The sequence below is a fragment of the Shewanella sp. genome, assembly GCF_047975355.1.
Classification (GTDB): domain Bacteria; phylum Pseudomonadota; class Gammaproteobacteria; order Enterobacterales; family Shewanellaceae; genus Shewanella.
The window spans coordinates 1-43866 of the sequence record NZ_JBKEDJ010000023.1 but is presented as its reverse complement, the minus strand read 5'-3'; the positions used below and the strand labels follow the sequence as shown (position 1 = coordinate 43866).

The following is a 43866-nucleotide window of genomic DNA, read 5'->3' as shown; positions in this document are numbered from 1 at the left end:
CCAGAATGGAAAATATCCCTGCTTATTACGCCGCAGCGCGCAGCAATATTCAGCAGCCAACCTTAGAACACACTGAATTGGCGGTGATGCAAAACCAAGGCGCATTTTCAGTGTTCTCCGATGATTTATTAAAGCAAGTGGCGGATTCTGGTCTGTCTGATGCGGAAAAATCGCTGTTTAAGTCACGTTTTGATACTGCAACGAAAGCCATTAATGAACATATCACTTGGTTAAATACGCAGGTCAGCCAGCTTAAAAAAGACGGCGCTCGCAGCTTTAGAATTGGTGAAGAATTATACGAGCAAAAGTTTGCCTTTGATATCCAAGCGGGCATGACAGCAAAACAGCTTTATCAAAAAGCCGTGGCGGATAAAGAAAGAGTGCAAGGTGAAATGGCGAAGATCACCGACAAGCTGTGGCCAAAATATTTCACTACGCCAAAACCTGCCGACAATAAAATCGCGATTCGCCAATTGATTGATAAATTATCGACAGAGCACGTTAAGCGTGATGACTTTGTGAGCGAAGTACGTAAACAAATTCCTGAGTTGATTGAATTTGTAAATCAAAAAGACTTAGTGACCTTAGATCCTAAAAAACCATTAGTTGTGCGTGAAACTCCGGAGTATATGCGTGGTTATGCGGGAGCGTCGATTAGTGCCCCTGGCCCCTATGATAAATTAGGCAATACCTATTATAACGTCACACCACTCGATGGTATGAGTGATGAATCCGCAGAAAGCTATTTACGCGAATATAACCACTGGATATTACAGATTTTAAATATCCATGAGGCGATTCCTGGACATTACACCCAATTAGTTTATTCCAATGAGTCACCAAGCTTAGTGAAAAGCTTATTTGGTAATGGCGCTATGGTCGAAGGTTGGGCTGTTTATACCGAACGCATGATGCTTGAAGAAGGTTATGGTAATTTCGAGCCTGAAATGTGGTTGATGTATTACAAGTGGAATTTACGTGTTATCTGTAACACCATCTTAGACTACAGCATTCATGTTAAAGGCATGACTGAAGAGCAAGCCATTAGTCTGATGATGGATGAAGCGTTCCAGCAACGTGCTGAGGCGGAAGGTAAATGGCGCCGTGCCACCCTAAGCCAAGTGCAGTTGACCAGTTACTACTCGGGTTACCGCGAAATTTACGATTTCCGCGAAGAATATAAGCAGCTCAAAGGCAAGGATTTTGACCTAAAAGCATTCCATGAGAAGTTTTTAAGCTATGGTAGTGCGCCGGTGAAATATATTCGCCAATTAATGTTAGAACAGTAATCCATCATCCAAATATAAGGCGCTAACTAAGCGCCTTATATCTATGCGTTAAACGCCATTCGCTTAAAATCGATTCATTGGTCATGAATGATTTTTAATGACGTCCTTAAGACCGCCAAAATCACTCAAGCAACAATCCTGAGATGCTGTATTGAACCGAGACATTAGCGGAAAGGGTAAGATGCGCGATTTTCGAAGAGGGTTATTTCTTAGTGCTAGTCTCTGCCATGATGGCTAAAACTTCTTCGTAGGAAAGGTTTAATTCGCGAGAGAGGTTGATGATTTTGGTTTTATAGGTTTGAATATTTTCTTGTTGTGCGAGCTGATGTTTCTTTTCTTCTACTAATTCGTTAACAGTTTCTTGCAATATCAATAATCGACGTAAACTGTAGTCTAGGGATTTGATATATTTCCCCATTTGTTGTTTATTACGGGCTTGCTCAAGATCCGTTGAGGCTTTTTTCTCATATCCATATTCATCGAGCGCGGCAATAGCGCTTTGCAAATCAAGATCTGTTGTCATTTGGCGTTCACTTTATTACAAGAAGTTGAGAAGCGAAATAATGAATTAACGTACCCAAGCGGGTGTCATAGGAGGTTAACTATCGCAGATTATCATGTTTATGCCAATGTTCGTAAACTATTTAACGTGTAAAAGTAGTTAAAAAGTCGAGTTTCGAATTGGGCTTGTAGGGGTCTACAATAATGGTTAGTCTAAACTTTTCACTTCGCGGAGATCCAAATGTTTGATCTATTGCCTGATTTGTTCGATCACTACCCTACAAAACTGTCGCTGTTACCGCTCGATTTTCGCAGTTTTGGTGGTAAGCGTTTGTTTTGGGGTGAAGTTGTAACGGTCAAATGTTTTGAAGATAACTCCAAAGTGAAAGAAGTGCTGGCCCAGCCCGGTCATGGAAAAGTATTGGTCGTCGATGGTGGCGGTTCACCCCGGCGGGCATTACTTGGGGATTTGATTGCCCAAAGTGCCCTCGATAACGGTTGGCAAGGTGTGGTGATTAATGGCTATGTCCGTGATGTGGCTAGGCTTTCTACTTTTAATCTCGGTGTCTATGCCTTAGGGGCTATGCCGATCAAGACCGAAAAATTAAACCAAGGTCAAATCGATGTGCCAATTGAGTTTGGCGCCGTGACAGTAAAACCCGGCATGATGCTTTATGCCGATGAGAATGGCGTTGCCGTGAGCGAGGCGTCATTAAACTTTGCCTTTCTAAGTTAAGTGTTATCAAAAATTCAAGATGTTATTGATAAGGATGTTTCTATGAAATTCATTAAGTGGCTTTTAGCTCTTCTGGTGACCTTAGTGGTTGCAGTCACCTTATATCTCACCGTATTTTTCGACCCTAATGATTTTAAACCAGAAATAGTCAACGCCGTTAAAAAGCAGACTGGACGTGAGCTTGTCATCGGTGATGATTTGTCGTGGACATTTTTTCCGACGGTTGGGATTAATCTAGGGGGGATTTCACTCTCTAATCCCGAGGGATTTACACCCAAAGCTATGCTTGAAGTGAATAAAGCTGTGGCAGAAGTCGAGCTTATGCCACTCTTTAGCAAGCAAATTGAAATCGCGCAGCTAAGCCTTGATGGTGCAAAAATCAATCTGGTCACCCGTAAAAATGGCAGTTCGAGCCTCGATGGCTTAACGGGTAAGGGTGCTGAAAAACCAGCAACGCCTGCCGAGCCAAGCGCCAAAGCACAATTAACGAGCATTGATGTGGGCGGCGTTTCGATTACCAATACCGAAATCAATTTGATTGATGAAGCTAAGGGACAAACCCAAACCTTAACCTTGAAGCAATTTACGCTGGGGGCATTTTCACTCGATAAATTCGCGCCTATGGCCTACGAATTTGCCGCGATCCTGCCGGATATGACAGTGAGCAGCAAAGGCGAAGGACAAATCAAGTTAAGCCATGATTTTAATCAGCTGGTGATTGAGAAGCTGGATATTGAGACTCAAGTTGAAGGCGAGGGGATCCCCAATAAAAAATTGACTGCTGAGGTTAGCCTAAACAGCCAAATCGCATTAGATAAAAAGCAGTTGTCGGCGGACATCAGTAAATTAATGGCGATGGATATTAATGCAGCGGGTAAGTTGGCGGTGAATTACGGCAGTAAAGTGCCGCAAATTAACGCGGATTTTCAACTGGGTGACATTGACCTCGATGCCTTGCTGCCAAAATCGGATACGGCGGAAAAACAAGCCGCTGCCACGCCTTCACAGACTCAGGCGGTTGAGCCAGATCTTACCGCGCTCAACGGCATAGATGCCAAACTGACATTGGCGGTCAAATCCATCAAGGTGGCGAACCTGTCAACGCAAAACTGGTTGATGGATTTAGGCATTAAGAATGGTGTGGTTGACCTTAAGCAACTGACGGCGGATCTTTATCAAGGTAAGTTGATGCTCAATGCGCAGGTTGATGCCCGTTCAAAAGTTGCCAGTTACCAATTTGATAAGCAAATCTCGGGTGTGCAAATTCGTCCATTACTCAAGGATGCCGCTGAGCTGGAAATCCTAGCGGGTACGGCTAATTTCAACGTCAAGGGTAAAGGTAAGAGTTTAATTCCAGAGCAGTTGAAGAAAAACCTACTTGCTAATGGCCGTTTTGATATTACCGACGGTGCCCTTTACGGGGTGAATATTCCACAAATGATCCGTAGCGCTCAGGCCAAGTTAAAAGGTGACATGTCTGCCGACACCAAAGAAGAGCGTAAAACCGACTTCTCGAGCCTGACGGGTAACTTCAGCCTGGAGAACGGTGTAGCGACAAATCCTGATCTTGCCATGTCATCACCGCTATTACGTGTGGTGGGTAAGGGCAGTGCAAATCTTCTGACTGAAGCGCTGGATTATCGATTGACCACGACCTTAGTTAACTCCCTCAAAGGTCAAGGCGGCAGTGAGAAAGATGCATTGGCTGGAATTGATATTCCGCTTGCGATCACCGGCACCTTCCAAAAGCCTGAATACGCCTTAGATACCCAAGCACTGCTGAACAATCAGTTGAAGGAAGAAACGGATAAAGCCAAGGATAAATTAAAGGACTCCCTACTGAAAAAACTCGGTGGTTTTTAGGCATGGGAAAACACACCGCTAAGCAAGTGTCTGGTAGCAAGCTTCAACCTAAGCAGGCATTAGCGCGTATTGCGCGCCCGCTTGGGATGGCATTGGTGGCGGGGCAGCTGTTTGGCTGCTTTGCCCCGCAAGCGCAGACTAATGTGCCAAAAACGGATATTCGTACCGAGGCGGCAAAACAACCAGAAGTGGTACAGACCGCCGATTTAGCAGCGAAACTACAGGGAATTGAAGCAAAATCCAGCTTAAAAGTGGAACAGGTATCGAACAAACCGTCTCAGGCTTTGCTCATGGGTACGCTTTCCCTCGATGCTTTTGTGGATTTTAAACAACCCCTTAAGGCTACATTAACGGTTCGCAATCCCTCGACTCAGGCGGTCGCACTGCGTTATTACTCGGGCATGATTGCCGATTTGCTACTGACCACAGTGCAAGGAAAGCGTCTTTGGGCTTGGTCTGACGATATGATGTTTACTCAGGCCCTGCGCGATACGCAGTTAGCCGCTAGTGAGGAGCTGGTGGTCAGGTTTGCGATCCCGCCAAAAGCCTTGGCAGGGATCCCAAATGAAGGGGCTCATCTTGAGGCGCAATTTGCCGCTAAGCCGATGGAGAGCGAGTTACCAGCAATGACACCTGTCGTGCTGTTACTAACACTCGAATAGTGCTTATTTCAAAATTTGCGTAACTGAGTGTGAAAGAGAACTGAGTTTTACACATAGTTGTGTTTCAAGGATAACACTCTTCGAAAGACAGACAACCAAGCCACCTGCAAATAAAAAAGGCAGTAACCTTAGGGTTACTGCCTTTTGTTTTTGATTGTCTAATTGCACAAAGCTTAAGCTTTTAGGCTTACTGAGCCTTTGCCGATTATTTGGGTTTAACTAAGCATTAGCCAATTAAGCATTTAAATGACTTTCATCTACAACCAGCTTTAACACTTGGCCGGGTTGAATATATTGTGATGACGTTAAGCTGTTCCATTCAAGCAGTTCAGCGACAGTCACTTTAAACTTGCTGGCAATGCGCGCTAATGAATCGCCTGATTTCACCTTGTAGCTGACGGTACGAATTTGTTCCGCTTCCGCTTGGGTTTGCGGTGCAACTATGGTTAGTTTTTGGCCTAACTGCAATTTACTGTCTTTGCTTAAATGGTTCCAAGCGGTAAGTTGCTTAACTGATACCTTATGAGCCTGCGCTATTTGCCACAGGGTATCGCCGGATTTCACTTTATAAGTCAATTTATTGCCAGACCTAGAAGTTGCGGCCTTTTTGGGTAACTTCTGGCTGGTTGACATCGCATATAGCTGTTTATCGTTGGCGGAGACAGGGATAATAAGATGTCTTCCAGCGACGATAGTGTTATTTTTCATACCATTAGCCGCGCGGATCGCATTGACTGTGGTATGGTGCTTTTGTGCGATGGCGCCGATACTGTCACCGGATTTAATGGTGTATCTGAGCCAACTAACACGCGCCTCACTCTCAGTTTCGGCCAGCGCTTTTTTAAACTCTTCTGACTTATCAATCGGCAATACCAAGGTATGGGGGCCCGTCGGTGCGGTAGCCCAGCGGTTGTATCCTGGATTGAGTTTTATTAGCTCATGGGTCGTCATATTGGCGAGCCCAGCGGCCATAGCTAAATCAATTTGGCTATCAATATCAACAACTTCGATAGAAGGACTGTTATCAATCGGTGCCAGTGTGATGCCGTATTCATCGGCGTGTTTAATCACTTCGGCGAGGGCCAATAATTGCGGCACGTAACGCTCTGTCTCTTTAGGGAGATCGAGTGACCAAAAGTCGGTTTTAAGTCCTTTATCCTCATTGCGTTTAATTGCATTGAGCACACGAGACTCGCCAGAGTTATAGGCCGCAATCGCATAGAGCCAATTATTATTGGTTTTGTCGTACAGATATTCGAGCATATCTAAGGCGGCCACGGTGGAGGCGGGCACATCGCGACGGCCGTCGTACCACCAGTTCATCTCCAACCCAAAATGGCTGGCCATTGGAGTGGTAAATTGCCAAAGCCCTGATGCTGCACTGGCCGATGAAGCGCTGGGATCAAAAGCGCTTTCAATAATAGGCAGTAGTGCGATCTCGATCGGCAGATGGCGCTTTTCAAGTTCTTCGACGATCAAATACATGTATGGTGCCGCACGCTCAGAAATCACTTCGAGGTGTTTGGGGTTGTTAATGTACCAATCGCGATAATAGTTAACTAATTTTTTGTCAGGAACGGGGAGTTGCATTCCTTGACGAATTCGCTCCCAGACATCAGTAATTTGCGCCGATTCAGGTTCGGTTGCGAGATAATACTGTGGGACGCTATTTTCGGTTGTGACGGTTTCAGCTTCAGGTTTGGTCACCTGATGGTTGTCTAAGGTCTGACAACCTGTGAGTAGGGCAAATCCCCCTACTACAACATAAAGTGATACTCTCATGGAAAACGATAGTCCTCTGTTAGTGCATTGCCACTGCACACATCGAATAGCATGAACAAGCTAATTGATTGATTATTATGTAAATAGTGGCAACACAGAGCGCAAAGTATTCACGCAAAAACGAGCCATTCTATGGGATCTTTTCGATCTTGTCCTTAAATTATCGTACATCTTGTAGGGTCGCTTTTGATTTACATCATCAAAAGTGGAAAAATCTGTATAAATTTCAGCCATAAATGGATCGTTTTTAACTAGAAAATATCTTTCCACTGCCTGAGTAGGGTAAAGCAGGTCAGTTCATCTGCTTTAGTCAGATCTTGATCACAAAACTTACTTTTTATGCTGTTGACTATGGTGGGCGCCAATGGACGCAGGAAGGGATTAATTGCCCGCTCTAATCCTATTGTAGAGGGGATAGTGGCTTTGTTTTGGGCGCGAAGGTCGTTGGCGCGTTTCACATACGCCTTGAGTGCTTCATTATCGCTATCGACCGCTTGGGCAAATTTCAGATTGGCGAGGGTGTATTCATGGGCGCAGTACACGCAGGTTGCATCGGGCAGCGCCGCGAGCAGACTTAAGGATTGCCACATTTGTGCAGGGGTGCCCTCAAATAATCGGCCGCAGCCTGCACTAAAGAGTGTATCACCACAAAATAGTGCGCCATCAACCAGATAGGCGATATGCCCAGCCGTATGACCAGGCACAGACAAGATACGCACGGGCGCATCAATAAAGGGCAGGGTGAGTGTATCGTTGAGCTTTGGGTCAATTGGCAGATTGATGCCTTGAATATCTTCACTTTGTGGGCCATAAACCGCTAAGGCATGGCTTGTTGTTTGCTCAACATGGGCTGCGAGGGCGGCGATACCACCAGTGTGATCCCTATGGTGATGGGTGATCAAAATACCTGCAAGCGTGAGTTGATGTTTGTGCAAGTAGTCGAGTACGACATTGGCATCGCCCGGGTCAACCACATACACAGTTTGCTGGGAGTCTTGTCGCAACACCCAGATATAATTGTCATTAAAGGCATTAATCGCTGTTATAGTGAGCATAGCACCGCCGATCGCTGTATTTCGATTTGAAGATAGGGTTATTATCCATAAGAGGGATCCATTTGGCGACAGTTGGTATTGCATGAGACAAAAGCCAAGGCTGCTATGGCAAGATAGGGTGATCTCAATTCAGCATTAAGCAAACGGTAACGGGAAGGGAGGAGACTTGTGTCGTATTACAGTACTGTGCGCAAACCCGAGCAATGGGAAGATTTGCCCAATGGTTTTGCACTCCAACAAGCCGTGGCCGATAAGCTTGCCGATTGGTGGCCGAGGGTATTTGGTTACCACCTACTCAAACTGGGTCCATTAAGTGCCGAGCTGTCGAGTATGGCATCCCCCGTTGCTCATCATTTTTCTTTGTGCTCAGAGCCAAATGCCTCGCTCATTGGTGATTTTTGTCATTTGCCCTTACAAAATGGGGTGATTGATGCGGTGTTGATGAGCCTGTTGCTCGAATTTGAAGCCGATCCTTACCGTATCCTGCGGGAAACCGACAGGGTGCTGATCGCCGGCGGCTACTTATTTATCGTGGGCTTTAATCCCCTAAGCCCAGTGTTTCTCGGTAAGTTATGGCCAAAATATCAGGCCAATCTACCCTGGTGCGGGCGTTTTTTTATGCCCTCTCGAGTGCGAGACTGGTTAGGGCTATTAGGCTATCAAGTGGTCAGTGATGAACGTTTAGTCTACCACCCGTTAATTGGTGAGTTTAATGATGGCCGTTTTATGCAGCAAACCTTGGCCTCATGGCTACCCAGTGCGGGCAGCTTATATTTGATTGTGGCACGTAAATTAGAGTCGCCATTAACGCCAATCCGCGACAAACGTAAGGTGTTACAACCTAATTGGTCTACCGCCCCCAGCGCAGGCAGAACCGGGCATTTATCCGAACATACCAAATAATTCCATCCATTAATGAGTCTGTTATGCGTATAACCTTAAGGCAACTTGCGGTATTTGAAGCCGTTGCACGCAGTGGGCAAGTGGCTAAAGCGGCGGAGCAGGTTAATCTCTCTGCGCCAGCGACCTCAATGGCCTTGGCCGAATTAGAAAAGCAACTTAATGCCCGTTTATTTGAGCGGATTGGCAATAGGTTACAACTCAACTCCCAGGGCAATCTCTTGCTACCACTGGCCACGGACTTGTTACATCGGGTCGAGCAAATCGAGCAGGCATTCACTCGCCAAGACGGGGATTTAGTCGGACATTTAAGTGTGAGTGCCAGTTCCACTATCGGTAACTATTTGTTAGCAAAAGCGGCTGTAGCCTTTTGTCAGCAACACACTCAGACCCATGTGGATGTGGCGATTACCAATACCCAAGATGTGATCCAATCGGTCGTGCAATTTCGCGCCGAAATAGGCTTTATCGAGGGACATTGCACCGATAACCGATTGAATATTGAACCCTGGCATAAGGACAGATTATTAGTCTTTTGCCATCCCGCTCATCCTCTCGCTGGGCAAACGGTCAAACCCGCTGTGGTCAAAGGACAATCCTGGGTTCTGCGGGAAGAAGGTTCGGGCACACGGGAATATTTTGTTAATGCCGCCAATGAGTTGGGAATGCAGCCCGAGGCGAAATTTTGCTTTACTACCCCCGACGCTATCAAGCTTGCGGTAAAACAAGGGGCGGGATTGGGCGTTCTCTCAGAATTGGCGCTGGATAAAGACATCAGCCGAAAAGAGTTGGCCCTAGTCACCATTGAAGGATTAGTGCTAGAGCGACAGTTTTACCGCATCACCCATAAGAGCCGCCAAGCAACGTCGCTAGGTTCGGCTTTTGTGCAGTTTTGCAGTAATTTTTTCCATTTATCTCGGGAGCTAACGGCGCAATCGTGAGCGCCAAACTGAGTGTTGGGATTAGGATTCAGCCTGATAGCCTTCATCTATTTGGGTTGGGCTCGCCTCGGCGGCGGCGCGGGCGAGTTGATCGCAGCGTTCATTCTCGGCGTGACCTGCATGGCCTTTTACCCAGCGCCAATCGATGTGATGGAGCTGGGCGGCTTTGTCTAGGCGTTTCCAGAGATCGACATTTTTCACAGGCGTGCGATTGGAGGTCATCCAACCTTTTTTCTTCCAACCGTGGATCCAAGTGGTGATCCCTTGGCGCATATACTGGCTATCGCTGGTTAAAACGACCTTACAGGGCTCTTTTAAGACCTCAAGTGCCACGATTGGGGCTAATAATTCCATGCGATTATTGGTCGTCAGGGCAAAACCATCGGACATCTCCTTTGTATGGCCCTTATAATTCATTACAATGCCATAGCCACCGGGGCCAGGATTGCCTAAGCAAGAGCCATCGGTGAAGATGTGGATTAGTTTTAGTTCAGTCATCAAATGGTTACCAGCAGTGTAAATATCGGCCGAGTATAACCAAAAAATGTCATAAGAAGCGCATAAAAGTATGAATATTATCTCAAACGCGAGCCGTCAGGTTATTTTGGATACTGAAACCACGGGTATGAACCAAGGCAGTGGTGCAGTGTATTTAGGGCACAGAATTATTGAGATAGGCTGTGTTGAGGTGATCAACCGCCGTTTAACGGGACGTTATTACCATCAATATATTAATCCCGGCCAAGCGATTGACCCAGAAGCCATTGCGGTTCACGGGATCACCGATGAGCGCGTAGCCAATGAGCCGCGATTTCATCAGATAGCGCAGGAGTTTATCGATTTTATCAGTGGCGCAGAAATTGTGGCCCATAACGCAAACTTCGACGTGAGCTTTATGGACCATGAGTTTTCACTGCTGCAGCCTTTAGGGCCAAAGACGAGTGAGATTTGTGAGATTTTAGACTCCCTCGACATCGCGAAATTTTTGCATCCTGGACAAAAGAACAACTTAGACGCGCTGTGTAAACGTTATGGCATAGATAACTCTCGCCGTCATTATCACGGGGCTTTACTCGACGCCGAGATCCTTGCCGATGTGTATTTGGCGATGACGGGCGGACAGACTAAGTTTAATCTTTCAAACGAAGAAGTCGGCCAAGAGGCCGGTGGTATTCAACGCTTTGATCCCACATCACTTAATCTTAAAGTGATCCGCGCATCGGCCGATGAACTCGTTATGCATGAAGAGCGTCTTGATTTAGTCGCAAAATCAGGAAAATGCCTCTGGAGAGGATAATTTATAGCCTATGACGATGTCGCTGCGAAAATCCCTACTGAATACCACCTTAGTGCTCAGCAGTCTCTGCTTGAGCGCGCCATCGTTTGCGGCTGATGCTGAGTCTGTAGCGGTAAAACCCACAACGCCAGCCACGAATCTGGCGACTCAGGGCAAAGATGCGCAGCCCAGTGACGCAAAACCCAATACTGTTAAAGTCAATGAGGCTAATGCGAGTGCCGATAAACCCGCTGACGCTAAAGTAAGTGCCCAAAAGCAAGCTGATGCGAAACCGAGCACGGACGTTAAGGCAAAACCGCCCAAGCCTGTGACGACTCAAGTGGTGCCAGTGAGTACCGCCTCTGAACTTAAAAATCGATTTCGGGTTGACCATATGGTCAGCAGTATGACGCTGTTGATCCAACGGGAATACGGTTCGGCGCCAGTGGTTATCGTACTGCCCGATGGTAGTAAGTGGTATGCCAATCGTCATCCAGAAACAGTTAAATGGGTCGATGGCATCACCGGGGACATCATTTATATCGAATCGCCTCAACCGGGCCCTTGGCAATTGGTGGGTAAGGTTGTTCCGGGATCGCAACTAAAACGTGTCTCTAAACTGGAGATCGAAGTTCAACGATTGCCGCAACCCTTATTCCAAGGCGAAGAGGCCAAAGTGGTCGCTCAATTGATGGGGGATGCGGAGCGGGTACGTATGCCAGGGCTAGATTATTTAGTCGAGTGGACCGCGCATTTTGTGAGTAAACATCGTACTGGGGATGAGAACTTTGCCGCAGGTGACATTATCGTTGGTTCCTACAAAGATAATGGCGAAAAGTTTGATGAAAGACCCGACGATGGCATGTTTACCAGCGATATCAATCTAAAGCAGCCTTGGGGTGAGTACGACTTTGTGGTGCAGGCACGTAACAACGTGTTTGAGAGACAGGTTTCATTTCCCTTTACCTTATCCCCACGGCCAGTTAATGCCGAAGTGATCACCCCAGAGGATCCCTTAACGGGGCAATGGAAAATCATGTTGCACGCCGATAGCAGTGTACTGCAGTTGGCCGAAACCCATTTCTCCTTCGAGCTTGTTGGGCCTGCAGGTTTACAGCTTCCTCTTGTGCTTCATGGGCTTAAAGAGAGTGACACTGAACTGCCGATACCGCCTGTGACAGAGTTTGGCAGTTACCGAATTAAAGGCACTGTGGCGACAACTACTGTCACTGGTCGTGAAATTGTGCTCGATTTACCCGAACTCTTCTTTAACTTAGTCCAACCACCAGAGCCTCCACCGAGTGAAGAGGAGTTAGCCGCTGTTGCAGCACAAAAGGCCGCTGAAGAAGAAGCCGTCGCAAAACAGGATGCGCTCTTTTGGATCATTAGCATCAATGCCGTGTTATTAGTGCTCGGAGTCGCGGGGCTGATTGTTTGGCGTAAACGGCAGAGTTTAGCGCAGGCGCTAGCCGCCGCTGAGCAGCGTATGTTAGATGAGGCTGAGCAGAATAAGCCAGAGGCCCCATCACTGGATGAAATTGATTTGACCATGCCGGACGAGTCCGACCCACGCAGATAAACTAACCGCCCATTGCAGGGGGGGGTTAGACATGGTTTTGCGGATATTTTGTCCACTTATCATGGGGTTTTGTTAAGTTTGGCGAAATTTTAACTAAACGATGCAATAGAGTGAAAAAAACGGTTGACGCTAGCAAGGCTCGACCGTATTATTCTCCGCAACTTGAGTGGAGCGGTAGTTCAGTTGGTTAGAATACCGGCCTGTCACGCCGGGGGTCGCGGGTTCGAGTCCCGTCCGCTCCGCCAGTCAAGTTATTGAAAGTTAAAATTATAGTGCTCTAGTAGCGGTATAATAAAAGTTTGGAGCGGTAGTTCAGTTGGTTAGAATACCGGCCTGTCACGCCGGGGGTCGCGGGTTCGAGTCCCGTCCGCTCCGCCAACATTCATGAAGCCCATGCTATTTAATAGCATGGGCTTTTTGATTTTTCGACGTTCACTATCCCATTTCTCTCTTCGTGACCAAAGTGTGACCATTTAATGACCTCTGCTTAATTTTAACCTAGGGTCAATTTAACGTTTTGTCACATAACTGCTGTGTTCAGTCTTTACTTCCTTTACTTTCCTAAATACATCAATTCTTAGTTAGGCTTGTCGTGAGTTCAAGACAATATTTAATCTTTACTCGATTGTTCACCGCTGTGTTTCGAAAACGTTACTGATAAACAATCTTGTATTTGCGCTGACATGCCTCATGCCGAGTGTCGACCCAATAAAACGGTTTAAGATTACGCGCCTAGACGACAAAATTCTTGTCATGATATAAAGTACCCACAAAGTCGATTTAAATTTATATTCTAAATCAAATCGTTAAATTAATGTGCCCCTATTTATATACAGTCAACACGACTTATTGCGAAAGTCGTCAATAGCAAAATCAATGAGTGCTCTTACTTTTTTAGGTACAAGGTTATGCGATAAATAGACAGCGTAAAGGGGAGACGTTTTCATTGCATAATCGCTAAGCAGTGGCGTTAACATTTTTGATTCAATTTCTGCCTGCAAAACAAAACTTGGGCATAAGGCTATGCCTCGTCCATTAAGTGCCCATTCTTTTGCTATTCGTGCGCTGTTTACCAACAAGTTTCTGCTTGGTGCAAATGTGTACTCTTCAGCATCTTTGTAAAAAGACCAACGCCTTGCATCTCGTCTATTCGTGTCGACAATGCAAGTATGCATTTTCAAGTCTGCTGGAGTTTCTGGCGCTTTGTTCTTTGAAAGGTAATCGGCACTAGCAACCAATAAGCTGGTTATTTCTCCAAGTTTACGTGCCTTCAACGTTACTATGTCAGGCTCTCCAACTCTAAATGCTAAATCAAAGCCTTCCTTAGCGAGATCGACATGTTCATCACTCAAACGCAGATCAATTGCAAGCTTAGGATGCAGTGTAGAAAAGCGACTTAAAATATCACTGATAAACAGTTCCCCAAATGTCACAGGTGCAGCGATTCTCAAAACGCCTGTTAAGCCTTGAGAATCATCTGATATAGAGCCAAGAAGCTCATCCAATTCATCGAGTATTGCCGGGGCCTTTGCTAGCAACTCTTGTCCGCTGGGCGTAACCCCTACTTTTCGTGTCGTCCTTTGTAGTAGCAGTACACCTAACTTTTCTTCAAGTTGAGCAACATATTTAGACGTTAACCGATTTGAGATACCTAGCTGTTCGGCAGCGTCTGTAAAAGAGCCTGTTTGTGCCGTTGCCACGAATGCTTTAAGCCCATCAATAAGATCCATAGATATCTCGATTAAGAACATTTTGTTGATATTCAATCTACATAATCAACATTGTGTTGTCAAAGATAGAGGTAGATACTTTTTACATGGCAAATGCCAATTAAATTAATTTTTAAATAGTCGGAGAAAAGTCATGAATATCGCAATTATTGGTTCAGGAAATATTGGTTCTGGTTTAGCAAAAACATTTGGTGCAACTTCACATGGTGTCGTCGTTGCATCACGTGATATCGAAGGTGCACGTGGTCTTGCAGAAACATTAATTAAAGAGGGTATTCGCGTTCAAGCGAGTGATATTGCAACAGCAGTGAAGAATGCCGAGATTGTCATGTTAGCCATTCCATACGCTGCCGTAAACGAGTTGGCTTCAGCAGCTGATTTCGGCGGTAAAGTCGTTATTGACGTTACCAACCCTGTTAAAGCGGATTTTTCTGGGATCACAGTAGGTTTTGATTCTTCAGCCGCAGAAGAAATTCAAAAACTAATGCCAAAAGCAAAGGTAGTGAAGGCGTTTAATACTGTTTTTGCTCAAATTTATGACCAAGGTTTAGATTTCAATGGTCGAGCGGTGCCAGCTTTTGTAGCGGCTGATGATGAAGATGCAAAGGGAATCGTCATGAAAGTAGCAAAAGAAGCAGGCTTTGATGCAGTCGACGCTGGTGGGCTTATCAATGCGCGTTACTTAGAGCCTCTTGCATATTTAAATATTCATTTCGGTTACATGGCTGGACAAGGCACTCAGATTGCACCTGCCTGGTTAGCAAGATAATCATAGCCCTGATGGAGGATATAACCATGATTGAATTAAAGACAGCACCCTATGCAGCATTGTTACTTCGAATCGCCACTGGTGTCCTATTTTTGGCTCATGGCTTAACAAAGGTTTTCGTGTTCACTATACCCGGGACCGTTGCTTACTTTGAAAGTCTTGGCTTTCCGGCAATTTTCGCCTATTTGACGATTTTTGCTGAGTTAGGGGGAGGATTGGCTCTTATTTTAGGTGTTGCAACTAGGGCTGTTTCACTCGTTCTGTTGCCTGTATTGCTGGGCGCTGTGTGGGTACATAGTAGCAACGGTTGGATGTTCACTAATCAAGGTGGGGGATGGGAATACCCGCTATTTTGGGCAACAGCACAAGCATCACTCATACTATTGGGCAGTGGTGCGTATGCTCTAAAGCACCCCATGATAAGCAAATTGCTAGGAAAGTATGCATGACTAGGTAGGTGCTGCGTAAGGTAGCACCTCTTTATATTTGTTTAATCAAAGTAGGTACCTAATGAGCCTTACATCTTCTCTTCAAGCGCTAAAATCTCGCTTTAAATTATCTGAAAGAATGCCTACCTTATTTTTGGGGCATGGTAGTCCAATGAACGCAATTGAGCATAATCAATACAGCCAGAGTTGGAAAGACTTAGGACGTTCGCTACCTAAACCTCAGGCAATATTGGTAATTTCAGCCCACTGGATGACAAATGGGACAACGCTTGTTGATGTGTCCGCTGTGCCTAGGACAATTCATGACTTTTATGGATTTCCAGAACAACTTAATAACAAACAATATCCAGCGAATGGGCATCCTAGCTTAGCAAAAGAAGTTGCAGCAATGTTAGCAACTTTCAATGTTAACACCGATGAGAGTTGGGGCCTTGATCATGGAGCTTGGTCTGTTTTGGATTCACTTTTTCCAGATGCGGACGTGCCCGTTTTTCAGCTATCGATAGATTTAACCAAAGATTTGCAATGGCACTTTGACATCGGCAAAGAGCTATCTCAATTACGTGACAGAGGAGTGCTCATTCTAGGTTCTGGCAATATTGTTCATAACTTACGAGCCTTAAGGTTTGATGGCAAAGCACATGATTGGGCAATTGAGTTTGATGATTTCGTAAAACAAAAACTGGACGTAAGAAACTTTAGTCCACTTATCGATACCTACTCAATGGGTCGGCTCATGAACATATCAAATCCGACACTAGAACATTACATTCCAGCCATCACTATTGCTGGTACATCAAATCATAAAGATGAACTTTTCTATACGACTGAAGGCATAGATCTGGGTTCACTGTCTATGCGCTCATTCATTTTTCACAGCGCATAGAATATATCGGGATTAAAAAATGTGGGAGGGAAATAAACTGAAGGATTGCACACTATTGTTGCAATATCAGATCTCGGCTATCCAGTCTGCAAATGCGCGCACGGCGGGAGAAAGGAATCGTTGATGCGGGTAAAGCAAATTTATAGGTACTGAAGGGGGTTGCCAGTCTTTAAGTACCTCGATTAGCCTTCCTTCCTGCAAGTGCTCTGACACAACCCTTTCAGCAAGTTGACCCAGTCCATAGCCCTCTAAACACATTTTGATATACAGCCCCGTTTCATTCACAGCTACTGCACCGCTGACAGGTACGGTGAGGGGATCTGTGCCTCTGACAAAACGCATTTCGTTCGCATGCCTAGTTTGATTTGAGAAGTAGTGGATTGCCTTATGCTCGGATAGTTCTTCAGGTGATTGCGGAACACCGTTTTGCCTAAGATATTCAGGCGATGCACAGGTTACCCAGCGAAACCTGCCCAATGGTCGGGCAACCAGAGTGGAATTATTAAGTTCTCCCAATCTGATCACGCAATCCACACCCTCTTGAACGAGATCGATCTGCCGATCGCTCACACCTATCATCAGGTAGATATCTGGATATCGCGCATGAAATTCTTTTAATTTTGGCATGACAATGAAATGGGCAATCCCACTGGGCATATCAACCCGCAAACGACCTTGTGGTCGTCTAACTGCATCTGTCAGGCTGGCTTCTGCATGCTCGATTAATGAGAGTATTTCCTGACACTGTGCAAGATACTGTAAACCTTCAGGGGTGAGGCTCACCCGTCGAGTGGTCCGGTTCAGCAGGCGCACCTGTAAGTATTTCTCAAGATTTTTAATGGTGCTGGTGACTGTTGATGAGGGCAGTGAAAGCGTTTGCGCCGCGCGCACGAAACTTTCAGCTTCAGCAACCCGCATAAAGATTTGCATAGCCTGAATACGATCCATTGTCCTTCTACCTAGCCGATAAATCTGCTTAATATCATTATTAGTAGATTATGAATTATGAAAACACTTTAAGCATCTTTTTCGCGTCAATAGCGTGATGTACTGTTTTGCTGACGATTAAGCAATCAACAATGATCCCGTTAGAGGCAGTAAAGTTATGAGTAACATTCTTATTATCAATGGTGCCAAACGTTTTGAATTTGCCAAAGGAGAGTTAAACACGCTCTATGTCAACACAGCACGAGAGGTTTTAACCAAGCTTGGGCATACAGTATCGGTTACAAACGCTGACAGTGATTTTGATCCTAATAGCGAGATAGCAAAAATCCTTAACAGCGATGTATTGATTTATCAGATGCCAGGATGGTGGATGGGTGAACCATGGACAGTAAAAAAATGGATCGATGAGGTGTTCACCGCAGGTCATGGTGCACTGTACGAAAGTGATGGTCGTACACGCGCGGATGCGTCCAAAAAATATGGTTCAGGCGGCCTTCTTCAGGATAAAAAATACATGCTCTCTCTGACATGGAATGCACCCTTAGAAGCATTTAATGATCCGGAACAATTCTTTGAAGGTCAGGGCGTAGACGGAGTATACCTACATTTTCATAAAGCCAATCAGTTTTTGGGGATGGAAGCGCTGACCACCTTTATCACAAATGATGTGGTCAAAGCGCCGGACGTAGAAAATGAAACCAAGCGTTTCAGCGACCATCTTATGACTATCTTTTCTTAAGTCGTACTAGAAGAAAACCATGCTGTCTGCATCCGTATTAAAACGCTATTTATCAAGGTTTCTAGTGCCTTGCAGGGTACCTAGCCAAGGTGTGGCAACAAGTGCGAGCTCATTTCATTATTCGAAAATTATGAATAGTAAAAACACTTTAAGTGTCTTTTTCACATTAATGCAGTGGCGTACCTTTATTGCTATTGATTAAGTACGAGGTGTTGATATGACCGATTACGTAAGAAACATTGTAAAGAATCAGAATGAAAATCTCTCTGCCATCCTAATTCGCGGGGCGACGATACTGAGCATGGATGAGAGCGTAGGTAACATTGAACGCGGAGATATTCTTATCCGTGGGTCAACCATTGCCGCCGTGGGTCAGAACCTGGATGCACCGGGTGCCCATGTGATTGATGCCACCAACATGATTGCCATGCCGGGGATGGTGGATTCTCATCGCCACGCATGGGAAGGGCAACTGCGCCGCATCAACCCCAATGCCACCTGTCTGGACGACTACAGCAACGCCACCCACTTCTCGTTCGCCAAATACTATCGCCCTGCCGATATCTATATCGGCAACCTGCTGACGGCCCTGGGAGCTATGGACGCAGGTATCACCACCGTCATCGACAACTCCCATAACAGCCGCACCGCAGCCCATTCAGATGCTGCCGTCGAGGCGCTGCTGGATGCGGGTATTCGCGCCATTCATGCCTCCGGCGCACCGGTATCCGGGGAATGGGACAAGGCCCACTGGCCGGGTAACTGGCAACGCCTGCAGGAAAAGTATTTCAACAACAACCCTGACAGCCTTGTATCTCTTGCGGTCATGGCCCAGCTGGAACCTGAGCTGTGGGCCGAGGCCCGCAGGTTGGGGCTGCCGATCGTCACCGAATTCTTTGGCTCTCTGATGGCATCTGAACTGGAGTCGCTGCATCGGCAGGGGCTGCTGGGCCCGGACAATATTTTCAATCACTGCACGGCGCTGCCTGATGCAGGATGGAAGATCCTGCGGGAAGCGGGCGTGCGGGTAAACGTCTGCCCGCGCTCCGATGCGCACTACGGCATCGAAGACGGCATGTTTGCCATTCAGGCAGCGCACCGCCATGGCATCAACCCCGGCCTCAGCGTCGACAATGAAACCTCTTACAGCACTGACATGTTTATGGAAATGCGCGTGGCCTTTTACCTTCAGCGGGTGATGGGCATGCACCAGCAGCACAGCTGCGATTGCGCAGATTCCCTGACAACGCTTCCGGCGGCGCAGCTGCTCAAAGCGGCAACCGTCGATGGTGCGGCCTGCGCAGGGTTGCAGGACAAGATTGGCAGCCTGACACCTGGCAAACAGGCCGACCTGATCCTGATAAACGCCGGCGACATCAACCTCTACCCGTCCGGCAATGCCTTTGGCACTGTGGTGCATGCGACAGAGCGCAGCAACATTGATACCGTCATGATTGGCGGGCGCATCGTCAAGCAGGGCGGCAAGGTGCTGGGCGTGGACAGCACGCGTCTTCGCGCCGCCATCGATGAATCGCGAGAGCATCTGTTTGCCGCCGCCGGATATGAGCCTGACATGTTTGCTGACGCCTTCCTGCCGCTGGCACAGGCGCACTCACAGGAATGAAACCCATGAGCACGATATATTACCTGATCGCCTTCGCCGCAGGTCTGGGGATCACGCTGCAGACGACCTTGAATAGCCAGCTGGCACGAGGATTGGGGGGCGACTCAGTCACCGCCGCGCTGTTTTCCTTCGCTGCAGGGGCATTTAGCCTCGGGATATACTCGCTGCTGCGCGGGGGATTATTCACCTCGCTCGCGGCCATTCCATCGCAACCGCTGTGGAGTCTGGCGGGCGGCCTGATCGGGGCCTGTGCGCTGTTTAGCTATGTCGTGCTCGCACCAAAAATCGGTTTTTCAGCCCTGCTCGGACTGGCGATTGTCGGGCAGTTACTACCATCACAAATGATCGACCATTTTGGTCTATTGGGTGCCATCAAGCGGCCAGTATCATGACTGAAGCTGGGTGGAACGTTTGTCATGCTTGCCGGACTCGTCATCATGCTGTTTGGTGAGAAGTTATCTGAGCGCTTTCTGCACTGACAAAGCAGAATTCTGATCCCTTATCTTTACGGACGTCTGCCCCAGGGTGACGTCCTTAAGCATTTCTTAAAAGCGCAACGCGTACTTTCATCCCCCGGAGGATTAAGATGTTTTCAATTGCAGCAGATGTCAGGAATACGCTGGGAGAGTGCCCCTTGTGGTGCGAAGAAACACGCAGGTTGTACTGGACGGACATTGAAGGCAGCGAACTGCTCGCCTTTGAGGAAGACAATGACGTCCTGATGCGCTGGTCTCTGCCTGAACGCCTCGGATCATTCGCACTCACCGAAAAGCCAGGGGGGCTGCTGATGGGGCTGGCATCTCGTCTCGGATTCTATGATCTGGATACTCGCATTTTTACCGAAGTGGCGTCCTCACCAGGGGGCACCGGAACACGAATAGGTGATGGCCGCTGCGACCGATCAGGCAATTTTGTCTTTGGCACTATGGATGACGGCGACTCAGTACAAACCATCGGCCAATTTCACCGTCTTAATGCCGCCTCGTTGGAAGTTGAGACGCTGGCACTGCCCGAAGTGTCTATCCCTAACAGTATCTGTTTCAGCCCAGATGGTGGCACTATGTATTACTGCGATTCGATGCAAGGGCGTATTTGCTGCTGCGATTATCCTTCTTTGGGCAATCAACGCATTTTTGTCGCGCTTGAAGGAGAGGGTGCACCGGATGGATCTTGCATTGATGCCAAGGGCTACTTATGGAATGCTGAATGGGGTGGTAGTCGAATTGTGCGCTATAGTCCAACAGGAAAGACTGACTGCAGTCTGTTTTCTGCTGCTACTCAGATGACCTGTCCAGTTATCGGGGGGTCTGGGTTAAATACTCTCTATTGCACTAGTGCACGCACAGGGCTTTCTGTGCCGACAGTCGATGACGGTGCACTGTGGAAAGCGACATCAGAAGTATTTATCGGGTTAAAGGAAAGTCTTTTTCTTCAAAAGTTTATAGTAGAAGACTATTAAATACTCATCCTAAGTAATAAAGCATAATACTAGAATGGCGGTTAGCTGAACCGCCATTTCAATTCCTAAGATTCCCCATTCTGATTCAGTTAAGTGAGTAGGGGGACTGATAGGTCATTGCATTGACCAAATTTTAGTAATGCAAAAAAGTGACTGCTGTAGTAACTGCGATTCAATATGATGACAGCTAAAAACTAACGTAGTGAGAGTAGATTGTTAGAGAATCATGTTAGTGCATGTTTTTTAGTGAAATTCAATAATATTTATTTCTAATATATCAAAATGTTATGTGCTTTTTGTCTGTTTGGTTAACCACATCTATGGCGAGGTTGGTATAAAAGTGTTGAGAAAAAATTGTCTTTTGGTTTAAGCTTTAATGACGTGTTGGGTTGGAGTTCTACATTGAGTATCAGACAATTAATCATAGTGTGCGTGCTACTGACGTTTGTTGGTCAGGCATTTGCGTCTGTGATTTTGCCGTGCCCAATGGAGATGAAAACCGTCCACACAGCTGATGGTACAAAAACATCACAGGCTTCGCAGCAGAAAAATACTTGCCATCATTCAACTATTACAAACAAGGACATGGGTAAGGATGTGACTGACAAGAGTCATTCAGACTGTTGTGATAGTCAGTGTAGCTGCCCCATGGGATCCTGCTTGTCTGTCGCATTAACGATGAAACAACTTGAGTTGGAAGGAAATATTCAAGCCACAGAATTTACTCAAATCCTAGTGGTGAGCGTGTTACCACAATATAAATCTTCCCTGTACCGCCCTCCCATATACGCCTAATTTAGGCACAGTTACGCCTATTTTTTGGCGACTGTCCTAAACAATCAAATCATTTTTACTTTTATAAATTAATCAATTTTGCTTTAGGTCATTGATTTATTTATTTTGATTTGGAGGCAGTATGCCCTTTTTTAAACACACTTATTTGCCTAAACAGCTAAAAATAGCCGTAATTTTTGGCTTAACTATTTTTGGCAATAGCCCATACGCCATTGCCAATGGGGCACAAGCACCCGTAATCTTTGATGTTTATAAAAATCCTAACTGTGGCTGTTGCGAAAAATGGCTGACATATATCAATCAACGAGGGTTTATCACCCATAGCCATAATGTCGAAAACCTGTTTTCACTAAAACAGGAAAAGGGTATTCCAACTGCATATCAATCTTGCCATACCGCCATTTCCAGCGAGGGCTATGTATTTGAAGGTCATATTCCGGCTAAATACATACAAGAATTTCTCACAAAACGTTCTCCAAACGCTGTAGGCCTCAGTGTTCCGGCCATGCCCGTAGGTAGTCCGGGGATGGAATATCAAGACAAGTTTCGTCCATACCAAGTGCTATTGCTAAAAGTTGATGGTACCACAGAAGTCTTCGCCCAAGTGAATAGCCTTGAGGAGTCATTACGATGAAAATCCCTATGTTAACCACTCGGATGCAACAGAGCCCAACAGAGTTAGATAAAAACGGTCGCCGTCAATTTGTATTTGGGGCTTCTGCGATGTTCGCAATGGCGAGTATTCCTTTTCCCAAAAATGTGTTCGCCAATACGCAGAGTCAGTCTGTGACTCAATTGTCGGGTAAGGTATTTGATCTCAGTATTGATTATATGATGGTCAATTTCACTGGTACGCCAGCACGCGCTACTGTTGTCAATCAGCGACTGCCTGCGCCGTTATTGCGCTGGAAGGAAGGTGAAATTGTCACGCTAAGGGTAAAAAATAACCTCGACAATGACAGTTCCATTCACTGGCATGGGATTATTTTACCCACCAACATGGATGGTGTGCCTGGTTTTAGTTTTAATGGAATTAAACCCGGTGAAACCTTCGAGTATCAATTCAAACTGCAACAAAGCGGAACCTATTGGTACCACAGTCATTCGGGTTATCAAGAACAGACAGGCCTATTTGGTGCCATCATTATCGACCCTGCAGAGGCCGACCCTGTGATATTCGACCGAGAATATGTGGTGATGCTGTCGGATTGGTCAGATTCAGCCCCAGAAACCATTTACGCCAAATTGAAGAAACAGTCGGATTATTACAATTTCCGTGAGCGTACTGTATCAGATCTTTTTTCTGATATTGCCAATAACGGCTTAGCCAATACATGGAATGCTCGCGCTATGTGGAACAACGCTCGGATGAGCGATCGCGATATCTCCGATGTTACAGGGTCGACGTATACCTATTTAATGAACGGCAATCCGCCAGCTCAAGGTTGGCAAGCTATCTTCAAACAAGGTGAAAAAATTCGATTGCGCTTTATTAACAGCGCCGCCATGACCATATTCGATGTGCGAATTCCAGGTCTAAAAATGACAGTCGTGGCAAGTGATGGCCAGAACATTCAGCCCGTCGCCGTTGATGAGTTCCGCATTGGCGTTGCAGAAACCTATGACGTTATTGTTGAGCCAGAGATGGGAAATGCCTACTGCATTTTTGCACAAAGTATCGATAGAACAGGTTTCACTGTAGGTAATCTCACCTCTGATCCTCATTTACATGCAGAAGTGCCCAAAATGGATCCCGTACCTTTGCTTGGCCATAGTGATATGGGAATGAGCATGGAAGGTATGGACCATGGTGCTATGGATCATAGCCAAATGGATATGAGTGCCAGTGATATGCAGGGCATGGATCACAGCCAAATGGATATGAGCGCCGATGATATGCAGGGCATGGATCATAGCCAAATGGATATGAGTGCCGGTGATATGCAAGGCATGGATCATAGCCAAATGGATATGAGTGCCGGTGAGATACAGGGCATGGACCACAGTAAAATGCAGGTGAGCAAATCCGCTTTAGGATTAGCTGGCTTTGGCAGTAATAATGAGATTAAGCATTTAGATACCGAGTTCGGTCCGCAGGTTGACATGCGAGCGGATGCTCCCAAAAACGGATTGCACGATCCTGGTATCGGCTTGAGAGAGCATAAAGAGAAGTTTAATCGAAAAGTGCTCACTTATGCGGATATAAAAGGCTTACATCCTACCTATGACAAACGACAACCCAGCCGAGAAATCCAATTACACCTGACGGGTAACATGAATCGCTATATGTGGTCGATGAATGGCGTGAAATTCATGGATGCGGAGCCCTTGGTTTTTGAATACGGCGAGCGACTGCGTATCACGCTAGTCAATGACACTATGATGACTCATCCCATGCATCTGCATGGCATGTGGAGCGAGCTTGAAACTGGTGACCCCGATTTTATTCCACGCAAACACACAGTACTGGTGCAACCTGGTTCAAAAATCAGTTACTTAGTCACGGCGGATGCCATCGGACAATGGGCGTATCACTGTCACTTACTGTTCCACATGCCAGGCATGTTCCGCAAAGTCGTGGTCAAATAAGGGGGAGAATATGAAGCATACTAATCGATTGGTACTCCGTCTGATTGCGATAACTCTTCCTCTCATGAGCGGGCTCGCTATGGCTGGCGGGGAGGATGACCCACTGCTAACGAAAGTTATGATTGATGAGCTTGAGCGTGGTCTCGATTCTGCGGATCCAACTCGCTTTAGTGGACAAGCTTGGATTGGACATGATCTGAATAAGCTGTGGCTGAAAACAGAAGGTGAATATCAAAATAGCGATGAACAAGACGTAGAACTACAGGCGCTCTACAGCCGCGCCATTGCGCCTTATTGGGATCTACAAATAGGTTTAAAAACAGATATTAAACCTTCGCCATCGCGTAACTGGGCAGTGCTGGGTATACAAGGTTTATCACCCTATTTTTTTGAGGTGGATACCGCATTATTCATTGGTGATGCAGGGCGCACTGCGATTCGCTTGAGTGCTGAATATGAACTGCTCATTAGCCAGAAGTTAATCTTAACTCCTGAGGTTGAAATTAACCTTTATGGCCAAAATGATGCCGAGCTCTCTATCGGTGCAGGCATATCGAATATCAGTACTGGTTTAAGACTGCGGTACGAATTCATTCGAGAGTTTGCCCCCTATGTTGGCATTGAATGGAGTAAAAAATTTGGTAATACGGCCGATTTTGCGCGTGATAAAGGCGAAGACAGTCAGGAAACACAATTGGTTGTCGGCGTAAAAGCTTGGTTTTAACGATAAATAAAGCAAGTCATTCATTTAACTATACAAAACAAAGAGGTTCATAAAATGAAACTAATCAACACAGTGTTATTAATAACAGGCTTAACATTAAGCGGCTCAGTATTGGCGCATGTTGGGTTAAGCAGCTCAACACCGGCAAAAGGCGCCATGTTAATGGCTCCCCCGAGTAAGCTTGAACTGGCATTTTCGGCCCCCATTCGCTTAGTTAAACTCTCGTTAAAGGATGCGAGTAACCAAGAAATAGCCTTAATGCTACCGTCATCGACACAAAGTCAGGCACAGTATTCGTTGGATTTACCTGTATTAGCTGCATCTAACTACACTGTCAGCTGGGTCGCTATGGGTGATGATGGCCATAAAATGAAAGGTCAATTTGAATTTATGGTCCACGGTAGCACAGCTATGAGTGAGGTCATGCAAGATATGCCTGTAGTACGGATGAATCGTCATTAATTTGGGTAATTAAGTCATGATATTAACCGAATTTGACTTAATGGCACTGATCTCTAAATGGGCTATTTATGTGAGTTTCGCCAGCCTGATTGGCGGCACATTGATGCTTGGCCTTCTGAGAGATCAGCATAGCGAAGCCGTTGCCATACGGCGCTATATTTTTATTGGAACGTGCTTAGGTGTCATTGCGGTTGTAATCAATTTCTTTGCGCAAGTGGGAGCGTTCGCCGAGAGTGGTTTTGCTGGCATGTTTGATACTCAAATGCGACAGTTTTTATGGTCTAGCCCCATCGGCGAATCGGTTACTTGGCGCATTATCGGATTTAGCATTGTGCTGATTGCATGCGGGAGTGTACTTGGTCCAGTTAATGCCTTAAGGCGTGTCGCTTGGATCGGGCTCTTAGTTGGCGGATTGATATTAGCGACATCCTTTAGCCTACTAGGCCACAGCGCTGAGCTTAATCGATTCGCCCAAGGCATGTTGTTGTTACATGTTTTGGCAATTGGCTCTTGGGTAGGATCATTTTATCCATTATGGCGTTTATGTGCGCATGCCGATCTCACCTTGATACGCCATGTGATGGATAAGTTTGGCCAGTTGGGTATTGGCATCGTCATTCTTGTGTCGGGTTCCGGCGGAGCTTTACTGTGGCAATTATTTGATAAACCCGCAGAGTTTTTCAGCAGTAACTACGGCCTTGCCATAAGTCTTAAGCTGAGTTTTTTCTGCATTATTTTACTTATCGCGGCGTTACATAAATTTATCCTCGTCCCTAGGTTAAAGATTGCAAATACGCAAATAGCACTACGCAAACTCAAGCTCTCAATTGCCATCGAAGGCTTAGTTGCGTTATTCATCTTGACCATTACCGCTGTGCTTTCCAGTGTTTTCGGGCCAGAGAGTCTCAGCTAAATACTAAAAACTAATCAATACACTAAGAGGAGTACACATTGAAACCAAGAAAAGTAGTGACCTTGTTAACCGGACTAAGCTTGTTGTTTTCAGCAGGTCAAAGCTCGTTACTATTCGCGCATGGTGATGAAAAACATACTACCGAACCTACAGCGTTTATTGGTATGGAGACGGCTCCTGCAAAACGAGTCCAACAATTTCATCAAGCATTGAAGGCGGGTGATGAAGCCATAGTGAAGCAACTCTTAGCTGAGGATGTGCTGATTTATGAAGGGGGTAACGCCGAGCGTTCACTCGCCGATTATGCCAGCCACCACATGGGGGCTGACATGGCATATTTAAAAAATCTCACCATTACACTTAAGGAACAACAAGTGAAAGTGGTGGGGGATATCGCTATTTCGACTGCGATTAGCCATGCCACCGGCGAGTATAAAAGTAAGCAGATTGATTCGACGGCAATGGAAACCATAGTGCTGTCTAAACAGCATGATGGTAGCTGGAAGATTATTCATATCCATTGGTCATAACATCGTTATCTGCTTAACCCTTTATTCAGTTTGCGTTTATTCAGTACCTAATCACAAAATGAGCACGGGTAAACGCAAGCTGAATGCATTTGTATCACACTATAAATGTATGGATAGGAGTATCGTAATGCGTTTTTACGTTTTATTTGATGCAATTGGATTGGGATAAAACCGAGTTAGATTTTTAGCTCTAATCTGTGAATTTCGGATTAAATTTCTATGTACTAATTCCTGCCTAATGTTGTGTCCCTATGGGTTGTTACAGACTCAGAATTCAGCACCTGGTGGTGTGATCTTGTTGCCCAAATTTTCGTATGTTGCAGAGTACTAAAGTTAAGTAGTTGATTTAGTCTTTATGTTTCAATCTCCTAAGAATACAACATTCGCTGACTTGGTGGTTATCGCATGAGACTAAGGATGAGAGTGATGTTTCAAGCTTTGCTAACTCCCGTTGAGTTTGACGAATATGCTCGAGTTGCTCGGCAATGATGTCATCGACCACTGCGCAGGAATGATGTGGATATTGTTGGACTTCAACCAAGCGACGAATATCACTCAGAGCAATATTTAGCGCGCGGCAGCGGCGAATAAAAATCAGTGTCTCTACATCATTCTGAGTGTAGTAGCGGTAACCATTTGCCATCCTCTTAGGGGAGGGTAGTAATCCTTCCTGCTCATAAAAGCGAATTGTTTTTACTGGGACTTGTGAAGCTAATGCCAGTTCACTGATTTTCAACTTGACCCTCCAGCTACTGTAACCTTTAGCCTTGCATCGTAACACTTACTCATTATTTAAAGCTATAGGATTGACCAATGTATCCCTTATCACCTTTAGCACTACTGATATTAACCATGGGCACCATAGCAGCCTGTGGGGCACAGGCCAATACAAGTAACCAGCTTACAGACGTCTCTCAAACCGAAGCTGAGACAACTAATCTGCATGAACATGATGATCATGAGCCACAGAACGATGAACACACAGATGAACATGATGAAAGCATGGAGCGAATTTTGGTTCAATCTACTCGTCTTGGAAGGATTGTTGACGACCAGCCAATAAGGGTTGAAGTCGTCACTAGTGAGGAAATCGAAGAAAAAGCCGCTATGCGTCCTGGTAATATTTCTATGTTATTGGCTGAAACCGGCGGGGTTAGAGTGCAGACGACATCACCCGCTCTTGGCAGTGCCAATGTACGGTTACAGGGGCTGTATGGACGTTATACTCAACTATTAGCTGATGGCTTACCTCTTTATGGTAATCAAGCTTCATCACTCGGCTTACTTCAAATTCCTCCTACGGATTTAGGCCAAGTTGAGGTGATTAAGGGCTCGGCTTCCTCCCTCTATGGTGGCTCGGCCTTGGGTGGGGTTATTAATTTGGTATCTAGACGGCCTGGTGACGAATTTGCTGGCGAGACGCTTATAAATCTAACATCTAAAAGTGGCCAAGACTTTACCGGTTACGCCGAATCTCCACTCAGTGAGAACGTCAAAGGCTCGATTACCGCGGGAGCCCATTATCAGAGTATCGAAGATGTAGATGACGATGGCTGGGCCGATCTGCCCGAATATGAACGTTATACCTTAAGACCAAGATTGTTCCTCGAGGGAGAAAACGGTGACAATCTTTATGTTACCGCCGGCTACATGACAGAAAACCGCCGAGGCGGGACGCTAAACGGACATACGGTTGCGGACGGTAATCCCTTTGTTGAAACTCAGAATTCCGAGCGTGTGGATGGTGGACTAGTCTACAATCGACCAGTGGCTGATACCTTGACTTTCAACACCCGTGCTTCCGCCATGGTGCAAGAACATTTCCACGCTTATGGCAGTGATAACGACAATGACAGACATGGCAATTACCTGATGGAAGCGAGTCTATCTGGTTACCGTGATAATTTGGATTGGGTCATTGGTGCAGCGTATCAATCTGAAACCTACAGTTCAGATAATTATGCTGAATTTGATTATTCCTTTAATGTGCCAGGGCTCTTTGCCCTTGTTGACTATAACTTGACCGAAGACTTAATCGCCTCTGTCAGTGCCCGTATGGATGACCATAGCCAGTACGGTAGTGAGCTGAGCCCCCGAATTTCGCTCTTATATCGAGCCGATGACTTCACCGTGCGTGGCTCATATGGCCGAGGTTATTATGCACCCACCCCATTTGTGGAAGAAATCGAAGCAGCAGGTTTATCAAGACTCGAACCTCTTGGGGAACTCAAAGCAGAAACCGCCAAAACAGCTTCACTGGATTTTACTTACCGCTTCGAAGATTTAGAAACGAGCTTAACCCTGTTCGGTTCGGATATTAGCAATGTTACCGAACTTGAAGAATTCACCGTGGGAAATAATGAGACTCCTAACCGAGTCCGTTTAGTTAATGCCGAGGGGGAGAGCCGGATCCGCGGCTCTGAAATGCTATTGCGATACTACTTTGGCGATCTTAAGCTGACGGCAAGTTATCTCTATCTTGACGCCACTGAATCCAGTCAAGATAACACGACACGTCGAGCGATTGCGTTAACGCCAAAACATTCTGCAGGATTTGTCGCTATGTGGGAGCAACACGGAAACTTTAGGGCAGGGTTTGAGGCCTATTACACAGGTATTCAGCGCCTAAATGACAATCCTTATCTGTCCGAATCTGAGCCTTACTGGCACTTAGGCCTGATGGGAGAAATGACATTTGGCCGCTACAGTTGGTTTGTCAATCTGGAGAACTTGTTAAATATCAAACAGAGCGATACCCATCCATTGCTATTGCCTGAAAGGAGTCCGGCAGGACAATGGACTACCGATATCTGGTCCCGAAATGATGGGTTTATTGCTAACGCAGGGGTCAGGATCAAATTTGGATAAGTCCGTATGTCTAGGTTTGCTTGCCGGTATTTGGAGCAAACCTAGGGATTAACTTATCTATACCATATATTGAGTCAAAGCAATCCAAAACACACAGTGCTGCTTTTCTGGTGGGACTTCATCATTCTATAGTCATACTCATTTTAGGCTTAATATAGATATTTAAATCAGAACTTACATTATTAGAGCGGCTTTGTTTCCTAAATCGGTTGAACTAATTTGGAAGACGATCAGATCGGTATCATTTACCGACCCACCGTGCCTAAACCCCGCCATAAAACAACTAATAGGAAACAATAGAACTAAGCCTTAATCAACCGTAGTTCAATTACCCTCTAGATTTATGCAAAAGCCATTGCTAACTGACAAGCTAAACAGAACAAGGCAAGCAAAGTCGTCCACGATTGTTTAGTGAGCAGTCCAACCAGCGCGCTCATGGTTAAGCGTATTTTCGCCATGCCCTGTGAGCGTTACAAGGATTTATTAATTCAGTATTTCAGCTGGCTTAGGTGCCACTTGTCTGCCCGCATTACACTTGTATCAGTAAACGAGCGAAGACAGTTAAAATTGCCTTCAAAACCCAAACCCGTGTTGCTATTGCCCACTTAGCGATGATGCTACAGGACTTAAAGTCTATGGCGAAGGTGAATGGAAAGTGAAGAAGCATGGTACAGACGGTAAACGCCGGGTTTGGCGTAAACTGCATATCGCCGTTGATACCCACTCACACGATATTATTGCAGCAGAGTTCAGTTCATCTAATGTCACTGACGCTGAAGTGTTACCCAATTTACACAAACAAACCCAGCGAAACTCCATACTATTTCAGGTGATAGTGCCTATGACCCCCGTGAGTGCCACGAAGCTATCCTGCGTAAACGTGCATTTACCTTGATCCCGCCCCGTGAAGACGCCACATACTGGGCACAAGGACATCCGTGTAATCCCGCAGTGAGTTTTCAGAAGCTTTATGGTTCCAATAAGAAATGGAAACAGCGCTATGGTTATCATCGTAGCTCAATCTCAGAAACTGCTATGTACAGAATAAAGCAGCTGCTGGGTGGTAGTTTGAGTATGAGAAATGACTACACTCAGGTGAGGAAACTTACGCCATGCTCAAGGCGCTGAATAAACTTACTGAGCTAGGTATGCCTGAAAATCATTATATCGTGTGATATTTAAACGATTAAAAGATTTTTGTGCTGTATTCGATTTTGGAAACAAAGCCTTTAATACCTTCCTTGTGCCTAAGGTATTGTTTCTTTTTATCCCACTATTTCTACTGAAAGCTGAATATTCGCTGTCAATCGATATATTCGAGTTACAGAACTACATTTTTTACTGCTATTGTTATCACCAATAGTTCATTTTTCTGTATGAAAAAAGCGTGTTAGGTTAATACTGATCATTCCATGCCAACTAAAGGAAGTTATATGGTTGAAAAAATCACTGGGATGTTAGCACTGATTGGGGTGCTTTCGTTATTTTGTCAATGGGTTGGTTGGAAACTTAGGTTACCTGCAATTTTACCCTTATTACTCTGTGGTTTGCTGTTAGGCCCAGCATTTGGGGTGTTAAATCCGGATGCGATATTTGGAGATTTGCTGTTTCCCATCATTTCTCTCGGCGTTGCCGTCATCTTGTTTGAGGGCGCTTTGACCCTCAATTTTAAAGAGATTAAAGATCATGGCCGCATGGTGACTCACTTAGTGAGCATCGGCATGGTGATCACTTGGGCTTGCATCAGTGTCGCTACCTTTTATCTGTTGGATTTTAGCTGGGAAGTCGCACTGCTATTTGGTGCCTTAGTGGTGGTCACAGGCCCGACTGTGATTGTGCCTATGCTGCGCAGCGTAAGGCCTAAGTCGCAATTGGCGAGTATTTTGCGTTGGGAAGGGATTGTTATTGATCCCATTGGTGCACTGCTTGCAGTGTTAGTGTTTGAATATATTACGGTATCTAGCGACCAAACTAGCCATGTGCTCTATGCTTTAGGCTCTATGCTTACGCTGGGTTTAGGTCTTGGTGCTGTGTCGGGTTACTTAATCGGCCAAGTGATCCGCCACAATTTATTGCCCCATTATTTACGTAATACCGCAGTATTAACCCTTATGTTGGGGATCTTCGTCGGCTCAAACCTGCTGCAGGAAGAGTCGGGATTACTCACTGTTACTGTGATGGGGATTTGGCTGGCGAATATGCGTGGAGTTGATATTGCTGAAATCCTTGAGTTTAAAGAAACACTGACAGTACTGCTTATTTCCGCACTCTTTATCCTATTGGCCGCAAGACTCGATTCGAATGCCATGATGGATTTAGGTTGGGGCGGAGTAGGTGTACTGGCTGTCACTATGCTGATTGCGCGACCCTTTAGTATTTGGGTTTCAGGCATTGGAACATCATTATCTAAGGCCGATAAGTGGTTTTTATGCTGGATTGCCCCACGAGGGATTGTAGCTGCGGCCGTATCTTCGCTATTTGCAATCAAGCTTCAAGCCAATAATGTGCAGGGCGCCGATGCGATTGTGCCTTTAGTGTTTTTAATTATTATCGGCACTGTGGTGGTTCAAAGTTTAACGGCGGGTCGCTGGGCGAAATACCTTGGAGTGACATCGGAGTCGGCCCAAGGTCTATTAATTTTTGGCGCCTCAAAGTTTTCCCGTGAGCTGGCAAAAATTTTAAAGGCGAAGGATGTGAAAGTACTGCTAGCCGATAGCAACTGGGACAATATTCGCCTCGCGCGGATGGACAATATTCCGGTCTATTTTGGTAACCCAGCCTCGGAGCACGCTGAAACCTATATGGATTTAACTGGGATTGGCCGCGTGCTGATCATGTCGCCCTACAAGCAGTTAAACCCACTGGTGACCTTTTATTTTCAAGATGTGTTAGGTTCCAAAAAGGTCTTTGGTCTTAACAATGCCGAGCAAGGTAGCGCGCGTCACCAATTGTCAGAGTCTTACAAGCAGCGATTATGTCTCTTCGGTGATGCGGTTTCCTATGCCAAAATTGCCAGCCAAATGGCGAAAGGGGGACAGCTCAAAGTCACTAACTTAACTGAAAACTTTACCTTTGAGCATTTCCGTAAGCGTTACGGTGAAACTGCTTTACCGTTAGTGTATCTGACTAAAGAAGGCAAAGTCGTGATTGTTTCAGGCAATGATACCCAATTCCCTAATGGTATTGAGTTAATCAGCCTATTGCCCGTTGAAGCCCTTGAAGAAGCCAAAATCCAACAAGCGATTGCCGAGCAAGAGGCAATTGCCGCAGAGGCCAAAGCGGCGGAAGAAGCGGCACTTGCTAAAGCCAAGGCCGAAGAGGAAACTGAGCGTAAGAGGCTAGAGCAAGAAGAGCAAATTAAGGCGGCTGAACAATCGCAACCTGAGAGGGCGGCTGCACAAGACGCCATAGAAACTTCGGATGAATCGCTTGCTAAGGGTTAGCGAATTAGCCCAAGAGATAGCTAAAAGTTAGCTAAGCATTCGCTAAGAGATAAGCCCGTTTAGTCTGGCGCAGATAAAAAAGAGGCACTACATAGTCGTGCCTCTTTTGTTATTCGGATGGGACTTAGCGATTAAGCTGCACGTTCCTGTGACGTAGTGGCTACTGCTTCTGGGCGCAGCTCTACTGGGTCGAAGTCATCCACATTGATAGACTTCATACGGCCGATTTCGGCACGTTCCAGCAGTTGTACTTCGTTGTCGCTCAATACACCTAAGGCTTTACCTTCGGCGGCGACTTTATCTAACCACATGAAAGGTAAACGTTTGCCACTGGCCTTACAGACCTTGTCGAATAAAGGTTCGGCGGCCAGAATATCCTTCAGGGTTTGTTCCTGAATACCCACAGCATTGTGCTCAGAGTTAGTCCAGAACTGACCTTTACCTAAACGATCACGGCTTTCACAAGGCGTTTGCATGATCTTGGCCACTTTATGATCTAACACATCGCTTGGACGTTTCAGCGGACGACCGAATGGGAACATGATGGCGCGTAATACGCCGCCCAGACCCATAGGGAAGTTATCTAGTAAATCGTCTAATGAAGCCTGTAACTTGTACAGAGCATCTTCAACCGCCCATTGTACTAGTGGCAGATCGTCTGTTTGACGGCCTTCATCTTGGTAACGTTTTAAGGTTGCAGAAGCGAGGTATAGCTGGCTTAACAGATCGCCTAAGCGTGCAGAAATACGCTCTTTACGTTTTAAGTTACCACCTAAGGTTGCCATGGCTAAGTCTGACAGCAGGGCTAAGTTGGCACTGAAACGGTTCATATGTTGATAATAACGCTTGGTTTTATCTGAGTAAGGCGCGTTAGAGAAACGGCTTGATGTCAGACCTAACCAGAAGCTACGGACAAAGTTACTAGTCGCAAAACCAATGTGACCGAAGATGGCCGCATCGAAGTTGGCTAAGCCTTGGCCTGACTCAGTATCAAACGCTGACTCCATTTCGGCCAATACATAAGGATGACAACGGATTGCGCCTTGACCATAGATGATCATCGAACGTGTCAGGATGTTTGCGCCTTCAACTGTAATCGCAATTGGAGCCGCTTGATAGCCACGACCTAAGTAGTTGTTAGGGCCTAAGCACACACCTTTACCACCGTGGATATCCATGGCGTCGATAACGCATTTCTGCATACGATCGGTCAGGTGATATTTCACGATAGCCGAGATAACCGAAGGTTTTTCACCTAGGTCGATACCAGTGGTGGTTAATGAGGTCACTGCATCCATCAGGTAGGCGTTACCACCGATGCGTGCCATTGGCTCTTCAATCCCTTCCAACTTACCAATTGGCAGTTTGAATTGGCGACGAATACGCGCATAGGCACCCGTTGCGAGAGCGGCTGTTTTCACACCACCTGCAGAGTTTGATGGCAAAGTGATACCACGACCAACAGATAAACACTCAACCAGCATACGCCAGCCTTGGCCAGCCATTTTCGGACCACCGATGATAAAGCTTAATGGCACGAATACGTCTTTACCGCGGGTTGGACCGTTTTGGAACATACAGTTTAACGGGAAGTGACGACGACCTGTTTCAACGCCTTCAACGTCAGTTGGGATCAGCGCACAGGTAATACCTAATTCTTCTTTATCGCCTAACAGATGATCAGGGTCGCGCAGTTTAAACGCCAGACCTAATACAGTCGCAACCGGGGCTAGGGTGATATAACGCTTGTTCCAGGTTAAGCGCATACCTAAGACTTCTTCGCCTTCCCATTGACCTTTACACACAATACCAAAGTCAGGGATAGAACCCGCGTCGCTACCAGCCTCAGGGCTAGTTAACGCGAAACAAGGGACTTCTAAACCTTTGGCTAACCGTGGCAGGTAATAGTTTTGCTGCTCAGGCGTACCATAGTGTTGTAACAGTTCGCCAGGGCCTAAGGAGTTAGGTACACCTACAGTGGAGGCGAGTTCGCTACTTAAACCCGCAAGCTTTTGCAGCACGCGTGATTGGGCGTAGGCTGAGTACTCTAAACCGCCGTATTTTTTCTTGATGATCATGGCGAAGAAGCCGTGATCTTTCAGGTATTGCCATACTTCAGCAGGCAAATCAGCCAGTTGGTGTGATACTTTGTGTTGATTCACCATGCGGCATACTTCTTCAACTGGACCGTCTAAGAAGGCTTGCTCATCGGCACTTAAACGAGCGACAGGGTAGTTGTGGAGTTTTTTCCAGTTTGGGTTACCTGCAAACAGATCGGCTTCCCACCATGTGGTACCGGCTTCAATCGCTTCTTTTTCGGTAGAAGACATTTCGGGCATGATGCCTCGGTACATTTTCATCAGTGGGCGACTGATAACATTTTGTCTAAACGCACTGATATTGAGGGGTAGCGCGATCACCAGGAAGATAATCCAAGAGATAGGGCCGACAACATCGAGTGTCCATCCGGCTGTCATCACAACAGCGGCTGCAATAGTGGCAGTGAGCAAAGATACCCGAAGGTAAGCTAGGGCTCCTAGCACTAAGATCATGGCGATGATCCAAAGTAGGGTAGTCACTGTATTTCTCCTTAAGTATGACCGAGTGCCAATCACAGGTCATAACGAGTTTTGTTGATTGCGATCACAATTATAGTTTGTGGTCTGACCTGTGTCGCATAAAAGTTAAACCTAAGGGAGTTTTAATACAAGTATTTTTCAAACAATTGTTTAAATTTTTTGTCACCTTTGATCATTCCACAAATCTCATCAACTAGTTACAATGCAAAACCGTGGATATTTGGATAAAGATAGGCGAGAAATATGTGTGAGTTACTGGCGATGAGCGCCAATGTGCCAACCGATATTGTGTTTAGTTTTACCGGGTTAGCACAGCGTGGTGGCGTTACAGGGCCCCATGTCGACGGTTGGGGCATCACCTTTTATGAGGGTAAAGGTAGCCGTACTTTTAAGGATGCTTGCCCGAGTAGTGAGTCGCATATTGCCAAGCTTATCAAATCTTATCCGATTAAAAGTGAAGTGGTGATAAGCCACATTCGCCAAGCCAATCGCGGTTGTGTTTCCCTTGAAAATACCCATCCCTTTACCCGTGAATTGTGGGGCCGTTATTGGACCTATGCCCACAATGGTCAGTTAAGTGACTATCATGCGAAGTTTCAGGTGTCCCGCTATCAGAGTGTTGGTGATACCGACAGTGAGCTGGCTTTTTGCTGGATACTGGAACAGATCGCTGCCAAGTTTGGTGACCGTCGGCCCGAGGATATGCAAGCGGTGTTTCGCTTTGTTGCAACGCTGGCCGAACAAATCCGCGCCCTTGGGGTGTTTAATATGATCCTAAGCGATGGTGAATATCTAATGAGTTATTGCAGTAATAACCTTTGCTATATCACCCGCAGGGCGCCTTTTGGTAAGGCAAAATTAATTGATACCGATGTAGTGATTGATTTTAATAAAGAAACCACGCCACACGATGTAGTGACTGTTATCGCCACTCGGCCGCTCACCGAAAATGAAGACTGGCAGGTGATGCAGCCTGGCAATTGGAAGTTGTTCCGCTTAGGTGAGCTGCTTATCGATTTGTAATCGGGGCGTTGTCGCAGTCATTCCACTTTGACGGAATTAAATTAGAGACAAAAAGGCCAAACGGAGTCACTCACGTTTGGCCTTTTATGTTCTGTGCTGCGCTGTTACGGCATCTTAGCAACAGCACTCAATCCGTCTTAAACCAGCGATAACAGTGTATCAGGCTTAATTCGCGCCTGTGCCGAGGAGTTTAGGCACTTTCTGCTCCGTCGGAACTTCGGTTTCAATGGCAGCGGCTTCGACGGCAACGGGCACGACTTCAACTGGCACATCGTCGAAATGATAATTCAGCAGTTTGATATCCAGCTGTTTACTGCCTTTTTCAAAGTGCGTTAGACGAACGGGGAGGTAGGCTAAATCCGGAGCCATCCAGAAGAAAGTTTGGCGTTTATTATTGTCACGCACCACCTCAATTTTAACCGTATCGTAACTGCCACTCTCAATTGTCATCCGCTCCTTACCAATTACATGGAACTTATACTCATCGAGCTCGTTAGATTTTATCATCTTATAATCAAGCATTTCTTTACCGGCGCTGATATCGAGTCGAAACTGTAGCTGCACCATCAAAGGATCAAAGATATCGCCTTCGAAGGGGAATTTACCTTTTTCATCCTTATAACGGGTGTGGATCATCCCTTGCCCCTTGGCAAAGGCGGTTTGCTCGATAAAATTCGGGCCGACACCTTGGCGCTCATGCAAATAGCGCAGGGGTAGTAATTGATTGCCATCCTGGGCAAACTCACTCAGCACATGGCGCACATCGGTCAGTAATAACAGGCTAAGATCGCTGTCGAAGCGATATTTGTATATCCCATCCTCCATGGAGGGCAGTTGATACTTGGCCTTACCCAACTCAATATCACCATAATTAACTTGATATTCAGCAGTTTGAGGCGTTAAAGGCGTTGGCGCCGCCATCGCAAATACGCTGTGGGTGAGCGCGAGACTCACGAATAACGTTGGAATTGTGCGCAAGTAATGCTCCTTTATATCGCAAACAGATTACGGCTAACACTGTTTATCCCATTGGCTGACACTGCCAAGCTTAATTGTTTATAGCTGAGGCCATATCGGGTGTAAGCAGTTTATAGATCAATATTTTAAACTAGAAGGGGATTGACATCACTAAGGTTGCCATATCCGGTTGCCACTCAAACTCAGACAAGTCTACTTTGCCACAGTTCACTGTAACGCCTTCAATACGTAATAATTCCATCTGTTCCTGAAAGGGGACTGAATGCTTTTCGAAGGATATTTTCCCTTGGCTGTTGAGTACTCTATGCCAAGGAAGTGACAAATGTTCGGGGGCCGATTTGAGCGCCTTTGACACATAGCGAGCACGCCCGGGTAAACCAGCAAAATCGGCCACCTTGCCGTAACTGCTGACTTTACCTGGCGGGATCATCGCGACAATATGCCAAATCTTCGCCATCGGCGAGAGCTTGTTTTGTGTCTCTTGTGCGCTGTGCGTTTCGTCTGGCGTGATGGCCTTATCTTGCTCTAAGTAGCGATAAAGTGGAGATTTATCTTTTGCAAACCGCATGATGATGCCAAGTAAAACAGGATAGAGTTCGGCCAGTTTAGCGTTAAATGCAGGCCAAGTGAAACTGAGTCCTATTAGAACTGCTGGAATTTAAATCTAAAAAATCGATTGTAATGATTTTTATTAAACTATTTAGTTTTGAATATTGAGAAAACACAGGAATAGTTCATAATAGCGCCAAATTTTTTGACTCACTAAGAGATGAAACAGGCATGGCTGTACTCGATATTCTGAAAATTCCCGATGAGCGTTTAAAGCGCAAAGCACAACCCGTAAATGATATTGAAGCTATTCAGGGATTTATCGATGATTTAATCGAAACCATGTACCACACCGACGATGGTATTGGTCTGGCCTCGACCCAAGTGGGCAGCACAGATGCGGTGATTGTGATCGATTTATCCGAAACCCGTGACCAACCCTTAGTGCTGATTAATCCAGAGATTGTTGAAAAGTCTGGTGAATATGTGGGTGAAGAAGGCTGTCTTTCTATCCCAGGTTACCGCGCAAAAGTCACTCGTTTCGAAAAGGTCAAAGTCACTGCCTTAGACAGACAGGGCAAAGCGATTGAAATCGAAACCGATGACTTTTTAGCCATTGTTTTACAACACGAAATCGACCATTTACACGGTAAAGTGTTTATTGAACATCTATCGACATTAAAGCAGCAAATCGCGTTGAAAAAAGTGCGTAAATACGCCTAAGCAGATGAATTTGCGCGACTGATTGTCGTAATTATCTAAGTCAAAGCCGCATTCCGATGCGGCTTTGTTGTTTCTAGGCGCCTAAAAAGCCGAACAACAGTGCGATATGTGAAGTTAACGGCTTGTTTTTACAGTAGTGACTCGCTAAGGTAGCGGCAATAGGCTTAGGCGAAGTGGCCTTTGCGCAGTAAGGATACGGTAGGGAAACGAATGAAGACAAAATTCATAGGGCTTATGGGCGCGCTGGCATGGATTAGCATCTTGCTTGGTGGTTGCAGTGTTTTTTTTAACGGTAACACCACCGAAAAAAACGTTGTTTCCAGCAGTCTGGTTGAATATCTCTATCCCGACGATAAACCACGTGAGGCGCAGCAGCCCAGTATTCCGGTACTGCGTCTTCCCATCACGGTAGGCATCGCCTTTTTACCTTCCTCCCATTGGCAATCTGAAGCCCTCGATAGTAGCTCACAAATCGCCTTGCTGGATAAAGTCAAACAGTCTTTTGTGAAATACGACTTTATTGACCGTATCGAATTAATCCCCAGCACTTATCTTAAAAATGGCAAAGGTTTTAGTACCCTGCAGCAGATCGCCCGTTTACACGATGTCGATGTGATGGCGCTAGTGTCTTACGATCAACTGTTACAGAGCAGCGAGAATAAGGCTTCACTGCTTTATTGGACCATAGTCGGCATGTATATGGTGCCCGGCAATGAAAACGCGATCCAAACCTTTGTCGATACTGCGGTATTTGATATGCGCAGCCAAAAGATGCTGTTCAGAGCGCCCGGTATTAATCAACTTACTGACACGTCAACCGCGGTGAGCGTCACCAACGTGCTACGTGATAAATCCGCCGAAGGCTTTGAGCTGGCGGTAAACGATATGATAACTAACTTAGACGCTGAATTAGCCCGCTTTAAAACCCGCGTGAAAGAAGAACATATTGCGACCATAGAACATAAACAAGGTTATAGCGGCGGTGGCAGTTTATCTCTATTAATCCTCTCGCTATTGAGCATATTTGCGATTCGCCGTTTAACTATCTGCAGAGAATAGTTGAGTTGATTGGTTTGGGCTTATTTAGTGAGATAGGTAAGGTGAGATAAGGAAGGTGAGTTAGGATGATATTTATGCCGTTAAGAGCACTGTTGTTAAGAGCACTGTTGTCTTGATGGCAATCTTAACTAACCATGACGCGGTTAATTCTGCGAAAAGCTTTTGCCCCAAAAGCAAAATATGTTTGTCGTCAGGTGTGTAGGATGAATTGTCATTGTTTCCCCAGTGTCACGCCACCCCTTATTTTACAAAAATTATCCATGAGGGCTCGACGGTGGCATCTGCTGTACATGGATGTACAAATGCCGCGATCACATGGATGTGAAAGAGCGGCCATGCCGCCAACGGTCACTGTTGCAACAATGCCAATCTTAACGACCATTGAACTGTTCATCTGGCTAAAAGCTTTTTTGTCACAAAACGTGTTGTTTATTTCTTTAAAATTTACAGGCGACACCGATGCTAGGAAGGTGAGCTGTGGCGATTAGCGAGACGACCGTCCGCCCCATGGCCGCTCTTTGGCATCCATGCCATCGCGGCATTCTTGAATCCATTCGCATCAGACGGAGGGCAAGCATCCAAGGATGGACTTGCTGCGTGTCGATGAGCAAATATCATGGCTCACTATCTGTAGGGGGCAGCATGTTTGCAAGTTACTAAAATTTACCAATCTTTCAACGTATTACGTAGTTAGGGGGAATCATTACGAAAAACTCGGTGCTTTGCGATGAGCTTGCAGCACTTTTGACATGGGTGGCTCTATTCATCTGTAGCACTGCTGTATCCATCATTTTGAATTGCCGATTTTAAACAAGAAAAAAATACCTGCTAAAGATCCTTGTGGATTATTACTGCTATCTGTGCGGCCTATCAAAATGAACCTCTGCGGCATTACTGCCCCTTTTTAACGAACACTAAGGTGCAAATAAATCAAGCGGTACTAGACTATCATAATGCTGTCTTCCAGACCTGCTGATGATTTAAGTTGTACATCCAATATATTGATATGCAATTTAATATCCGTCATTAACGAAGTTGATGGACGTTAGATGTTCGGTTTGTTTTGCCCGCTTAAATGACAAACAAGTAATAAATGGAGGTATAGAATGACGAAGGTTTTAGTACTGTATTATTCAAGTTATGGCCATATAGAAACTATGGCCAGTGCCGTCGCAGAAGGTGCCGCTTCAGTTGATAATGTTGAAGTTACGATTAAGCGGGTACCCGAACTGGTACCTGAAGATATTGCTGAAAAATCTGGCATTAAATTAAACCAAAAAGCACCTATCGCAACCCCCGTAGAGCTAGCAGACTACGATGCTATCATTTTCGGTACACCAACACGATTCGGCAATATGGCCGCGCAGATGCGTAATTTTTTAGATCAAACAGGGGGATTGTGGGCCGGCGGTAAACTAATTGGTAAACTGGGGAGTGTATTTGTTTCTACTGGCACTGGTGGCGGTAATGAAACAACGACCCAATCTTTCCATACCACGTTATTCCATCACGGTATGGTCGTGGTTGGCTTACCTTATGCGGCTCCTGAGCTTGCGGATATCTCAGAGGTTAAGGGGGGATCGCCGTTAGGGGCCGCTTGTATCGCAGGGCCTGATGGAAGTCGGCAACCATCTGAAAAAGAACTGTCATTGGCAAAATTCCAAGGTAGGCATGTGGCAACTATTGCCTCGAAATTAGCAAAATAATCGTTTCGTGGGTGGTGTTATACACCACCCATTTCAATAAGAAACATAGCGTTTCGACTTATGTATTTTGTTCATCGCGTTGCAAGCTACCATTTTTCCTCATGATATCAGTTATTTAACAAAGCGTTGCTGGCGGATAAATTTGCTGCAGAATTAAGGTCAAGGCTCCAAAATCATATCCGAACGAAATAGGGCAGTGCGATGAGGGCGATGCCTATGGCGATAAGTAAAGCTAGATTGCTAACAAAATAGGGGTAAATCATCAGGGTGAGGCCAACGGCTAAAGGGATGGGGGGCGGCTTGACGCTTACCATAGGTGAAAAAGCCAAGGTCAAAGAGGCTAAAGACGAGACTCCATAACAATAAAGCTGGATTATCAAACACTTTTTATTCCTCTGCTATTTCTCAGCACACATTCATCCAATCCCGTTTGCCTATTCTCCATGGCATACAAGATCAGTAGAGTTATAGAGTCTAAGTCTAAATGCTCCTTGGCGTAATTAAGCTTTATTCATCTTATTCGCTGGGATGGTACAGCGCATTTAATCAGCGCTATAACTGATACAACTCTAAAGGTAAGCCATCGGGATCGCTAAAGAAGGTGAACTTTTTGCCTGTGTATTCGTCAATGCGGACGGGTTCGACGGCGATGTGATGGGCATTAAGATGGTCGATAGCGGTTTCAATCGATGCGACGCGAAAGGCGAGATGCCTAAGCCCGCAGGCTTCGGGATAGCTGGGGCGCTTGGGGGGATTGTCGAAGGAAAACAACTCGATTTGACTCTTATCGGGGAGTTGTAAATCGAGTTTGTAGGACTGGCGCGCCTCACGGTAATGCTCTGCAAGCACGCTAAGGCCAAGAATAGTCACATAAAAATGTTTGGACCTGTGATAGTCACTGCAAATAATCGCTGCATGGTGAATGCCGAGTAACATGGCTTGCCTCTGTACTGTTTAACTGATGTTTACGCTAGTGTGTTTTAAAAAAGCCAGAGTCACAACTAAGTGTGACTCTGGCGCTCACCTAAGATTTTTATCTTACTTCGCAAGCGGGCTAATGGACGAGTTCAAATATTGCGGAGGACAGAGGTGCAAGCTGCAACTGAACTTGTCCTTCACCTCGCTCGACGATTAACTGCGCCGTATGGTCTTCCAGTAAATCCTTAAGCGGATAGGTTGCATCGGTTAACTGCCATTGCGCAATCAAAGATTTGGGGAGTTTAAGGGAAAATGACTTGGTTTGGGTTTGACTAAAGTTACTGACAATAATCAGCTTTTGACCTTTGTTATCGGCGGTATGGGCCTCAAAGCGGACAAAGGCAAAGGTTGAGTCATCATAACCCGTTGCGCTGCCATTGATTGTCTTATTGCTAGTCTTTGCAGCCGATACCGCGCTGCGGTTAGTTTCATCCAGCGAGAAATATTGCCCTAAAAGCGCGGGCGCATTTTCCCCCGTGCTGAGGTTCAGCAGTTTTTGGTAATAGGTGCGCAGCGCAACTTCTGTGGCAGTTGATTGGCCGCCATCAAACTTACCTTGATTCATCCAGCGCTGATGGGCGGGGACGCCTGCATAATCAAAAATACTGGTGCGCGAAGCATGGCCAAAGCCTAGGTTTTGCGTCGCCGATTCTCCCACTTCTTGACCAAAATAAAGCAAGGTGGGTGATGTACTTAAGGTTGCTGACACCACCATTGCGGGCAGGGCGTAGCGGGGATCGACCGCATCTGTTGAGGTGT

General features: G+C 45.9%; 41 protein-coding genes, 2 tRNA genes and 1 pseudogene. 31 read left to right on the top strand and 13 right to left on the bottom strand.

All coding sequences use genetic code 11. The annotated features are described in order from the left end of the window. The coding region (locus ACK5NH_RS08410) for a DUF885 domain-containing protein (RefSeq protein WP_416919160.1) at positions 1-1289 on the top strand (1289 nt) is incomplete at its 5' end. 202 nt (positions 1290-1491) lie between these two features. On the opposite strand, the gene ACK5NH_RS08405 is transcribed toward ACK5NH_RS08410, so the two are convergent. Beyond that, a complete protein-coding gene (locus ACK5NH_RS08405; RefSeq protein WP_392448877.1) occupies positions 1492-1812 on the bottom strand; it encodes a hypothetical protein in 321 nt (106 codons plus the stop codon). A gap of 219 nt (positions 1813-2031) precedes the next feature. Here ACK5NH_RS08405 and ACK5NH_RS08400 point away from each other — a divergent pair, with 219 nt between their 5' ends. The 3 genes from ACK5NH_RS08400 to ACK5NH_RS08390 are packed head-to-tail and all read left to right on the top strand — an operon-like array spanning position 2032 to position 5051. Then, positions 2032-2526 carry a putative 4-hydroxy-4-methyl-2-oxoglutarate aldolase gene (locus ACK5NH_RS08400; RefSeq protein WP_416919157.1) on the top strand — a complete coding sequence of 165 codons (495 nt, stop codon included), beginning with the start codon at positions 2032-2034 and terminating at the stop codon, positions 2524-2526. Between the two features lie 42 nt (positions 2527-2568). Then, positions 2569-4389, top strand: a complete 1821-nt coding sequence (locus ACK5NH_RS08395) for an AsmA family protein (RefSeq protein ID WP_416919155.1) — start codon at positions 2569-2571, stop codon at positions 4387-4389. A gap of 2 nt (positions 4390-4391) precedes the next feature. Next, on the top strand, positions 4392-5051 hold the full coding sequence (locus ACK5NH_RS08390; protein WP_416919153.1) for a BsuPI-related putative proteinase inhibitor: 660 nt from the start codon (positions 4392-4394) through the stop codon (positions 5049-5051). Between the two features lie 234 nt (positions 5052-5285). Here the strand turns inward: ACK5NH_RS08390 and ACK5NH_RS08385 are convergent, their stop codons facing one another. Both ACK5NH_RS08385 and gloB read right to left on the bottom strand, forming a co-directional pair. After that, a complete protein-coding gene (locus ACK5NH_RS08385) occupies positions 5286-6833 on the bottom strand; it encodes a LysM peptidoglycan-binding domain-containing protein (RefSeq protein ID WP_416919151.1) in 1548 nt (515 codons plus the stop codon). A gap of 251 nt (positions 6834-7084) precedes the next feature. Next, positions 7085-7888, bottom strand: coding sequence for a hydroxyacylglutathione hydrolase (gloB, locus tag ACK5NH_RS08380; protein ID WP_416919149.1), 804 nt, complete (start codon positions 7886-7888; stop codon positions 7085-7087). 168 nt (positions 7889-8056) lie between these two features. On the opposite strand from gloB, the gene ACK5NH_RS08375 reads away from it, so the two are divergent. Both ACK5NH_RS08375 and ACK5NH_RS08370 read left to right on the top strand, forming a co-directional pair. Continuing rightward, complete coding sequence (locus ACK5NH_RS08375; protein ID WP_416919147.1) at positions 8057-8791, top strand: class I SAM-dependent methyltransferase; 735 nt, start codon at positions 8057-8059, stop codon at positions 8789-8791. Positions 8792-8814: 23 nt separating this feature from the next. After that, a complete protein-coding gene (locus ACK5NH_RS08370; protein ID WP_416919145.1) occupies positions 8815-9729 on the top strand; it encodes a LysR substrate-binding domain-containing protein in 915 nt (304 codons plus the stop codon). Between the two features lie 21 nt (positions 9730-9750). Here ACK5NH_RS08370 and rnhA read toward each other — a convergent pair whose 3' ends face one another. Then, positions 9751-10227: a ribonuclease HI gene (gene rnhA / locus ACK5NH_RS08365; RefSeq protein WP_416919143.1), complete on the bottom strand. Its 477-nt coding sequence runs from the start codon at positions 10225-10227 to the stop codon at positions 9751-9753. A 70-nt stretch (positions 10228-10297) separates the two neighbouring features. On the opposite strand from rnhA, the gene dnaQ reads away from it, so the two are divergent. The 4 genes from dnaQ (at position 10298) to ACK5NH_RS08345 (ending at position 12962) form a co-directional block, all read left to right on the top strand. Then, on the top strand, positions 10298-11026 hold the full coding sequence (gene dnaQ, locus ACK5NH_RS08360) for a DNA polymerase III subunit epsilon (RefSeq protein ID WP_416919141.1): 729 nt from the start codon (positions 10298-10300) through the stop codon (positions 11024-11026). 10 nt (positions 11027-11036) lie between these two features. Then, on the top strand, positions 11037-12584 hold the full coding sequence (locus ACK5NH_RS08355) for a TIGR03503 family protein (RefSeq protein WP_416919139.1): 1548 nt from the start codon (positions 11037-11039) through the stop codon (positions 12582-12584). Between the two features lie 168 nt (positions 12585-12752). After that, positions 12753-12829 (top strand) — tRNA-Asp (locus tag ACK5NH_RS08350). Positions 12830-12885: 56 nt separating this feature from the next. Beyond that, positions 12886-12962, top strand: a tRNA-Asp gene (locus ACK5NH_RS08345). Between the two features lie 458 nt (positions 12963-13420). On the opposite strand, the gene ACK5NH_RS08340 is transcribed toward ACK5NH_RS08345, so the two are convergent. After that, complete coding sequence (locus ACK5NH_RS08340; protein ID WP_416919137.1) at positions 13421-14314, bottom strand: LysR substrate-binding domain-containing protein; 894 nt, start codon at positions 14312-14314, stop codon at positions 13421-13423. Between the two features lie 133 nt (positions 14315-14447). Between ACK5NH_RS08340 and ACK5NH_RS08335 the strand changes: the two genes are divergently transcribed. The 3 genes from ACK5NH_RS08335 to ygiD all read left to right on the top strand — a co-directional run bounded on the left by ACK5NH_RS08335 (position 14448) and on the right by ygiD (position 16418). Then, positions 14448-15083 carry an NADPH-dependent F420 reductase gene (locus ACK5NH_RS08335; RefSeq protein ID WP_007648406.1) on the top strand — a complete coding sequence of 212 codons (636 nt, stop codon included), beginning with the start codon at positions 14448-14450 and terminating at the stop codon, positions 15081-15083. 26 nt (positions 15084-15109) lie between these two features. After that, positions 15110-15532 carry a DoxX family protein gene (locus ACK5NH_RS08330; RefSeq protein ID WP_007648404.1) on the top strand — a complete coding sequence of 141 codons (423 nt, stop codon included), beginning with the start codon at positions 15110-15112 and terminating at the stop codon, positions 15530-15532. Positions 15533-15593: 61 nt separating this feature from the next. Continuing rightward, on the top strand, positions 15594-16418 hold the full coding sequence (ygiD, locus tag ACK5NH_RS08325; protein ID WP_416919135.1) for a 4,5-DOPA dioxygenase extradiol: 825 nt from the start codon (positions 15594-15596) through the stop codon (positions 16416-16418). Between the two features lie 66 nt (positions 16419-16484). Here the strand turns inward: ygiD and ACK5NH_RS08320 are convergent, their stop codons facing one another. Further along, a complete protein-coding gene (locus ACK5NH_RS08320; RefSeq protein WP_416919134.1) occupies positions 16485-17366 on the bottom strand; it encodes a LysR family transcriptional regulator in 882 nt (293 codons plus the stop codon). A gap of 157 nt (positions 17367-17523) precedes the next feature. On the opposite strand from ACK5NH_RS08320, the gene ACK5NH_RS08315 reads away from it, so the two are divergent. The 11 genes from ACK5NH_RS08315 (at position 17524) to ACK5NH_RS08265 (ending at position 27201) form a co-directional block, all read left to right on the top strand. Further along, positions 17524-18105: an NAD(P)H-dependent oxidoreductase gene (locus ACK5NH_RS08315; protein WP_416919132.1), complete on the top strand. Its 582-nt coding sequence runs from the start codon at positions 17524-17526 to the stop codon at positions 18103-18105. A 217-nt stretch (positions 18106-18322) separates the two neighbouring features. Continuing rightward, positions 18323-19729, top strand: a complete 1407-nt coding sequence (locus tag ACK5NH_RS08310) for an amidohydrolase family protein (RefSeq protein ID WP_416919130.1) — start codon at positions 18323-18325, stop codon at positions 19727-19729. Positions 19730-19734: 5 nt separating this feature from the next. Beyond that, the gene (locus ACK5NH_RS08305; RefSeq protein ID WP_416919128.1) at positions 19735-20121 is read left to right on the top strand and encodes a DMT family transporter; all 387 of its coding nucleotides are present in this window, start codon (positions 19735-19737) and stop codon (positions 20119-20121) included. Positions 20122-20315: 194 nt separating this feature from the next. After that, the gene (locus ACK5NH_RS08300; RefSeq protein ID WP_416919126.1) at positions 20316-21188 is read left to right on the top strand and encodes an SMP-30/gluconolactonase/LRE family protein; all 873 of its coding nucleotides are present in this window, start codon (positions 20316-20318) and stop codon (positions 21186-21188) included. A gap of 402 nt (positions 21189-21590) precedes the next feature. Next, positions 21591-21983 (top strand): CopL family metal-binding regulatory protein, encoded by a 393-nt coding sequence (locus ACK5NH_RS08295; protein WP_416919124.1) that lies wholly within the window; start codon positions 21591-21593, stop codon positions 21981-21983. A gap of 121 nt (positions 21984-22104) precedes the next feature. Beyond that, a complete protein-coding gene (locus ACK5NH_RS08290; protein WP_416919122.1) occupies positions 22105-22617 on the top strand; it encodes a DUF411 domain-containing protein in 513 nt (170 codons plus the stop codon). Continuing rightward, positions 22614-24572, top strand: coding sequence for a copper resistance system multicopper oxidase (locus ACK5NH_RS08285; protein WP_416919120.1), 1959 nt, complete (start codon positions 22614-22616; stop codon positions 24570-24572). The genes ACK5NH_RS08290 and ACK5NH_RS08285 overlap by 4 nt, the downstream gene beginning before the upstream one ends. Positions 24573-24582: 10 nt before the next feature. Beyond that, on the top strand, positions 24583-25296 hold the full coding sequence (locus ACK5NH_RS08280; RefSeq protein WP_416919118.1) for a copper resistance protein B: 714 nt from the start codon (positions 24583-24585) through the stop codon (positions 25294-25296). Between the two features lie 54 nt (positions 25297-25350). Further along, positions 25351-25758 carry a copper resistance CopC family protein gene (locus ACK5NH_RS08275; protein WP_416919116.1) on the top strand — a complete coding sequence of 136 codons (408 nt, stop codon included), beginning with the start codon at positions 25351-25353 and terminating at the stop codon, positions 25756-25758. A gap of 16 nt (positions 25759-25774) precedes the next feature. Continuing rightward, positions 25775-26671, top strand: coding sequence for a copper resistance D family protein (locus ACK5NH_RS08270; RefSeq protein WP_416919114.1), 897 nt, complete (start codon positions 25775-25777; stop codon positions 26669-26671). Between the two features lie 38 nt (positions 26672-26709). Then, positions 26710-27201 (top strand): YybH family protein, encoded by a 492-nt coding sequence (locus ACK5NH_RS08265; protein ID WP_416919112.1) that lies wholly within the window; start codon positions 26710-26712, stop codon positions 27199-27201. Positions 27202-27547: 346 nt separating this feature from the next. Here the strand turns inward: ACK5NH_RS08265 and ACK5NH_RS08260 are convergent, their stop codons facing one another. Further along, positions 27548-27937: a Cd(II)/Pb(II)-responsive transcriptional regulator gene (locus tag ACK5NH_RS08260; RefSeq protein WP_416919110.1), complete on the bottom strand. Its 390-nt coding sequence runs from the start codon at positions 27935-27937 to the stop codon at positions 27548-27550. 77 nt (positions 27938-28014) lie between these two features. Between ACK5NH_RS08260 and ACK5NH_RS08255 the strand changes: the two genes are divergently transcribed. The 3 genes and pseudogenes from ACK5NH_RS08255 to ACK5NH_RS08245 all read left to right on the top strand — a co-directional run bounded on the left by ACK5NH_RS08255 (position 28015) and on the right by ACK5NH_RS08245 (position 33512). Further along, on the top strand, positions 28015-30069 hold the full coding sequence (locus ACK5NH_RS08255) for a TonB-dependent receptor plug domain-containing protein (protein WP_416919108.1): 2055 nt from the start codon (positions 28015-28017) through the stop codon (positions 30067-30069). Positions 30070-30381: 312 nt separating this feature from the next. Next, a pseudogene (locus ACK5NH_RS08250) lies at positions 30382-31244 on the top strand (IS5 family transposase). Positions 31245-31502: 258 nt separating this feature from the next. After that, positions 31503-33512: a cation:proton antiporter gene (locus ACK5NH_RS08245; protein WP_416919106.1), complete on the top strand. Its 2010-nt coding sequence runs from the start codon at positions 31503-31505 to the stop codon at positions 33510-33512. Positions 33513-33643: 131 nt separating this feature from the next. On the opposite strand, the gene fadE is transcribed toward ACK5NH_RS08245, so the two are convergent. Beyond that, positions 33644-36091 (bottom strand): acyl-CoA dehydrogenase FadE, encoded by a 2448-nt coding sequence (gene fadE, locus ACK5NH_RS08240; RefSeq protein ID WP_416919104.1) that lies wholly within the window; start codon positions 36089-36091, stop codon positions 33644-33646. 243 nt (positions 36092-36334) lie between these two features. Here fadE and ACK5NH_RS08235 point away from each other — a divergent pair, with 243 nt between their 5' ends. Further along, on the top strand, positions 36335-37114 hold the full coding sequence (locus tag ACK5NH_RS08235) for a class II glutamine amidotransferase (RefSeq protein ID WP_416919102.1): 780 nt from the start codon (positions 36335-36337) through the stop codon (positions 37112-37114). A gap of 165 nt (positions 37115-37279) precedes the next feature. Here ACK5NH_RS08235 and ACK5NH_RS08230 read toward each other — a convergent pair whose 3' ends face one another. Beyond that, the gene (locus ACK5NH_RS08230) at positions 37280-38092 is read right to left on the bottom strand and encodes a DUF3108 domain-containing protein (RefSeq protein ID WP_416919100.1); all 813 of its coding nucleotides are present in this window, start codon (positions 38090-38092) and stop codon (positions 37280-37282) included. Between the two features lie 130 nt (positions 38093-38222). Next, a complete protein-coding gene (locus ACK5NH_RS08225) occupies positions 38223-38663 on the bottom strand; it encodes an MGMT family protein (protein ID WP_416919162.1) in 441 nt (146 codons plus the stop codon). 209 nt (positions 38664-38872) lie between these two features. On the opposite strand from ACK5NH_RS08225, the gene def reads away from it, so the two are divergent. The 3 genes from def (at position 38873) to wrbA (ending at position 42129) form a co-directional block, all read left to right on the top strand. After that, a complete protein-coding gene (gene def, locus ACK5NH_RS08220; protein ID WP_416919098.1) occupies positions 38873-39364 on the top strand; it encodes a peptide deformylase in 492 nt (163 codons plus the stop codon). Positions 39365-39574: 210 nt separating this feature from the next. Then, positions 39575-40423 carry a rhombotarget lipoprotein gene (rhlP, locus tag ACK5NH_RS08215; RefSeq protein ID WP_416919096.1) on the top strand — a complete coding sequence of 283 codons (849 nt, stop codon included), beginning with the start codon at positions 39575-39577 and terminating at the stop codon, positions 40421-40423. A gap of 1106 nt (positions 40424-41529) precedes the next feature. After that, positions 41530-42129: an NAD(P)H:quinone oxidoreductase gene (gene wrbA, locus ACK5NH_RS08210; RefSeq protein WP_416919094.1), complete on the top strand. Its 600-nt coding sequence runs from the start codon at positions 41530-41532 to the stop codon at positions 42127-42129. A 240-nt stretch (positions 42130-42369) separates the two neighbouring features. On the opposite strand, the gene ACK5NH_RS08205 is transcribed toward wrbA, so the two are convergent. The 3 genes from ACK5NH_RS08205 to ACK5NH_RS08195 all read right to left on the bottom strand — a co-directional run. Continuing rightward, a complete protein-coding gene (locus tag ACK5NH_RS08205; protein ID WP_416919092.1) occupies positions 42370-42513 on the bottom strand; it encodes a hypothetical protein in 144 nt (47 codons plus the stop codon). A gap of 168 nt (positions 42514-42681) precedes the next feature. Beyond that, positions 42682-43065 carry a VOC family protein gene (locus ACK5NH_RS08200; protein WP_416919090.1) on the bottom strand — a complete coding sequence of 128 codons (384 nt, stop codon included), beginning with the start codon at positions 43063-43065 and terminating at the stop codon, positions 42682-42684. 118 nt (positions 43066-43183) lie between these two features. Further along, a partial coding sequence (locus tag ACK5NH_RS08195; RefSeq protein ID WP_416919088.1) for an alpha amylase C-terminal domain-containing protein occupies positions 43184-43866 on the bottom strand: 683 nt, incomplete at its 5' end.

Coding starts and splice junctions, on each gene's coding strand:
- ACK5NH_RS08405 (WP_392448877.1), bottom strand. CDS start 1,812: ATGACAACAGATCTTGATTTGCAAAGCGCTATTGCCGCGCTCGATGAA.
- ACK5NH_RS08400 (WP_416919157.1), top strand. CDS start 2,032: ATGTTTGATCTATTGCCTGATTTGTTCGATCACTACCCTACAAAACTG.
- ACK5NH_RS08395 (WP_416919155.1), top strand. CDS start 2,569: ATGAAATTCATTAAGTGGCTTTTAGCTCTTCTGGTGACCTTAGTGGTT.
- ACK5NH_RS08390 (WP_416919153.1), top strand. CDS start 4,392: ATGGGAAAACACACCGCTAAGCAAGTGTCTGGTAGCAAGCTTCAACCT.
- ACK5NH_RS08385 (WP_416919151.1), bottom strand. CDS start 6,833: ATGAGAGTATCACTTTATGTTGTAGTAGGGGGATTTGCCCTACTCACA.
- gloB (WP_416919149.1), bottom strand. CDS start 7,888: ATGCTCACTATAACAGCGATTAATGCCTTTAATGACAATTATATCTGG.
- ACK5NH_RS08370 (WP_416919145.1), top strand. CDS start 8,815: ATGCGTATAACCTTAAGGCAACTTGCGGTATTTGAAGCCGTTGCACGC.
- rnhA (WP_416919143.1), bottom strand. CDS start 10,227: ATGACTGAACTAAAACTAATCCACATCTTCACCGATGGCTCTTGCTTA.
- dnaQ (WP_416919141.1), top strand. CDS start 10,298: ATGAATATTATCTCAAACGCGAGCCGTCAGGTTATTTTGGATACTGAA.
- ACK5NH_RS08355 (WP_416919139.1), top strand. CDS start 11,037: ATGACGATGTCGCTGCGAAAATCCCTACTGAATACCACCTTAGTGCTC.
- ACK5NH_RS08340 (WP_416919137.1), bottom strand. CDS start 14,314: ATGGATCTTATTGATGGGCTTAAAGCATTCGTGGCAACGGCACAAACA.
- ACK5NH_RS08335 (WP_007648406.1), top strand. CDS start 14,448: ATGAATATCGCAATTATTGGTTCAGGAAATATTGGTTCTGGTTTAGCA.
- ACK5NH_RS08330 (WP_007648404.1), top strand. CDS start 15,110: ATGATTGAATTAAAGACAGCACCCTATGCAGCATTGTTACTTCGAATC.
- ygiD (WP_416919135.1), top strand. CDS start 15,594: ATGAGCCTTACATCTTCTCTTCAAGCGCTAAAATCTCGCTTTAAATTA.
- ACK5NH_RS08320 (WP_416919134.1), bottom strand. CDS start 17,366: ATGGATCGTATTCAGGCTATGCAAATCTTTATGCGGGTTGCTGAAGCT.
- ACK5NH_RS08315 (WP_416919132.1), top strand. CDS start 17,524: ATGAGTAACATTCTTATTATCAATGGTGCCAAACGTTTTGAATTTGCC.
- ACK5NH_RS08310 (WP_416919130.1), top strand. CDS start 18,323: ATGACCGATTACGTAAGAAACATTGTAAAGAATCAGAATGAAAATCTC.
- ACK5NH_RS08305 (WP_416919128.1), top strand. CDS start 19,735: ATGAGCACGATATATTACCTGATCGCCTTCGCCGCAGGTCTGGGGATC.
- ACK5NH_RS08300 (WP_416919126.1), top strand. CDS start 20,316: ATGTTTTCAATTGCAGCAGATGTCAGGAATACGCTGGGAGAGTGCCCC.
- ACK5NH_RS08290 (WP_416919122.1), top strand. CDS start 22,105: ATGCCCTTTTTTAAACACACTTATTTGCCTAAACAGCTAAAAATAGCC.
- ACK5NH_RS08285 (WP_416919120.1), top strand. CDS start 22,614: ATGAAAATCCCTATGTTAACCACTCGGATGCAACAGAGCCCAACAGAG.
- ACK5NH_RS08280 (WP_416919118.1), top strand. CDS start 24,583: ATGAAGCATACTAATCGATTGGTACTCCGTCTGATTGCGATAACTCTT.
- ACK5NH_RS08275 (WP_416919116.1), top strand. CDS start 25,351: ATGAAACTAATCAACACAGTGTTATTAATAACAGGCTTAACATTAAGC.
- ACK5NH_RS08270 (WP_416919114.1), top strand. CDS start 25,775: ATGATATTAACCGAATTTGACTTAATGGCACTGATCTCTAAATGGGCT.
- ACK5NH_RS08255 (WP_416919108.1), top strand. CDS start 28,015: ATGTATCCCTTATCACCTTTAGCACTACTGATATTAACCATGGGCACC.
- ACK5NH_RS08245 (WP_416919106.1), top strand. CDS start 31,503: ATGGTTGAAAAAATCACTGGGATGTTAGCACTGATTGGGGTGCTTTCG.
- ACK5NH_RS08235 (WP_416919102.1), top strand. CDS start 36,335: ATGTGTGAGTTACTGGCGATGAGCGCCAATGTGCCAACCGATATTGTG.
- def (WP_416919098.1), top strand. CDS start 38,873: ATGGCTGTACTCGATATTCTGAAAATTCCCGATGAGCGTTTAAAGCGC.
- rhlP (WP_416919096.1), top strand. CDS start 39,575: ATGAAGACAAAATTCATAGGGCTTATGGGCGCGCTGGCATGGATTAGC.
- wrbA (WP_416919094.1), top strand. CDS start 41,530: ATGACGAAGGTTTTAGTACTGTATTATTCAAGTTATGGCCATATAGAA.
- ACK5NH_RS08200 (WP_416919090.1), bottom strand. CDS start 43,065: ATGTTACTCGGCATTCACCATGCAGCGATTATTTGCAGTGACTATCAC.